This window comes from Microbacterium sp. EST19A, from assembly GCF_019969685.1.
Taxonomy (GTDB): Bacteria; Actinomycetota; Actinomycetes; order Actinomycetales; family Microbacteriaceae; genus Microbacterium.
Map to the genome: position 1 here is coordinate 56,773 of NZ_JAHXYZ010000003.1, position 57,671 is coordinate 114,443.

The 57,671-nt window shown below is 68.0% G+C and carries 56 protein-coding genes (2 of these 56 only partly in view); 43 read left to right on the forward strand and 13 right to left on the reverse strand.

From position 1 onward, the window contains the following. Both pknB and LC452_RS17975 read right to left on the reverse strand, forming a co-directional pair. A protein-coding gene (pknB, locus tag LC452_RS17970) for a Stk1 family PASTA domain-containing Ser/Thr kinase (protein ID WP_223627825.1) crosses the window boundary here: on the reverse strand, positions 1–1,215 show its 5' portion. The gene continues 717 nt to the left of window position 1, outside the view; only the first 1,215 of its 1,932 coding nucleotides appear in the window; the start codon lies at positions 1,213–1,215; its stop codon lies beyond the left edge, outside the window. A 78-nt stretch (positions 1,216–1,293) separates the two neighbouring features. Next, the gene (locus LC452_RS17975) at positions 1,294–2,454 is read right to left on the reverse strand and encodes a LysM peptidoglycan-binding domain-containing protein (protein ID WP_223627827.1); all 1,161 of its coding nucleotides are present in this window, start codon (positions 2,452–2,454) and stop codon (positions 1,294–1,296) included. A gap of 119 nt (positions 2,455–2,573) precedes the next feature. On the opposite strand from LC452_RS17975, the gene LC452_RS17980 reads away from it, so the two are divergent. Continuing rightward, a complete protein-coding gene (locus tag LC452_RS17980; protein WP_374197786.1) occupies positions 2,574–2,933 on the forward strand; it encodes an Rv2175c family DNA-binding protein in 360 nt (119 codons plus the stop codon). 13 nt (positions 2,934–2,946) lie between these two features. On the opposite strand, the gene LC452_RS17985 is transcribed toward LC452_RS17980, so the two are convergent. Next, positions 2,947–4,035: a polyprenyl synthetase family protein gene (locus LC452_RS17985; protein WP_223627828.1), complete on the reverse strand. Its 1,089-nt coding sequence runs from the start codon at positions 4,033–4,035 to the stop codon at positions 2,947–2,949. 97 nt (positions 4,036–4,132) lie between these two features. Between LC452_RS17985 and LC452_RS17990 the strand changes: the two genes are divergently transcribed. The 29 genes from LC452_RS17990 to LC452_RS18130 all read left to right on the forward strand — a co-directional run bounded on the left by LC452_RS17990 (position 4,133) and on the right by LC452_RS18130 (position 34,359). Beyond that, a complete protein-coding gene (locus LC452_RS17990; RefSeq protein ID WP_223627831.1) occupies positions 4,133–4,507 on the forward strand; it encodes a DUF3040 domain-containing protein in 375 nt (124 codons plus the stop codon). A gap of 234 nt (positions 4,508–4,741) precedes the next feature. Beyond that, a complete protein-coding gene (mraZ, locus tag LC452_RS17995) occupies positions 4,742–5,173 on the forward strand; it encodes a division/cell wall cluster transcriptional repressor MraZ (RefSeq protein WP_056418591.1) in 432 nt (143 codons plus the stop codon). 102 nt (positions 5,174–5,275) lie between these two features. Beyond that, positions 5,276–6,214, forward strand: a complete 939-nt coding sequence (gene rsmH / locus LC452_RS18000; protein ID WP_223627833.1) for a 16S rRNA (cytosine(1402)-N(4))-methyltransferase RsmH — start codon at positions 5,276–5,278, stop codon at positions 6,212–6,214. Beyond that, positions 6,211–6,777: a hypothetical protein gene (locus LC452_RS18005; protein ID WP_223627835.1), complete on the forward strand. Its 567-nt coding sequence runs from the start codon at positions 6,211–6,213 to the stop codon at positions 6,775–6,777. Before rsmH ends, LC452_RS18005 begins: the two co-directional genes overlap by 4 nt. Before the next feature lie 33 nt (positions 6,778–6,810). After that, positions 6,811–8,577 (forward strand): penicillin-binding protein 2, encoded by a 1,767-nt coding sequence (locus LC452_RS18010; protein ID WP_223627837.1) that lies wholly within the window; start codon positions 6,811–6,813, stop codon positions 8,575–8,577. 27 nt (positions 8,578–8,604) lie between these two features. After that, a complete protein-coding gene (murF, locus tag LC452_RS18015; protein WP_223627839.1) occupies positions 8,605–10,017 on the forward strand; it encodes a UDP-N-acetylmuramoyl-tripeptide--D-alanyl-D-alanine ligase in 1,413 nt (470 codons plus the stop codon). Beyond that, positions 10,014–11,120, forward strand: coding sequence for a phospho-N-acetylmuramoyl-pentapeptide-transferase (gene mraY, locus LC452_RS18020; RefSeq protein WP_223627841.1), 1,107 nt, complete (start codon positions 10,014–10,016; stop codon positions 11,118–11,120). The genes murF and mraY overlap by 4 nt, the downstream gene beginning before the upstream one ends. Then, the gene (gene murD, locus LC452_RS18025) at positions 11,110–12,645 is read left to right on the forward strand and encodes a UDP-N-acetylmuramoyl-L-alanine--D-glutamate ligase (RefSeq protein ID WP_223627843.1); all 1,536 of its coding nucleotides are present in this window, start codon (positions 11,110–11,112) and stop codon (positions 12,643–12,645) included. The genes mraY and murD overlap by 11 nt, the downstream gene beginning before the upstream one ends. Next, a complete protein-coding gene (gene ftsW / locus LC452_RS18030) occupies positions 12,614–13,819 on the forward strand; it encodes a putative lipid II flippase FtsW (RefSeq protein ID WP_223627845.1) in 1,206 nt (401 codons plus the stop codon). The genes murD and ftsW overlap by 32 nt, the downstream gene beginning before the upstream one ends. Then, positions 13,816–14,892 (forward strand): glycosyltransferase, encoded by a 1,077-nt coding sequence (locus LC452_RS18035; protein ID WP_223627847.1) that lies wholly within the window; start codon positions 13,816–13,818, stop codon positions 14,890–14,892. Before ftsW ends, LC452_RS18035 begins: the two co-directional genes overlap by 4 nt. A gap of 40 nt (positions 14,893–14,932) precedes the next feature. Next, a complete protein-coding gene (gene murC / locus LC452_RS18040; RefSeq protein ID WP_223627849.1) occupies positions 14,933–16,333 on the forward strand; it encodes a UDP-N-acetylmuramate--L-alanine ligase in 1,401 nt (466 codons plus the stop codon). A 2-nt stretch (positions 16,334–16,335) separates the two neighbouring features. Further along, positions 16,336–17,274, forward strand: a complete 939-nt coding sequence (locus LC452_RS18045; RefSeq protein WP_223627851.1) for an FtsQ-type POTRA domain-containing protein — start codon at positions 16,336–16,338, stop codon at positions 17,272–17,274. Positions 17,275–17,456: 182 nt separating this feature from the next. Further along, positions 17,457–18,602 carry a cell division protein FtsZ gene (gene ftsZ, locus LC452_RS18050; RefSeq protein ID WP_223627853.1) on the forward strand — a complete coding sequence of 382 codons (1,146 nt, stop codon included), beginning with the start codon at positions 17,457–17,459 and terminating at the stop codon, positions 18,600–18,602. After that, positions 18,599–19,300 (forward strand): YggS family pyridoxal phosphate-dependent enzyme, encoded by a 702-nt coding sequence (locus LC452_RS18055; protein ID WP_223627855.1) that lies wholly within the window; start codon positions 18,599–18,601, stop codon positions 19,298–19,300. Before ftsZ ends, LC452_RS18055 begins: the two co-directional genes overlap by 4 nt. 42 nt (positions 19,301–19,342) lie before the next feature. Beyond that, positions 19,343–19,822 carry a cell division protein SepF gene (locus LC452_RS18060; protein ID WP_223627857.1) on the forward strand — a complete coding sequence of 160 codons (480 nt, stop codon included), beginning with the start codon at positions 19,343–19,345 and terminating at the stop codon, positions 19,820–19,822. A gap of 3 nt (positions 19,823–19,825) precedes the next feature. After that, positions 19,826–20,122: a YggT family protein gene (locus LC452_RS18065; RefSeq protein ID WP_136056530.1), complete on the forward strand. Its 297-nt coding sequence runs from the start codon at positions 19,826–19,828 to the stop codon at positions 20,120–20,122. Between the two features lie 151 nt (positions 20,123–20,273). Continuing rightward, positions 20,274–20,888: a DivIVA domain-containing protein gene (locus tag LC452_RS18070; RefSeq protein WP_223627859.1), complete on the forward strand. Its 615-nt coding sequence runs from the start codon at positions 20,274–20,276 to the stop codon at positions 20,886–20,888. A 9-nt stretch (positions 20,889–20,897) separates the two neighbouring features. Continuing rightward, a complete protein-coding gene (gene lspA, locus LC452_RS18075; RefSeq protein ID WP_223627861.1) occupies positions 20,898–21,542 on the forward strand; it encodes a signal peptidase II in 645 nt (214 codons plus the stop codon). Positions 21,543–21,544: 2 nt separating this feature from the next. Next, on the forward strand, positions 21,545–22,465 hold the full coding sequence (locus tag LC452_RS18080) for an RluA family pseudouridine synthase (protein ID WP_223627862.1): 921 nt from the start codon (positions 21,545–21,547) through the stop codon (positions 22,463–22,465). 69 nt (positions 22,466–22,534) lie between these two features. Then, positions 22,535–23,134, forward strand: coding sequence for a GNAT family N-acetyltransferase (locus LC452_RS18085; protein ID WP_223627864.1), 600 nt, complete (start codon positions 22,535–22,537; stop codon positions 23,132–23,134). Between the two features lie 31 nt (positions 23,135–23,165). Continuing rightward, on the forward strand, positions 23,166–23,768 hold the full coding sequence (locus tag LC452_RS18090) for an RNA polymerase sigma factor (RefSeq protein ID WP_223627866.1): 603 nt from the start codon (positions 23,166–23,168) through the stop codon (positions 23,766–23,768). Further along, a complete protein-coding gene (locus LC452_RS18095; protein WP_223627868.1) occupies positions 23,765–24,877 on the forward strand; it encodes a hypothetical protein in 1,113 nt (370 codons plus the stop codon). Before LC452_RS18090 ends, LC452_RS18095 begins: the two co-directional genes overlap by 4 nt. 41 nt (positions 24,878–24,918) lie before the next feature. Then, a complete protein-coding gene (locus LC452_RS18100; protein WP_223627870.1) occupies positions 24,919–25,524 on the forward strand; it encodes an RNA polymerase sigma factor in 606 nt (201 codons plus the stop codon). Next, complete coding sequence (locus tag LC452_RS18105; protein ID WP_223627872.1) at positions 25,499–26,596, forward strand: hypothetical protein; 1,098 nt, start codon at positions 25,499–25,501, stop codon at positions 26,594–26,596. Before LC452_RS18100 ends, LC452_RS18105 begins: the two co-directional genes overlap by 26 nt. A 66-nt stretch (positions 26,597–26,662) precedes the next feature. Next, entirely contained in the window at positions 26,663–30,181 is a 3,519-nt protein-coding gene (gene dnaE, locus LC452_RS18110; RefSeq protein WP_223627874.1) for a DNA polymerase III subunit alpha, read from the forward strand. Positions 30,182–30,252: 71 nt separating this feature from the next. Next, on the forward strand, positions 30,253–31,524 hold the full coding sequence (locus LC452_RS18115) for a hypothetical protein (protein ID WP_223627876.1): 1,272 nt from the start codon (positions 30,253–30,255) through the stop codon (positions 31,522–31,524). 1 nt (position 31,525) lies between these two features. Next, entirely contained in the window at positions 31,526–32,830 is a 1,305-nt protein-coding gene (gene hisD, locus LC452_RS18120) for a histidinol dehydrogenase (protein ID WP_223627878.1), read from the forward strand. A gap of 10 nt (positions 32,831–32,840) precedes the next feature. Further along, positions 32,841–33,311 carry a transcriptional regulator NrdR gene (gene nrdR / locus LC452_RS18125; RefSeq protein WP_223627880.1) on the forward strand — a complete coding sequence of 157 codons (471 nt, stop codon included), beginning with the start codon at positions 32,841–32,843 and terminating at the stop codon, positions 33,309–33,311. A 10-nt stretch (positions 33,312–33,321) separates the two neighbouring features. Further along, entirely contained in the window at positions 33,322–34,359 is a 1,038-nt protein-coding gene (locus LC452_RS18130; protein WP_223627882.1) for a quinone-dependent dihydroorotate dehydrogenase, read from the forward strand. On the opposite strand, the gene LC452_RS18135 is transcribed toward LC452_RS18130, so the two are convergent. Further along, positions 34,334–34,903 (reverse strand): DUF3043 domain-containing protein, encoded by a 570-nt coding sequence (locus LC452_RS18135; protein ID WP_223627884.1) that lies wholly within the window; start codon positions 34,901–34,903, stop codon positions 34,334–34,336. The genes LC452_RS18130 and LC452_RS18135 overlap by 26 nt on opposite strands. Positions 34,904–34,949: 46 nt before the next feature. Between LC452_RS18135 and LC452_RS18140 the strand changes: the two genes are divergently transcribed. The 5 genes from LC452_RS18140 to LC452_RS18160 all read left to right on the forward strand — a co-directional run bounded on the left by LC452_RS18140 (position 34,950) and on the right by LC452_RS18160 (position 39,979). Continuing rightward, positions 34,950–36,371 carry a dipeptidase gene (locus tag LC452_RS18140; RefSeq protein ID WP_223627886.1) on the forward strand — a complete coding sequence of 474 codons (1,422 nt, stop codon included), beginning with the start codon at positions 34,950–34,952 and terminating at the stop codon, positions 36,369–36,371. A 71-nt stretch (positions 36,372–36,442) separates the two neighbouring features. Continuing rightward, positions 36,443–36,811 (forward strand): iron-sulfur cluster insertion protein ErpA, encoded by a 369-nt coding sequence (gene erpA, locus LC452_RS18145; protein WP_223627888.1) that lies wholly within the window; start codon positions 36,443–36,445, stop codon positions 36,809–36,811. 96 nt (positions 36,812–36,907) lie between these two features. Beyond that, on the forward strand, positions 36,908–37,804 hold the full coding sequence (gene coxB / locus LC452_RS18150; protein WP_223627890.1) for a cytochrome c oxidase subunit II: 897 nt from the start codon (positions 36,908–36,910) through the stop codon (positions 37,802–37,804). 3 nt (positions 37,805–37,807) lie between these two features. Next, positions 37,808–39,541: a cytochrome c oxidase subunit I gene (gene ctaD / locus LC452_RS18155; protein ID WP_205814192.1), complete on the forward strand. Its 1,734-nt coding sequence runs from the start codon at positions 37,808–37,810 to the stop codon at positions 39,539–39,541. A gap of 3 nt (positions 39,542–39,544) precedes the next feature. Beyond that, complete coding sequence (locus tag LC452_RS18160; protein ID WP_223627892.1) at positions 39,545–39,979, forward strand: cytochrome c oxidase subunit 4; 435 nt, start codon at positions 39,545–39,547, stop codon at positions 39,977–39,979. A 71-nt stretch (positions 39,980–40,050) separates the two neighbouring features. Here LC452_RS18160 and LC452_RS18165 read toward each other — a convergent pair whose 3' ends face one another. The 6 genes from LC452_RS18165 to LC452_RS18190 form a co-directional block, all read right to left on the reverse strand. Continuing rightward, positions 40,051–40,470 (reverse strand): rhodanese-like domain-containing protein, encoded by a 420-nt coding sequence (locus LC452_RS18165; RefSeq protein WP_223627894.1) that lies wholly within the window; start codon positions 40,468–40,470, stop codon positions 40,051–40,053. An 84-nt stretch (positions 40,471–40,554) separates the two neighbouring features. Continuing rightward, entirely contained in the window at positions 40,555–40,701 is a 147-nt protein-coding gene (locus LC452_RS18170) for a hypothetical protein (RefSeq protein ID WP_223627895.1), read from the reverse strand. Between the two features lie 380 nt (positions 40,702–41,081). Continuing rightward, on the reverse strand, positions 41,082–42,896 hold the full coding sequence (locus tag LC452_RS18175; protein ID WP_223627897.1) for a cytochrome bc complex cytochrome b subunit: 1,815 nt from the start codon (positions 42,894–42,896) through the stop codon (positions 41,082–41,084). Beyond that, positions 42,893–43,969 (reverse strand): ubiquinol-cytochrome c reductase iron-sulfur subunit, encoded by a 1,077-nt coding sequence (locus tag LC452_RS18180; RefSeq protein ID WP_223627899.1) that lies wholly within the window; start codon positions 43,967–43,969, stop codon positions 42,893–42,895. Before LC452_RS18180 ends, LC452_RS18175 begins: the two co-directional genes overlap by 4 nt. Before the next feature lie 36 nt (positions 43,970–44,005). After that, a complete protein-coding gene (locus LC452_RS18185) occupies positions 44,006–44,809 on the reverse strand; it encodes a c-type cytochrome (protein ID WP_223627901.1) in 804 nt (267 codons plus the stop codon). A gap of 20 nt (positions 44,810–44,829) precedes the next feature. Then, a complete protein-coding gene (locus LC452_RS18190) occupies positions 44,830–45,483 on the reverse strand; it encodes a heme-copper oxidase subunit III (RefSeq protein WP_223627903.1) in 654 nt (217 codons plus the stop codon). A 192-nt stretch (positions 45,484–45,675) separates the two neighbouring features. On the opposite strand from LC452_RS18190, the gene trpD reads away from it, so the two are divergent. Next, positions 45,676–46,746, forward strand: coding sequence for an anthranilate phosphoribosyltransferase (gene trpD, locus LC452_RS18195; protein WP_223627905.1), 1,071 nt, complete (start codon positions 45,676–45,678; stop codon positions 46,744–46,746). Between the two features lie 2 nt (positions 46,747–46,748). Next, positions 46,749–47,735: a PHP domain-containing protein gene (locus LC452_RS18200; RefSeq protein WP_223627907.1), complete on the forward strand. Its 987-nt coding sequence runs from the start codon at positions 46,749–46,751 to the stop codon at positions 47,733–47,735. Positions 47,736–47,747: 12 nt separating this feature from the next. On the opposite strand, the gene LC452_RS18205 is transcribed toward LC452_RS18200, so the two are convergent. The 3 genes from LC452_RS18205 to LC452_RS18215 form a co-directional block, all read right to left on the reverse strand. Beyond that, entirely contained in the window at positions 47,748–48,683 is a 936-nt protein-coding gene (locus LC452_RS18205) for a 5'-3' exonuclease (RefSeq protein ID WP_223627909.1), read from the reverse strand. Positions 48,684–48,712: 29 nt separating this feature from the next. Then, positions 48,713–49,108, reverse strand: a complete 396-nt coding sequence (locus tag LC452_RS18210; protein WP_223627911.1) for a hypothetical protein — start codon at positions 49,106–49,108, stop codon at positions 48,713–48,715. Between the two features lie 407 nt (positions 49,109–49,515). Continuing rightward, on the reverse strand, positions 49,516–50,004 hold the full coding sequence (locus LC452_RS18215; protein ID WP_223627912.1) for a hypothetical protein: 489 nt from the start codon (positions 50,002–50,004) through the stop codon (positions 49,516–49,518). Between the two features lie 261 nt (positions 50,005–50,265). Between LC452_RS18215 and rpsA the strand changes: the two genes are divergently transcribed. The 6 genes from rpsA to LC452_RS18245 all read left to right on the forward strand — a co-directional run. Further along, positions 50,266–51,720, forward strand: a complete 1,455-nt coding sequence (gene rpsA / locus LC452_RS18220; RefSeq protein WP_046012610.1) for a 30S ribosomal protein S1 — start codon at positions 50,266–50,268, stop codon at positions 51,718–51,720. A gap of 151 nt (positions 51,721–51,871) precedes the next feature. Continuing rightward, positions 51,872–52,723: an ABC transporter ATP-binding protein gene (locus LC452_RS18225; RefSeq protein WP_223627914.1), complete on the forward strand. Its 852-nt coding sequence runs from the start codon at positions 51,872–51,874 to the stop codon at positions 52,721–52,723. Further along, positions 52,720–53,766 (forward strand): aliphatic sulfonate ABC transporter substrate-binding protein, encoded by a 1,047-nt coding sequence (locus LC452_RS18230; RefSeq protein WP_223627916.1) that lies wholly within the window; start codon positions 52,720–52,722, stop codon positions 53,764–53,766. The genes LC452_RS18225 and LC452_RS18230 overlap by 4 nt, the downstream gene beginning before the upstream one ends. Beyond that, positions 53,763–54,623 carry an ABC transporter permease gene (locus tag LC452_RS18235; protein ID WP_223627918.1) on the forward strand — a complete coding sequence of 287 codons (861 nt, stop codon included), beginning with the start codon at positions 53,763–53,765 and terminating at the stop codon, positions 54,621–54,623. Before LC452_RS18230 ends, LC452_RS18235 begins: the two co-directional genes overlap by 4 nt. Beyond that, positions 54,620–56,632 carry an acetate--CoA ligase gene (acs, locus tag LC452_RS18240; protein ID WP_263294303.1) on the forward strand — a complete coding sequence of 671 codons (2,013 nt, stop codon included), beginning with the start codon at positions 54,620–54,622 and terminating at the stop codon, positions 56,630–56,632. The genes LC452_RS18235 and acs overlap by 4 nt, the downstream gene beginning before the upstream one ends. Before the next feature lie 21 nt (positions 56,633–56,653). Beyond that, on the forward strand, positions 56,654–57,671 hold the 5' portion of the coding sequence (locus LC452_RS18245) for an O-acetylhomoserine aminocarboxypropyltransferase/cysteine synthase family protein (protein ID WP_223627921.1). Its footprint extends 287 nt past the window's final position; 1,018 of the gene's 1,305 nt are visible here — the first part of the coding sequence; its start codon is at positions 56,654–56,656; its stop codon lies off the right edge, out of view.

Below are 57,671 nucleotides of genomic sequence, written 5' to 3' on the forward strand. Positions count from 1 at the left end.
CTCGACGTCGACCGAGTACTCCTCGCCGCGCACGGGAGTGAGTCCCTCGGCGGTGAGCGCTTCAGCGGCCTGATCGTATGTCGACCCGGCGACGTCGGGCACGGCGATGAGAGAGCCGGGGCCCGAGCCGAACCACCAGCCGACCCCGCCGGCGAGCACCGCGAGCAGCAGCACGAGCGTGAGCAGGAAGGCTCCTCGCGCTCGGCGCCGTGACGCGCGCCGTCGCAGGATCGTGGCGTTGTCGATCGCCGGGGCGACCGGCGCCGTCGGGTCGGCGATCACCATGGTGCTCGGCATCACCTTGGTCAGATCGCCCGAGTCGCCCTGGCTGCGCTGCGACATGGTCGCGGCGGCGACGGCGGGGGCGATGCCGAGCTCTCGCTCGATCTCACGCAGACGGTCGAGCATCTGCTGCGCATCGTCGGGGCGTTCGTCGGGGGATTTCTCGGTCGCCCACAGCACGAGCTCGTCGAGCGGCTCGGGAACCGAGGGGTTGCGCACGCTGGGCCGGGGGACCGACTCTGTGGCGTGCTGGAAGGCGATCTGCATCGGCTGCTCGCCCTTGTACGGCTGCTCGCCCACCAGCATCTCGTAGAGCATGATGCCGAGCGCGTAGATGTCGCTGCGTGCGTCGGCGGTGCCACGGGTCACGAGTTCCGGAGCGAGGTAGGCGATCGTGCCGAGCAGCTGCTGTCCGGTCGCAGTGTTGGCCGTCGTCGCCCGGGCGAGACCGAAGTCGCCGATCTTGATGCGGCCGTCCTCGGCGAGCAGCACGTTCTCGGGCTTCACGTCGCGGTGCACGATGCCGGCGCGGTGCGCGGCGGACAGGCCGGCGAGGATCGCGTCCATGATCGTGATCGTCTGGGGGATCGTGAGCCTCTTCTGCTCGCGGAGCAGCTCGCGCAGGGTGATGCCGGGGAGGTACTCCATGACGAGGTAGGCGAGTTCGCCGTCCTGGCCCTGGTCGAACACGTTGACGACGTGCGGATCCGCGAGGCGGGCGGCTGCGCGTGCTTCCTGGATGAAGCGGCTCTGGAAGGCGGAGTCGTCGCTGAGGTGCGCGTGCATCACCTTGAGCGCGATGCGCCGCTCGAGTCGGAGGTCGGTCGCGACGTAGACCGTGGCCATCCCGCCGCGGGCGATCCGTGCCCGTACGCGATAGCGGCCGTCGACAAGCCGCCCGATGAGGGGGTCGGCCTGATGATTGGTCGTCACGTCAGAATTCTATGGAGAACTGCCTGAAAGACAGGGGAACGGCTCACCCCTGAGGGCTGTGGGTTTTCCGTGTGCGGCTCAGCCGTAGAGCGCGAGCCAGCTGTACGCCTGCGCTTCCCACTGGCCGTACTTGTCGGGATAGGCGGAGATCTGCACGGCCTGCGCGGCATCCGTGAAGGCCATGCTCTCCCAGCCGGGGATGTCGAGCAGGCCTCGCGTCATCTGGCCGTTCGGGTCGCTCGGGCCGCCGTAGAAGACCCGCGTGCTGCGGTCGGCGTCCATGATCTGGGCAGGGGCTCCCCAGCCCGTGCTCGGACGCTGCTGGAAGATGCCCAGCGAGTCGCGGTCGCCCCAGTCGAGGTTGCGCAGTCCCGATTCGACCATGCCCGTCGCGAGGGCGATCGCGACGGCGCGGTCGGAGACGCCGAGCTCTCGCCCGACGCGGATGATGAGCGCGGCGTTCGCGGCCTGCTCCGCGGTGAGCGCGGTGGCCGTGGCCGCCGGCGCGGCAGCGGGGGCCGGTGCCGGTGCGCCCTGCACGGAGATGGTCTGCCCGGGATAGATGACCGACGACGAGTCGAGGCCGTTGAGTGCGAACAGCGCCTGCGTGGTCGTGCCGTACTTCCGGGCGATCCCGAAGATCGTGTCTCCGGCGACGACCGTGTGAGCGGTGACGGCCACCGGGGCCACCACGGTCACGGGGGCGGCGACGGGGGCGGGTGCGGGTGCGGCGGCGGAGCCCGACACCGCGAGGGTCTGACCGGGGTAGATGATCGACGCGCGGGTCAGTCCGTTCACGGTCAGCACCGCGTCGACCGTCGTGCCGTACTTCTGCGCGATCCCGTACACGGTGTCGCCGGCGACGACCGTGTGCACCGTCGCGGTCGGCGCGACCGCCACGGGCGCAGCCACCACAGCGGCCGGAGCCAGGGTCAGGGTCTGCCCGGGGTAGATCACCGAGCGCCAGGAGAGTCCGTTCCAGGTGAGCACGTCGACCGTGCGGAGGCCGAAGTTCGCCGCGATCGCCGAGACGGTGTCTCCGGGCTGCACCACGTATGCGGCGGGCGCGACCTGGGAGGGCACCAGCCGGACGGCAGAGCGCTGGCGCTCGACGATGCTCGATGCCGACGCCGCTTCGGCAGGGACGGCGACCATTGTTCCGGCGAGTGCGCCGATCACGGCGGCGGGCATGCCGAGTTGGAGATATCGCGTACGACGCGTGGCGGTGTTCTGTCTCAAGGGTCCCCCTTTTCGAGCACCTCACGTTGACACGGAAGTAAACAGAAGTCAACAGAAGTGACTGAAGTGAAGGATGTGACTGGAGTGTCGACATGCGGCATCCGATCGGAGATGAGATAGTGGGCAACGTGTCTGAGAACGTTGTGGAGAACCCTGCTGTCGATTGGCTGACGATGCCCGACCTGGTCGAGGTGCTGGATGTGCCGCTCGGTCGCGTCCGTCGCCTGATCGACGAGCACTACCTCGTCGGTTCGCGCCGCAACGGCGCCTTCGCGGTTCCCGCGATCTTCATCGTCGACGGGCATCCGCTCAGTTCTCTGCGCGGGACGATCATCGTGCTGCAGGATGCCGGGTTCACCGACGACGAACTCATCGACTGGCTGCTGGAAGAGGAGGAGAGCCTCGGCCGTTCGCCGATCGCCGCCCTTCTCGACGGTCACAAGAGCGCGGTGCGCCGCCTGGCCCGCACGCTGGCCTGACCGGCGTCCGGCCTCAGGCCGAGCGCACCGTCGCTGCGCGAGCGAGATCCCGCAGCTCGCCGACCGACGCATTGTCGAGCCGCGCGCCCGAGAGCGCTCGATCCGCTTCGCGCGCGTACTCGGCGATCATGGCCTCCACCCGCTCCAGGGCGCCGGAGTCGGCGATGGTCGCCTGCAGGAACGAGACCTGCTGCGCGGTGAGCTCGGGGTCGCCGAGCATCTCGTCGAGGAGGTTCCTCGCCGAGGTGTCGAGGCCCTCCCTGGTGAGCGCGACGAGAACCGTCCGCTTTCCCTCCCGCAGGTCGTCACCGGCGGGCTTGCCGGTGACGGACGAGTCTCCGAAGACGCCGAGGATGTCGTCGCGCAGCTGAAATGCCATCCCGATCGGGTGTCCGAAGCGCCGGAGCGCCGCCATCTGATCGTCGTCGGCGCCGGCGAGTGCACCGCCGAGCGCGAGGGGCTGCTCGATGCTGTAGCGGGCGGACTTGAGCGACACCACGCGCAGCGCGCGCTCGGCGTGCAGACTCCGGTCGTTGACGCTCCAGGCGGATTCCTCGGCGATGTCGAGGAACTGCCCCGTCGTGACGTCGCGGCGCATCCGGGCGTACTCCCGCCGCACCGCACGTGCGTGCGGGTGTCCTTCCAGAGCCGACTCCAGCAGGTCGTCGCTCCAGGCCACGAGCAGGTCGCCGAGCAGCACGGCGGAGGCTCGGCCGAAGGACTCGGCATCGCCGGACCATCCGTGCTCCCGGTGCGACGCCTCGAGCGCGCGGTGCGCCGCCGGCCGGCCACGACGGGTGTCGGAGTTGTCGATGATGTCGTCGTGGACGAGCGCCGCCGACTGGAAGATCTCCAACGCGGCGCACGTGTCCCACAGCGCATCGGCCTCGGCGGCGTGACGGTCGCCGAACCGCGCCACGGCGCGCCAGCCGGCGTGGCAGAAGCGGGCCCGGAGGCGCTTCCCGCCGTCCAGCGTTCGTGCCGCGGCATCGAGGAACGTTGCGGCCTCGTCGCCGTAATCGGCGGACTCGGCACGCATCAGGGCGAGGAAGCGGTCCAGACGGGCGGCGACGGCGTCGGGCACAGGGGAGGGGGACGACACGACTCCCAGCATACGTAAAGCAAAGGGGGGCCGATCAGCTAGCCCCGGACGCCTCGTCGCGCGTAGAATGAGAAGCCGCATACCCGAGGGGGACGAAATGCCACTCTCCGAACAGGAGCAACGTCTGCTCGATGAGATGGAACGCCATCTCCTCCATAACGACGCCGACGTCGTGAGCGCGCCGTCGGGCGATCGAGCACTCAGCTATCGCAACCTCGTCTATGGCGCCCTCCTCCTCCTCGCCGGTGTCGGCGGCCTCGTGGCCGGTGTCATCGTCGGCGACGTGTGGGGCATCGTGATCGGCGTCGTCGGCTTCGCCGCGATGCTCGCGGGTGTCATGGTCGCCGTGACGCCGGTGCGGCGGACGACGCCCGCAGCACCCCGTGAGCGCTCAGCCTCGAAGCAGCCGAGTTCCGCCTCCTTCATGGACCGCATGAACGACCGCTGGGACCGCCGCCAAGACGGGCGCTGACCCCGCCACCACTCTCTCGAAAGCCCGGATGCTGAGCATCCGGGCTTTTCTGCATTCACGCCCCGAACCCTCCACTTTCCCTCCACCCTCCTCCACCGCGGAATTCCGCGGCTCATCGGCGCGCCCAGATGGTGGCGGGGAGGAGAGGACGCGATTCATCGTAGGTTTGTGGAGGAAAGTGGAGTAAAGTGGGGCGCACCTCGAGTTGGCCGGACGCAGAGGGGGTGATGGCCGATGTTGCTGGGAACGCATTCTCCGAAGCTGGACGACAAAGGACGGGTCATCCTTCCCGCGAAGTTCCGCGAAGACCTCGGCGGCGGCATCGTCGTCACGCGTGGCCAGGAACGCTGCCTCTACGTGTTCAGCACGGCCGAGTTCGAGACCATGCACGAGCGGATCCGTCAGGCGCCGCTCGCCAACAAGCAGGCGCGTGACTTCATGCGTCTGTTCCTCTCCGGTGCGAGTGCGGAGATGCCCGACAGTCAGAACCGCATCACCATCCCCGCCCACCTGCGTCAGTACGCGGGCCTGCAGAAAGAGCTCATCGTCACCGGAGTCGGCGCCCACGCCGAGATCTGGGATGCCGAGAGCTGGAACGCCTACCTCGCCGCCGGTGAGGAGACCTACTCCGATCTCGAGCAGGAGGTGATTCCGGGACTCTTCTGACCACGGCTGTGATGCCCCGCCGCTCCCGCCCCGACACACTTCCCCGGTGCCGGGTCGCGAAGCGGAGGGGGATCAGAGCCGAAGGTCACCCCGAGAAAGATCATGAACCTCCGCGATATCCACACCCCCGTCCTGCTCGACCGCTGCGTCGAGCTGCTCGCTCCCGCCCTCCAGGCCGACGGAGCCGTCCTCGTCGACGCCACCCTCGGCATGGGCGGCCACTCCGAGGCGCTCCTCGAGCGCTTCCCCCGCATCCGGCTCGTCGGACTCGACCGGGACACGGACGCTCTCCGCATCGCCGGGGAGCGTCTCGCTCGTTTCGCAGATCGCATCACCCTCGTCCACACCGTCTACGACGAGATCGGCCTGCATGCGCAGGGCGCAGCCGGCATCCTCTTCGACCTCGGTGTCTCCTCGCTGCAACTCGACGAGGCCGAGCGCGGATTCGCGTACTCGAAGGACGCTCCGCTCGACATGCGGATGGATCAGACCAACGGCGTCACCGCCGCCGACGTGATCGCCACCTACAGCGAAGGCAACCTGCGTCGCATCTTCGAGCGCTACGGCGAGGAGAAGCTCGCAGGAAGGTACGCGCGCTTCATCATCGAGGCACGGCAGAAGAAGCCGATCACCCGCTCCGGTGAGCTCGTCGACATCCTCCAGGCCGCGACCCCGGCGGCGGCCCAGCGCGCCGGTCACCCGGCGAAGCGGGTCTTCCAGGCGCTGCGCATCGAGGTCAACACCGAACTGAACGTGCTCGCCGATGCGATCCCGTCGGCCATGGATGCCCTGAGCGTCGGCGGCCGCATCGTCGTGATGTCGTACCAGTCGCTGGAGGACCGCCTCGTCAAGCAGGCGTTCGCCGCAGCATCCGCCTCCACCGCTCCGGCCGGACTGCCGGTCGAGCTCCCCGAGCACGCTCCGCGCTTCCGCATCATCACCAAGGGCGCCGAGCTCGCCGACGACGACGAGCGGGCACGCAACCCGCGTGCGATCCCGGTGCGCCTGCGCGCCACCGAGAAACTGCGGGAGAGCGCATGAGCCTGAACGCCACCGTCCGCACGACGGTCCAGCCGGTCGCACCGGCACCCGCACGCACGCCGCAGCGCCGTCTGCAGCCCGTCACCCGCACGACGGCGCGCCGCAAGCCCAAGCTCGCCTACGCCCTCATCGCGCTCGGGGGAGCCCTCGCGATCGGCGCCGCTCAGATCGGACTGTCCCTCGCGATCACGCAGGACTCGTTCGCGCTGGCGGACCTCGCCTCGCAGCAGCGCGAACTCGACCTGCGCACGCACGCGCTCCAGGAGGAACTGACCGGACTGAGCTCCCCGCAGGTGCTCGCGACCGGGGCGGCGGGCCTCGGCATGGTCGTGGCCGGCTCTCCCTCCTACCTCCGCCTGAGCGACGGGGCCGTGTTCGGCACCGGTGCCGGCGCGGACTGGACGTCGACCGTCGATCCGGCGGGCGCCGGCGCGGTCGGCAACGCGCTGATCACCGCGCCGCCGCCCGAGACCCCGGTGGCCGAGGACGGCACCACCGTCCCGACCACGCAGGACCTCCCTCCCGCCATCACCGACGGGCTTCCGAGCCCGACCACCCACTGACCTTCCGACTGCACCGATCGACGGAGAGATCGCATGACGACAAGAGCCACCCGCGGCCCCCGGCGACGCACCGTCGTCGCCCTCGCCGTCATCCTCACGGTGCTGGCGACCTTCGTGGTGCGACTCGTCGACATCCAGGTGGTGAGCGCCGACGAGCACGTCTCCGACTCGCTCCAGCACCTCGGCGCCGGTGACAAGATCTCCGGACAGCGCGGCTCGATCGTCGACTCCGGCGGCACGGTGCTCGCCTCGAGCGTGATGGTCTACGACGCGCAGCTCAGCCCCAAGGTGATCATGCTCCTCGAGGACAACGATCCCGAGCTGCCATGGGCCGAAGCGTCCGAGAAGATCGCCGCGGTCACAGGGCAGACCGGTGACGAGGTGCGCACCATCGTGGCCGACGCCCTGGCCGCGGACGCCGAGAGCCAGTACGCGCCGCTGAAGAAGTCGCTCACCACCGAGCAGTACATCGAGCTCCGGGACCTGAAGCTCTCGTACCTGCACTTCGAGGCCAGGGAGACGCGTGTCTACCCGAACGGCGCCGTCGCGGGCAACGTCCTCGGGTTCCTCGACAACTCGGGGTCGGCGCAGGCCGGCATCGAGCAGATGGAGGAGAGCTGCCTCGCCCCGGTCGACGGCGAGGAGTCCTACCGCATCGGCAAGGACGGCGTCGTGATCCCCGGCAGTGAGCGCATCGTCGATGCCGTGAACGGCGGCACCGTTCAGCTCACGATCAACAGCGACCTCAACTGGTACCTGCAGCAGATGATCGCCGAAGAGGCGCAGAAGCAGGGCGCGAAGGGCGGCACGGTCACGGTCGTCGAGGTGAAGACCGGGAAGATCCGCGCGGCCGCCGAGTGGCCGGCGATGGACCCCAACGACCTCGACTCGTCGACGCCCGAGACGCGGTACAGCCAGATCTTCCACAAGGACTTCGAGCCCGGATCCACGTTCAAGGCCATCACCGCAGCCGCTGCGATCGAAGGCGCGGGCCTGACGCCGCTCAGCACCGTCACCGCGTCGTCGCGAGAGACGTTCCCCAACGGCGCGGTCATCAACGACTCGTTCAACCACCCGGCGTACAACTACACGCTCGCGGGCGGCCTCATCGACTCGTCCAACGTGGCCCTGTCGAAGTTCGGCACGATGGTCAGCCCCGACGTCCGCTACGACTACCTGCAGAAGTTCGGCGTCGGCGAGAAGACGCTCGGCTTCCCGTCCGAGGTCGGTGGCATCCTGCACCCCGTCAGCGACTGGGACAACCAGTCGCTCTACACGACCACGTTCGGCCAGTACTTCACGGTGACCGCGCCGCAGCTCGCCGGCGCCTACCAGGCGATCGCGAACGGCGGCGAGAAGATCGACCTGTCCCTGATCGAGTCGTGCACCGGATCCGACGGCACCGTCGTCACTCCCGATGCCCCCGCGCATCAGCAGGTCGTGGCCGAGAAGACGGCCGCGGAGCTCACGCAGATGCTCGAGAACGTCGCCGTCCAGGGCGGCAACGCCGATCGGATCCAGGTGCCGGGCTACCGGGTGACCAGCAAGACCGGTACGGCGCAGGTCTCCGACGGCAACGGCGGCTACAAGGCCGGGGTGTACTACACCAGCATGGTGGGCTTCGCACCGGTGGACGACCCCCAGTACGTGGTCGTGGTCACCCTCGACGAGCCGACTAAGGTTGTATCGTCCGCGGCCACCGCATCCGCCTTCCAGAAGGCGATGACGCAGGTGATGAAGACCTATCGCGTGATGCCGTCCACCATCCCCATGGACGCGCTCCTTCCCAAATTCGGATAGTCGGCGAGAGCCGCGCACGGAGATGACATGATCGCCCTGACGCTCGCTGAGATCACCGCCGCAGTCGGCGGTGATCTGCGCGTCGCCGGAGAACACACGGCGGCGACGGTCGTCGACGGCGTCGTCGACACGGACTCGCGGAACATGGTGCCCGGGTCGATCTTCGTGGCGAAGCCCGGCGCCGAGACCGACGGACACCGGTTCGTCGGCGCAGCCGTCGAGGCCGGAGCCGCGCTGGCGATCGTCGAGCATGTCGTGGATGTCGCCGTGTCGCAGATCATCGTCCCCGACGCGGTCGCGGCTCTGGGCGCCCTCGCCAAGGACGTGGTGGCCCGCGTGCGCGCCGGCGGCGACCTCCGCATCGTCGGCATCACCGGATCGAACGGCAAGACCACCACGAAGAACTTCCTCGCACGCATCCTCGAGGACGAGGGCGAGACCGTCGCTCCCGTCAACTCCTTCAACAACGAGGTCGGCGCGCCGGTCACCATGCTGCGTCTCACGCACAGCACGCGGTTCCTGGTGAGCGAGTTCGGCGCGGCCGCTCCGGGCAGCATCGCGCACCTCGCGGGACTCGTCGAGCCCGATGTCGCGGTCGTGCTGATGGTCGGCTTGGCGCACGCCGGCGGCTTCGGCGGCATCGAGGAGACGGCCAAGGCGAAGGCCGAGCTGGTCGCCGCGGCGAAGACCTCGGGCACAGCGGTGCTGAACATCGACGACGCCCGTGTCGCCGCGATGCAGCAGCTGGCGCGAGACCGCGGTCTGCGCGTGGTCGGCTTCGGGCAGAGCAGCGCCGCCGACGTGCAGGCCCACGACATCGTCGTCACGGCATCCGGCACCACCTGCGAGATCGAGGCGGGCGGAGAGCGGATCCCGCTGCACCTGCGCGTGCTCGGCGCGCACCACATCACGAACGCCCTCGCGGCGATCGCGGCGGCCGGCGTGCTCGGCGTGCCGCTCGCGGATGCCGTCGCCCGTCTGGAGACGGTCGAGATCGCTGAGCGCTGGCGCATGCAGCCTCTGGGAAACGATCGCGTGCGCATCATCAACGATGCCTACAACGCCAGCCCCGACTCGATGGCCGCGGCGCTGCGCACGCTCGCCCAGATCACCGCCCCCGAGGAGCGCACGGTCGCCGTCCTCGGCGCGATGAGCGAACTCGGCGAGGCCGCAGGGGAGGAGCATGACCGGATCGGACTTCTCGCCGTGCGCCTGAACATCCAGCGGATCGTCGTCGTCGGCCCCGAGGCCAGGAGGCTCTATCTCTCCGCGGTCGGCGAGGGCTCCTGGGACAGCGAGGCCGTGCACCTGCCCGACCAGGACGCCGCCTTCGAGTACCTCCGCACGGAGCTCCGCGACGGAGATCGCGTGCTCGTGAAGTCATCTAATTCCGTGGGCCTCCGGCATCTCGGCGATCGTCTGGGAGAATTGTTCTCGTGAGGTCTCTCATCATGGCGGCGGCGATCTCGCTCGCCTTCACCCTGTTCCTGACTCCCGTGTTCCTCCGGCTCTTCCGGAAGTGGGGGTGGGGGCAGGTCATCCGCACCCCGGAAGCCGTCGAGAACCCCAGCCACGAGGCGAAGCGCGGCACCCCGACGATGGGCGGCGTCATCTTCATCGCCGGCTCGATCATCGGGTACTTCACCGGGGTCTTCGTCAGCGGCGAGGTGCCGGCGCTGTCGGCGCTCCTCGTGATCTGGCTGATGGTCGGATTCGGCGCGGTCGGCTTCATCGACGACTACATGAAGGTGCGCAGCCAGCGCAGTCTCGGCCTGTCCGGCTGGCGCAAGGTCATCGGCCAGCTGCTCGTCATCGTCCCCTTCGGCATCGTGGCGCTCAACTTCCCGAACAAATTCGGGCAGACGCCCGCGAGCGGGGCGATCTCACTGTTCCGCGACTTCACCTGGCTGGATCTGTTCGCGTTCGGGGTGATCCTCGGCTGGATCCTGTACCTCGCGTGGATCGCCGTCATCGGCGTCGCGACGTCGAACAGCGTCAACCTGACCGATGGACTCGACGGGCTCGCCGCGGGCGCCGGCGTCATCGTGGTGGGCGCGTACAGCGTGATCGCGTTCTGGCAGTTCAAGCAGCCCTGCATCGGCGGCGACCCGGGCTCCCTGGGCGGATGCTACGAGGTGCGCGACCCGTTCAACCTGGCCGTCATCGCCGCGTCGTTCGCCGCGGGACTGATCGGCTTCCTCTGGTGGAACGCCCCGAAGGCGAAGGTCTTCATGGGCGACGTCGGATCGATGGCGATCGGCGGTGTGATCACCGCCATGGCGATCCTCACCCGCACCGAACTGCTGCTCCTCGTGATCGCCGGCGTCTTCGTCCTGTCGTCCGGCTCGGTGATCCTGCAGCGGACCTATTTCAAGATCACGCGCGGCAAGCGACTGTTCCTCATGAGCCCCTTCCACCATCACCTGGAGATGCGCGGCTGGTCGGAGATCACGATCGTGGTGCGCATGTGGATCATCGCCGGCCTCCTCGCGGTGTCGGCCATCGGCCTGTTCTACGTCGAGTGGCTCACGCGTGTCGGCTGATCGCCTGAGCACACTCACCAGCTGGCACGCCGATTGGCGCGGGCTCCGCGTGGCGGTGCTCGGCCTCTCGATGACGGGCTTCTCGGTGGCGGACACGCTCGCCGAGCTCGGCTCCGACGTCCTGGTGCTCAGCGAGTCCGCCGAAGAGGAGTACGAGCGGCTGCTGCCGGTGATCGGCGCACGGCTCGAGCTGGGTTCCCTCGCCGAAGTGCCGGCGTCGCTCGTCGAGTTCCGACCCGACGTCGTGATCGCCTCCCCGGGCTTCTCGCCGTCGCATCCGCTGATCCGTTGGGCGCAGGAGTCGGACGTCGCGATCTGGGGCGATGTCGAACTGGCCTGGCGTCTGCGCGACAAGGTGCTCCGGGCGGACGGCACCCCTGCCGACTGGGTGCTCATCACCGGCACGAACGGCAAGACGACCACGACGCAGCTCACCGCATCGCTGCTCGTCGAGGGCGGCCTCCGCGCCGCGCCGTGCGGCAACATCGGTGTGCCGGTCCTCGACGCCGTGCGCGACCCCGCGGGATTCGATGTGCTCGTCGTCGAGCTCTCCAGCCACCAGCTCTGGTACCTCGGTCAGTCGAGGCCCGAGGGGCAGCTGTATCCGTACGCCTCGGTGTGTCTCAACCTCGCCGACGACCACCTGGTCTGGCACGGGAGCGCGGCGGCGTACCGCGACGCGAAGGCCGTCGTCTACCGGAACACCCGGGTCGCCTGCGTCTACAACAAGGCGGATGCCGCCACTCGGCTCATGGTCGAGGAGGCGGAGGTCGTCGAGGGCGCCCGTGCCATCGGATTCGACCTCGGCATCCCGGGCCCCAGCGACGTCGGCATCGTCGAGGGGCTGATCGTGGATCGCGCGTTCCTCGACGATCGAGCCCGCAGCGCGCTCGAGCTGACGACGATCGCCGATCTCGACAGCGCCGGGCTCGCCGCTCCGCACATCGTGCAGAACATCCTCGCCGCGAGCGCGCTCGCGCGCTCGCTCGGCACGGAGCCCGCCGCGATCCACGCCGCGCTGCAGCGCTTCGAGCTCGACGCGCACCGCATCCAGGTCATCGCGCGGCATGCGGGCGTGATCTGGGTCGACGATTCCAAGGCGACCAACCCTCACGCGGCGGCATCCTCGCTGCGCGCATACCCGGGCGCCGTGTGGATCGTGGGTGGAGATCTGAAGGGTGTCGACATCGCAGAACTGGTCGCCGACGTCGGATCCACGGCTCGCGCCGCCGTCGTGATCGGGGTGGAACGGGGTGACGTCGTCGCGGCATTCCGACGACACGCGCCCGTGGTCCCGGTGTTCGAGGTGGATGCTGGCGAGACTGGACAGGTCATGAACCGTGTCGTGGAGATCGCGGCGGGGGTCGTCGGCGACGAGGGCACAGTTCTGCTGGCCCCGGCGGCGGCATCCTTCGACCAGTTCTCCAGCTACGCGGATCGCGGACACCGCTTCGCCGAGGCGGTGCGGGACTGGATCGACCGGGGGAGCGCCGATGACGCAGGTATCCCGCCCTCCGGGGTCTGAGTCCGGCGGACTCGCGGCGCGGGTCTCGCTCGGCCGCCGATTCACACCGGTGTCGACCGAGTTCCTGCTCATCGCGTCGACTGCTCTGCTGCTCACGCTCTTCGGTCTCGTCATGGTGCTGTCCGCCACGAGTGCGACCGCCGTCGCCGATGGTGCGAGCCCGATGGACGGCGCGCTGCGTCAAGGCGTGTTCGCCCTGCTCGGCATCCCACTGATGTTCCTCATCAGTCGCCTTCCGATCGCGTTCCTGAAGAAGATGGCCTGGCCGGCGCTCTTCGGTGCCGTGGCGCTCCAGATGCTCGTGTTCACTCCTCTCGGCATCGCCGACGGCGGAAACCGCAACTGGATCAAGATCGCCGGGTTCACCCTGCAGCCGTCCGAGTTCCTCAAGCTCGCACTCGCCCTGTGGATCGCGGCCGTGCTGCTGCGCAAGCGAACGATGCTCGGCACCTGGCATCACGTCTTCATCCCCGTCATCCCGGTCGGCGCGCTGGCGATCGGCACCGTCCTCGCGGGCAAGGACCTCGGTACCGCGATGGTGCTGGTCCTCATCCTCCTGGGATGCCTGTTCTTCTCCGGGGTGAAGCTCCGGCTGTTCATCATCCCGGTCATCCTCGGCGTCGTCGCGGTGCTCGCGTACGCGCTCTCGAGCGAGGACCGGATGCGCCGCATCACGGCGACCTGCGACGACATGTCCCTGTACTACACCGACTGCTACCAGTCGATCCACGGGATCTGGGGCATGGCGTCCGGCGGCATCTTCGGGCTCGGTCTCGGCAACTCGCAGGAGAAGTACGGGTGGCTTCCCGCGGCCGGCAACGACTTCATCTTCGCGATCGTCGGCGAGGAGCTCGGTCTGATCGGCTGCATCGTGGTGCTCGCGCTGTTCACGTTCTTCACCGTCGGGGCGTTCCACATCATCCGCAAGACGTCCGACCCGTTCATCCGTGTGGCCGCCGGCGGCATCACCGTGTGGATCGTCGGTCAGGCCGTGCTGAACATCGGTGTCGTCATCGGCGTCTTCCCGGTCATGGGCGTCCCGCTGCCGTTCATGTCCCAGGGCGGCACGGCCCTGCTCGCGGTGCTGATCGCCTGCGGCGTGCTGCTCGCGTTCGCGCGCACGCTCCCGGTGGAGGAGAAGCCCTCAGGCGCAGCCGGTAGGGTCACGAGGTGACTTCGTACCTCCTCGCCGGCGGTGGCACCGCCGGCCATGTGAACCCCCTGCTCGCCGTCGCGGATGCGCTGCGCGAGCGCGACCCCGACGCCTCCGTCCTCGTCCTCGGAACCGCGGAGGGACTGGAGTCCCGACTCGTCCCGGAGCGCGGCTACGAGCTGCTCATCGTCGACAAGGTCCCTTTCCCGCGGCGACCGAATCGCCAGGCCGCGGCGTTCCCTGCGCGCTTCCGGCGTGCGATCGCCCAGGTGCGGGCGCACATCCGCACCCATGGCGTCGACATCGTCGTCGGATTCGGCGGTTACGCCTCGGCGCCCGCCTACGTCGCCGCCCGCCGCGAGCGTGTGCCCTTCGTCGTGCACGAGGCCAACGCCAAGCCGGGGCTCGCCAATGTGCTCGGGGCGCGTGCCGCCGCCGGCGTCGGGGTTGCTTTCGCCGGCACGCCGTTGCGCGGGAGCGAGGTCGTCGGGATGCCGCTGCGGCGCGAGGTCATCGCGCTCGACCGCCAGGCGACGCGCGACGAGGCGGCTGCGCATTTCGGGCTCGACGCGGAGCGTCCCGTCCTGCTGGTCTTCGGCGGGTCGCTCGGCGCTCAGCGGCTGAATGAGGCGATGGCCGACTCCTGGGGCGACATCCTCGCCGCCGGATGGCAGCTGCTCCACGTGACGGGCGAGCGCAGCGACATGGTCGACCCCGAGGTTCCGGGCTACGCGCTGCGGCGCTATGTCGACCGCATGGACCTGGCCTTCGCCCTGGCGGATCTGATCGTGTCGCGCTCCGGCTCTGCGACCGTGAGCGAAGTCAGCGCCCTCGGCATCCCCGCCCTGTACGTGCCGTATTCCGTCGGCAACGGCGAGCAGCGGCTGAACGCCGCCTCCGCCGTCGACGCCGGAGCCGCGCAGCTGCTCGACGATGCGACCTTCGACGGGGATGCCGTGCGGCGTCTCGTCGTACCCCTGCTGGGCGATCGTGCGCGGATCGAGCGGATGGCCGTCGCCGCCGAGAACGTCGGCACCCGCAGCGGCACCGACAACGTGATCGCCCTGGTGGACCGTGCTCTCGGCGCCGCGTGACGCGGTCGAGACGCCCCAGGAAAAGTAGACTGAGACCGACATGATCAGACCCGACCTCTCCCTCCCGATCCCCGAGACGATCACCTCCGCGCACTTCATCGGCATCGGCGGTTCCGGCATGAGCGGCCTCGCGAGGATGTTCCTCGACGCCGGCATCCGCGTCTCCGGCACAGATCGCGCCGACAGCGACAACCTCCGCGCCCTCGCGGCTGCAGGGGCGACGGTGCACGTCGGCCACGACGCGGCGTACCTCGGCGATGCCGACACCGTCGTGCACACCGGAGCGATCTGGCCCGAGAACCCCGAGTTCGTCACGGCGAAGGAGCGCGGGCTGCACGTCATCCACCGCTCGCAGGCGCTGCACTGGCTCATCGGTTCCCGTCGGCTCGTCTCGGTCGCCGGCGCGCACGGCAAGACCACGTCCACCGGCATGATCGTCACCGCGCTCCGTGAGCTCGGTGCCGACCCCCACTTCGTGAACGGCGGCGTGATCGAGCAGCTCGGCACGTCGAGCGCCACCGGCAGCGGCGACCTGTTCGTCATCGAGGCCGACGAGTCGGACGGCACCTTCCTGCTGTACGACACCGCGGTCGCGCTGATCACGAACGTCGACCCGGATCATCTCGACCACTACGGCTCGGACGAGGCCTTCCACGATGCGTTCGTGCGCTTCGCGGATGCCGCGTCCGAGGCGGTCGTGATCTCGAGCGACGACCCCGGAGCGCTGCGCGTCAGCGCCGGGCTCTCGCACGACAACGTCATCACCTTCGGCCAGGCCGAGGATGCGGATCTCCGCGTCACGGACATCGTGGCGGCGGGTCCCGTCGCCGCGACCCTGACCCACGCGGGGGAGAGCGTGCGCATGCAGCTCGCCGTCCCCGGCGTGCACAACGCGATCAACGCCGCCGGAGCCGTCGCGGTGCTGCGGTCTCTCGGCCACCCGTTGACCGATGCCGTGCGTGCCGTCGAGGGCTTCGCGGGCACGGTGCGCCGCCTCGAGCAGCACGGCGTGGAACGCGGGGTCACCGTGTACGACGACTACTCGCACCACCCGACCGAGGTCCGCGCCGCGCTCGAGGCCATGAGGAGCATCTCGGGACCGGGCCGGATCATCGCGATCCAGCAGCCGCACACGTACTCGCGCACGCAGCACATGTTCCAGGAGTTCGCCGACGTGCTCGAGGAGTTCGCCGACCACACGGTGATGCTCGACGTCTACGGCGCCCGCGAGGATCCGGTACCCGGCGTGACCGGAGAACTGGTCAGCGACGCGTTCCGCGACCAGGGACACGTCCACTACGTCGCGGACTGGCAGCAGGCCGCCGACTACACCGCCACCGTCGCGCGTGACGGGGACTTCGTCATCACCCTCGGGTGCGGCAACGTCTACCAGATCATCCCGCAGGTGCTGGAGTCGCTGCGCCGGACCGACGAGGCTTAGCCATGCGTCGGCCCGCACCGCTTCCGACCGCCCCGGAGAGCAAGGGGCAGAAGGATGCCGCGCCGGAGGCGACGGCGCGTCCGCGTCGCGGCCAGGGTGCAGAGGCGGACGGCGCGGCTGTCGCGGACGGGACGATCGGGTCCGATCCGCCCCCGACCCCGCCCATCGGTGACCAGGAGCCGCAGCCGACATCGACCAGGGACGTGTGGCGTGCGGCGCGCGCTCGGCGCAAGGCGCTGCGGGCGGAGATCCGTCGGTTCACCCAGCGGTCCCGGAGGCGGCGGATCATCTGGCTCAGCAGCATCGGCGCCGTGATCCTGCTCATCGGCGGGAGCGTCGCCGCCGCGTACAGTCCGCTGTTCGCGGTCGAGAAGATCACGGTGGCCGGAGCCACGACGCTCGACCCCGCCGTGCTCGAGGCCGCCCTCGCCGACCAGCTCGGCACCCCGCTGGCCCTGGTCGACACGAGCGAGGTGAAGGCGGCGCTGCTGGCCTTCCCGCTCATCGAGACCTACGCGCTCGAGGCGCGACCGCCGCACGACCTGACGGTGCGCATCCTGGAGCGCACGCCGATCGGCGTCATCCGCTCGGATGCCGGATACACGCTGGTGGATGCCGCGGGCGTCGCGCTGGCCACGACCTCGGACCAGCCCGAGGGGCAGCCGCTCGTCGACGTCGACGGCGGCGTCGATTCGCCGGCCTTCGAGAGCGCAGGACTCGTGGTCCGGGCGCTCCCCGCCGACGTCCGAGCGGCGCTCACGGGGGTCACCGCCACCACGGCCGATGATGTGACGCTCACCCTGAGCACCGGTCTCACCGTCGTCTGGGGGAGCGCGGAGGAGTCGGCTCTGAAGGCCGTCGTGCTGTCAACGACGATGATGCAGAATCCGAACGCCGCATCGATCGACGTCACATCCCCCAAAGTCGCCGTCGTCGGCTGACCGCTTTCGGCGGGAATGGCGCGACACGCCCGTGTCGCTGCGGGCGCGCGGGCATGCGGCGCTTACCTTCGATTCAGGGAACGCAATACCGGGAAATACTTTACACCTCTAGTTGAGGTTTAAGGTTCACCCTCACACCTTCTCGACTACGAACGCAAGGCTCGACTAATCGGAGGCCGGCCATGAGCCAGAACCAGAACTACCTCGCCGTGATCAAGGTCGTCGGCGTCGGCGGTGGCGGCGTCAACGCCGTGAACCGCATGATCGACCTCGGCCTCCGCGGAGTCGAGTTCATCGCCGTGAACACCGACGCGCAGGCGCTGCTGATGAGCGACGCCGACGTCAAGCTCGACGTGGGTCGCGAACTGACCCGCGGACTCGGTGCCGGCGCCGACCCCGAGGTGGGCCGACGTGCTGCCGAGGACCACGCCGAAGAGATCGAGCAGGCGCTGACCGGAGCCGACATGGTCTTCGTCACCGCCGGCGAGGGTGGTGGAACCGGAACCGGTGGCGCTCCTGTCGTCGCGCGGATCGCCAAGTCGATCGGCGCGCTCACGATCGGTGTCGTCACCAAGCCGTTCTCGTTCGAGGGTCGCCGCCGCCAGAGCCAGGCCGAGGCCGGCGTCGCGAAGCTCAAGGAAGAAGTCGACACCCTCATCGTGGTGCCGAACGACCGACTCCTCGAGATCAGCGACCGCGGCATCTCGATGATCGAAGCCTTCGCGACCGCCGACCAGGTGCTGCTCGCCGGTGTGCAGGGCATCACGGATCTCATCACGACCCCCGGTCTGATCAACCTCGACTTCGCCGACGTCAAGTCGGTGATGCAGGGTGCGGGATCCGCGCTCATGGGCATCGGCTCCGCGCGCGGCGCCGACCGTGCGATCAAGGCCGCCGAGCTGGCTGTCGAGTCGCCGCTGCTCGAGGCGAGCATCGAAGGTGCGCACGGCGTGCTGCTCTCGATCCAGGGTGGCTCGAACCTCGGCATCTTCGAGATCCACGACGCCGCCGACCTCGTCAAGGAGGCCGCGCACCCCGAGGCGAACATCATCTTCGGTACGGTCATCGACGACACGCTCGGCGACGAGGTGCGCGTGACCGTGATCGCGGCCGGATTCGACGGCGGCGAGCCGTCGCTGCGGCTCGACCCGATGGTGGTGTCGCGGCCCGCCGCCACGACGCTGCCCGAGGTCGCCCTCTCGGACGACGCGGAGCCCGCGAAGAGCGAGAGCTCGGAGCCCGCGCCCGTGCAGCAGCGCGTGCCGGCCACGAGCATCGAGCCGGCCTTCGTCGACGACGACATCGACATCCCCGAATTCCTGAAGTGACCTCGGAGGCCGACGAGCAGTCGAGCCTGGCCGCGCGGCTGTCGGCGATCGATGAACGCATCGCCGACGCCGCGCGCGATGCCGGTCGCGACCCTGCGGAGATCAGCAGGATCGTGGTGACGAAGTTCCACCCTGCCTCGCTCGTGGAGGAGCTGCACGCTCTCGGCGTGGCCGATGTGGGCGAGAATCGGCAGCAGGAGCTCTCGGCCAAGCAGGCGGAGCTCTCGGCGCTCGACCTCCGCTGGCATTTCATCGGTCAGGGACAGACGAACAAGGCATCCGCCATCCGTCGGAGCGCCGACGTCGTGCACTCGGTCGATCGCGACCGGTTCGCCGACGCGCTGCATCGCGCGGCGGTGGATGACGACGTGCTCGACGTCCTCGTGCAGGTCAACCTCACCGACGACGCGGGGCGAGGCGGTGTCGTGCCGGAGCAGGCGCGTGCGCTGGCCGAGCATGTGCTCGCGCTGCCGTCGCTGCGCCTTCGAGGCGTCATGGCTGTGGCACCGCTCGACGAGGAGCCCGCGTCGGCCTTCACGCGCCTCCGCACCGTCTCCGACGAGATCCGCGCGGTCGAGCCGTCGGCCACCTGGATCTCCGCCGGTATGACCGGCGACTTCGTCGAGGCCATCGCCGCAGGCGCGACACACCTGCGGATCGGCTCCGCAATCACCGGACCCCGGCCCGACCGGGGTTAACCTGTGAAAAGACCACCCCAAACGTTCGAACCGGAGGACACGATGGGTAACCCGCTGAAGAAGACCATGGTGTATCTCGGCCTCGCTGACGAGGAAGAGGTCTACGAGGAGGAGACGCAGGCTCCGGCCCGCGCCAACCGAGAGCGCGACCGCGATCGCGATCGTGATGAGCCGGCTCCGGCTCCCGTCACCCCGCTGCGCCGACCGGTCGCCGTTCGCCAGCCGTCCGCCGGCACGGTCAACGAGATCCTCACCGTGCACCCGAAGCAGTACCGCGACGCGCAGCTGATCGCGGAGAGCTTCCGCGAGGGCGTTCCGGTCATCATCAACCTCTCCCAGATGAGCGACGCCGACGCGCGTCGTCTGATCGATTTCGCCAGCGGCCTCTCCCTCGGTCTGTACGGCCGCATCGAGCGCGTCACGTCGAAGGTCTTCCTGCTGTCGCCGGAGAACATCGCGGTGTCGGGCCACGGGGGAATCGCGCACGCAGACGCCGAGTCTGCGGGCTTCGACCAGTCGTAGCCCGTGGAGCTGGTCTCCGTCGTCGCCAGCATCGTTCACCTGGTGCTGCTGCTCTACATCTTCGTGCTCTTCGCACGCCTGATCCTCGACTACATCCCGATGTTCAATCGGGAGTGGCGTCCGAAGGGCTTCGGGCTCGTCCTCGCTGAGGCGGCGTACACGCTCACCGATCCGCCGATCCGGTTCTTCCGGCGGATCATCCCGCCGCTGCGGATCGGCTCGCTGTCGCTCGACTTCGGGTTCGCCCTCACACTGCTCATCGTGCTCATCCTGATGAACATCGTGGGGCTGTTCTTCTGATCGCGAGTTCTCGCGCTCCGGGTGTCGTGACATCGCGACGCAAAGGCGCGGGGACTATGCTGGCACCGAGGTGCGCGCCCCGGGTTCGCGCCACATCACGACCACGCCATACTCCAAGTTGGCAACCGAACTCATCGAAAGAGGAGCCATCATGGCACTTACCCCGGATGACGTCGTCACCAAGCAGTTCCAGCACGTCCGCTTCAAGGACGGCTTCGACCCTGACGAGGTGGACGACTTCCTCGACGAGATCGTCATCGAGTGGCGCAAGGCCCTCGAAGAGAACGCCGAGCTGAAGGCCAAGCTGGCCGCCTACGAGTCGGGCGCCGCCCCTGAGGCCGCCGAGCCCGTGGCCGCGGCTCCTGCAGCTCCCGTCGTCGCCGAGGCCCCTGCGGCCCCCGTCGCCGAGGCTGCTGCAGAGCCCGCTCCGTCCGGATCCGCGACCGCGACCGCCGGCATCATCGAGCTCGCCCAGCGTCTGCACGACGAGCACGTCGCCGAGGGTGAGGCGAAGCGCAACCAGCTCATCGCCGACGCCGAGGCCGAGGTCGGCCGCATCCGCAGCGAGGCCGAGGCCAAGCAGCGCGAAGAGGCGGCGCGCCTGGAGCGCGAGCGCAACACGCTCGAGGCTCGTATCACCGAGCTCCGCAACTTCGAGCGCGACTACCGCTCGCAGCTGCGCGGCTACATCGAGGGCCAGCTTCGCGACCTCGACGAGAAGTCGGCTTCCACGGACTCCACGCCGGTCTCCGCGATCGGTCTGTAAGGCGCCCTCTTGTCAGGACGCCGTCCCCTTCGTCGGTCGGCGGCCGGTGCGATCGTTGCGATTCTCGCAGCGCTCGTGCTGGCCGCCGATCAGTTTGTGAAGTACCTCACGATCGAGCACCTGCCTCTTCACGAGGTCGTGCCCGTGCTCGGCGAGTTCCTTCAGCTGTACTACATCCGCAACTCCGGCGCGGCCTTCTCGCTCGGCAGCGGAGTGACGTGGATCTTCACCATCGCCCTGAGCGTGGTCGCCCTCGTCATCATCTGGAAGGCGTTCAACCTCCGCTCGCGGTGGTGGGCCGTCGTGCTCGGCGCTCTGCTGGGCGGAGTCCTGGGCAACCTCACCGATCGTCTCTTCCGCGAGCCGGGCTTCGGCAACGGTCACGTCGTCGACATGATCTCGATGCCGTGGATGATGCCCGCGATCTTCAACGTGGCCGACATCTTCATCGTGACGGGCATGATCTCGGTCGCTCTGCTCGTCGTGCTCGGGCTTCGTTTCGACGGCACCCGTGAGCGGGACCACGCGACAGTCGAGACCGAAGAGGAGGCGGAGGCTGCTGCCGTCGCCGCCGATGAGCCCGAGGCTGCCTCGGTCGCCGTCGCTGACGAGGCGGAGACGGACGACGCCGCTGCTCCGTCGGACGGTCGCTGACCGTGGAGTCGCGGTCCCTCCCCGTCCCTGACGGCATGGACGGGGAGCGCGTCGACGCGGCCCTCGCGCGCATGCTCGGCTTCTCCCGCACTTTCGCCGCCGATGTGGCGACGGCCGGGGGAGTGCAGCTCGACGGCGTGACGCTCGACAAGTCCGACCGCCTGCGCGGCGGCGCGTGGCTCGAGGTCGAATGGCAGCCGAAGGAGGCGCCGCGCATCATTCCGATCGCGGTTCCCGAGCTCGGTATCGTCTACGACGATGACGACATCGTCGTGGTCGACAAGCCGTCTGGTGTCGCCGCTCATCCGTCAGTCGGGTGGGAGGGGCCGACCGTCATCGGCGCTCTCGCGGCCGCCGGGTTCCGGATCGCGACCAGCGGTGCGGCCGAGCGGCAGGGCGTCGTTCACCGCCTCGACGTCGGTACGAGCGGCCTGATGGTCGTCGCCAAGACCGAGACCGCGTACACGGCTCTGAAGCATGCCTTCAAGGAGCGCACGGTCGAGAAGATCTACCACGCGGTGGTGCAGGGTCATCCGGATCCGCTCGCGGGCACGATCGAGGCTCCGATAGGCCGTCACCCCAACCACTCCTGGAAGTTCGCGGTCGTGCCGGACGGCAAGCCCTCCGTGACGCACTACGAGACGCTCGAGGCGTTCCCGGGTGCGTCACTGCTCGAGATCCATCTCGAGACCGGCCGCACGCACCAGATCCGCGTGCACATGGCCGCGCATCGGCATCCGTGCGTCGGCGATCCGCTCTACGGCGCCGATCCGACGCTGTCCGCCCGCCTCGGCCTGACCCGGCAGTGGCTGCATGCGCATCAGCTGGCGTTCACTCACCCGGCCACGGGCGAGTGGGTGCAGTTCGAGTCTCCGTATCCTGCGGACTTCCAGCACGCGCTCGACGTGCTGCGCGGAGAATAGCCCGCACGGGCTTGGGTCGCTGAGCCTGTCGAAGCGCGCGATGTCGTTGGCGTGGACCACACTGGGCGCATGAGCATCGAGGTGCGTCCGGCCACCGAGTTCGACGACGTCGCGACGCTGGTGGGTCCGAAGAAGCCGACGTCGAACGTCTGCTTCTGCCTGAGCTATCGCATCGGCAGCAAGGAGAACGTGGCGCTGAAGGGTCCGGAGCGGGCCGATCGTGTGCGCGAGCTGTGCCACCAGGATCCGCCGCCGGGCGTGATCGCGTACCTCGACGGCGAGCCGGTCGGCTGGGCGGCGCTGCATCCCCGCAGCGAGACGAGCTTCGCCCGGAACCGGCTCATTCCGCACGTCGACGACCTCGACGTGTGGTCGCTCTGGTGCCTTCGCGTGCGGCCGGGGCATCGCAAGCAGGGGATCTCGCACGCGTTGATCGACGGAGCCGTCGCCTATGCGAGGAAACGTGGTGCGCCCGCGGTCGAGGCGTACCCGGTCGACAACGGAGGGAAGCAGGTGAACCTGACGATGGCGTATGTCGGCACCAGGGGTCTCTTCGAGAGCGCGGGTTTCACGAAAGCGGCAGACACCGGGTCTGTGTTGGACGGATTCCCGCGAGTGCTGATGAGACTCGATCTGAGAAAGCCGAAGAAGTCGTCGAAGAAAACGTGAACCCTCTGAGGGCGTACGGACAATACACAGCGTGAGCACAGACAGCGAGATCATCCAACGGTCTCTGGACCAACCATCAGCCTTCGCCCAGCTGTTCGATCGACATGCGCGCGTGGTGAACTCCTTCGCGACGTATCGGGTCGGCCGGCACACGGCGGAAGACGTCCTCAGCGAGACGTTCCTCGTGGCCTTCCGCCGACGAGCGGACTACGACACCGGCGTCGAGTCGGCCGTCCCGTGGCTGCTCGGCATCGCCTCACGACTGATCCGCCGACATCGCGCGGTGGAGGCGAAGCACTGGCGTTCGTTCGCGGCGGTGGTCTCAGGGGAGGAGCACTCCTCCGAGGGCGGGCTCGACGATGCCATGACCAGGCTCGACGCGGAGCGCGAGGTCGAAGGGCTGCGGGGGCGCATCGCCGCCCTCGCGCCGAAGGATCGCGAGACTCTCCTGCTCTACGCCTGGCAGGGGCTGACATACGAGGAGGTGGCCGCAGCGCTCGGGGTCCCGGTCGGAACGGTCCGTTCGCGGTTGAACCGCGTGCGGAAGCGCTTGGATCCGGTTCGCCGGGCACAGGCACGGGTGAAGACACAGACACAGACACACGCCGACGGCGCAGCAGGGAGAGTCCGATGAACGTTTTCGAGAAAGTACAGCAGACGCGTCCGGAGATCGACGGAGCCGACGAGAACATCTCGGCGGCGCGTGCTCGACTCCTGACCGAGATCCACGCCGAGAAGCAGCCGGCGCGATCGCGTGCCGCACGACGCCCGTGGATCATCACGGCCGGGCTGGTGGGCGCTGCGGCGGCGGTGACGGCCGGAGTGCTCGTCGTGGGCAACCTGACCGCACCGACGACCGGTGGCGTCGAAGCGATTCCCACCGTCGTGCCGGAGCCGTCGGTGGAGCCGACCCCGGAGCCGACGGTGGAGCCGTTGACGGCTTCGGGTGCGTTCAGCGCGGCAGGGGCATCGGCGAGCAGCTTCGCCGGGCTGACCGTCGCACCGGGACAGTATCTGAGGGTCCACACCGACTCCGAACAGATGGTGTACCAGCACCCGGACACAGGGGTAGGAGAGTTCCAGACTGATCGATCGACCGCCGCCAACGCCTGGATGGATGCGGTCTCCTGGGACAACTATGTCCCCGCGGACACGTCGTCGGACTGGTATTCCGTGGGCGGGCCTATCGAGATCCGGGAGGAGTTCGGTCCTGACGCCGCCGCGCTCGCGGCGCAACATGTGCAGGCGATCGGTGGGCCGAGTGGACCGAGTCTGTTCGCAGGCGGGATCCCGCCCTGGGAGACTTCGAGCGGGTTCTCGATGCATGCCTTCTGGCAGGACATGCCTCGTGACCCAGCCCAGTTGATCGCGTGGATCAGGCAGAATCAAGGACCCGTGACGGGTGACCAGGACTACAAGGTGGGATGGGTGCTCGTGAACCTGCTCGCGGCGAACGTCGGGGCACCCGATGTTCGATCGGCGATGTACGGTGCGCTGAGCATGCTCGGCGGATCGGAGATCATCGATACCCAGGGAAACATCGTCACCCTGAGCTTCTCCGCTGCCGAGCAGGCGCTGTCCGGTGCCGATGGCATCCGTCGTCGAACCGTGACCATCGACATCTCGTCGGGGCTCGTTCTCGAGAAGACGGTGACGCTCGATGTCGCGTCGCCCTTGATCCCGGCAACCCTTGCGGATGAGCGGTACACCTACACCGTGAGCGTCGTCGACTCGCTGCCGTGACGAATATTGAACCGTCTGCGCTCTCCGGGGCAATACATAGTGTGAGCACAGACAGCGAGATCATTCAGCGGTCGCTCGGGCAACCCCGAGCCTTCGCCGAACTGTTCGATCGGCACGCCAGGACGGTGGGCGGCTACGCGGCCCGCCGTCTCGGCCCCGATGCGGGCGAGGACATCCTCAGTGAGACGTTCCTGGTCGCGTTCGCACGACGGAAGTCGTTCGACACGTCCTGGGACTCGGCGCTTCCCTGGTTGTACGGGATAGCCTCCCGGCTGATCCGGAAGCATCGGGCCCGGGAGGCCAAGCACTTCCGGTCGAGCGTGGAGTCCGCGCAGCGCGAGGAGCACATCTCCCAGGGAGATCTCGAGACGACGATCGCTCGTCTCGATGCGGAGATCTCCACCCGGGAGCTGGCACCGCGGATCGCGGCCCTGTCGAAGAAGGATCGGGAGACGCTCCTGCTCTACGCGTGGGGCGATCTGACCTATGAAGAGGTCGCCGTCGCCCTGGGCGTCCCGATCGGGACCGTCCGATCCCGGATGAACCGCGTGCGGACGCGGTTGGATCCGGCGAGGGCGATCACCAGAGAACGAGTCGTGAACGAGAAGGAAGGAGCGGTCGATGGACGTTTTCGAGCGCGTGCGTGACGTGAATGCAGGAACGAGCCTGACGGAGGACCGGATCATCGCGGCCCGTCTCCGGCTCCTCCACGGGATCGACGACAGCCGGAGCGCGGAGCGCAAGCGCCTCGTGAAGCGGCCGATGTTCGTGATCGCCGGAGCGGTGGCCGGAGTGGCTGCGGTGACCGCAGGGGTCGTGGTGGTCAGCCAGCTGACGGCGCCTGCGCCGAGGGTGGAGGCGATTCCCGCCCCGACCGCCGACCCCCGTGAGCCCGGACAGACGATTCCGAAGCCGGAGCCGACCTCCGGCACGACCATCACGGAGCCGTTCCCCGGGACGACGCCGCAGGCGGGCCAGTATCTCCACGTGGCGAACACCACCGAGCGCCTGTTGTACCGGGATGGGCGCATCTTCTCCTGGCCGGCTCACGGCGACTTCCCCCCGATCTCGGGGCTGCTGACCCGCGAGCGGAGTCAGACCTACGTGCCGGCGGATCGATCGGGCGACTGGTACTTCGAGTATGGTCCGAGCGCCGAACGGGTGCAGTTCTTCCCGGAGGATCAATGGCCGGCAGGTGAGCTCGCATGGGACAACCAGTACCCGGTGAGTTCCGAGGTCACCGGGTACTGGAACACGGGTGGTCAAGCAGGCGACGGTGACCTGCAGACCGGGTCGACCGCCGGGTACGTGGCCTATCCTCGCGATCCGCAGGCGCTGCTCGATCATCTGCGCACCCAGGTCGCGGCTTATGCGCAGTCGCCCGAAGCAGTCGAAGACGGTCTCATGGAGGACTTCATCGGGGTTCTCCAGTCGAACATCGCCCCCGCCGATATGCGGGCGGCCTTCCTCGGAGCGTTCGAGCTCAGCGGCCTCGCGCAGATCGATGTGACGAATGACGGGAAGACGAGATATCAGGTCCACCGGTCGCTCTTCGATGCCCGTACCGAAACGATCGTGGTCGACCCGGCGACGGGATGGGTGACCGAGTTCACCCTGCGATACGACCGTACCGACGGGGCCGAGGGCGACATGGTGCCGGCGAACATCCCGGACGTCCGGACCACCTACGCGGTCTCGATCGTCAATTCCGTCCCATAGCCCGGAGGGGGCCGCGGAGCCCCGACACCGATCTCGGTGTCGGGGCTCCGCCGTAGACTCGAAGGCATGGCATCCGACTCCTTCGCCCACCTCCATGTGCACAGCGAATACTCGATGCTCGACGGTGCGGCGAAGATCGCGGCGATGACCCAGGCGGCCGCCGATTACGGCATGCCGGCCATCGCGGTGACCGATCACGGCAACACCTTCGCCGCCTTCGAGTTCTACAAAGCGGCGAACGCGGCGGGCGTGAAACCCATCATCGGGCTCGAGGCCTACGTCACCCCGGGAACGCACCGCAGCGACAAGTCGCGCGTGCAGTGGGGCTCGCCCGACCAGAAGAGCGACGACGTCTCCGGCTCGGGCGCGTACACCCACATGACGATGTGGAGCGAGACCACTGAGGGCATGCACAACCTCTTCCGGCTCAGTTCCCGGTCGAGCATGGAGGGCTACTACTTCAAGCCGCGCATGGACCGCGAGCTGCTCCAGACCTACTCCAAGGGCCTGATCGCGACGACAGGGTGTCCCTCGGGCGAGATCCAGACCCGCCTGCGCCTCGGCCAGTACGACGCGGCGCGCGCGGCGGCCGCGGAATTCCAGGATCTGTTCGGCAAGGAGAATTACTTCGCCGAGATCATGGACCACGGGCTCTCCATCGAGCGTCGCGTGATGACCGACCTGCTGCGACTGGCGAAGGATCTGAACATCCCGCTGGTCGGCACCAACGACTCGCACTACACGCACCAGCACGAGGCCGACGCGCACGAGGCGCTGCTCTGCGTGCAGTCCGGCTCGACGCTCGACGACCCCAACCGGTTCAAGTTCGACGGCGACGGCTACTACATCAAGACCGCCGCCGAGATGCGCCAGCTCTTCCGCGACAACCCCGAGGCGTGCGACAACACGCTGCTGATCGCGGAGCGCTGCGAGGTCGAGTTCAACACGGCCGCGAACTACATGCCGCGGTTCCCCGTTCCCGACGGCGAGACCGAGGACAGCTGGCTCATCAAAGAGGTCGAGGTCGGCCTGCAATACCGCTACCCGAACGGCATCCCAGACAAGGTGCGCAAGCAGGCCGAGTACGAGACCGGCATCATCCTGCAGATGGGCTTCCCCGGCTACTTCCTCGTCGTCGCCGACTTCATCAACTGGGCGAAGGACAACGGTATCCGCGTCGGTCCCGGCCGTGGTTCCGGCGCCGGTTCCATGGTCGCCTACGCCATGCGGATCACCGACCTCGACCCGCTCGAGCACGGCCTCATCTTCGAGCGCTTCCTCAACCCGGACCGTGTCTCGATGCCCGACTTCGACGTCGACTTCGATGACCGTCGTCGTGGCGAGGTCATCGAGTACGTGACCCAGAAGTACGGCTCCGAGCGCGTCGCGCAGATCGTCACGTACGGCACCATCAAGTCCAAGCAGGCCCTCAAGGATGCCGGACGCGTGCTCGGATTCCCGTTCAGCATGGGGGAGCGCCTGACCAAGGCGATGCCGCCGCCCGTCATGGGCAAGGACATGCCGCTCGACGGCATGTTCGACTCGTCCCACCAGCGCTACAAAGAGGCGAGCGAGTTCCGTGCGCTCATCGAGACCGATCCCGAGGCGAAGACGGTCTTCGACCGCGCGCTCGGGCTCGAGGGACTGAAGCGCCAGTGGGGCGTCCACGCGGCCGGCGTCATCATGTCGTCCGAGCCGCTGCTCGACATCATCCCGATCATGCGCCGCGAGCAGGACGGCCAGATCGTCACGCAGTTCGACTACCCGTCGTGCGAGTCCCTCGGGCTGATCAAGATGGACTTCCTGGGGCTGCGCAACCTCACGATCATCTCGGATGCTCTCGACAACATCCGCATGAACCGGGGCGAGGAGCTCGACCTGGAGCACCTCCCGCTCGACGACCGCGGGGCCTACGACCTGCTGGGGCGCGGCGAGTCCCTCGGCGTCTTCCAGCTCGACGGCGGGCCGATGCGCTCGCTCATGCGTCTCATGAAGCCCGACAACTTCGGCGACATCTCGGCTCTCATCGCGCTGTACCGTCCAGGGCCCATGGGTGCGAACTCCCACACGAACTACGCGCTCCGCAAGAACGGCGCGCAGCCGATCACCCCCATCCACCCGGAGTTCGAGGAGACGCTCGCCGACATTCTCGACGAGTCCTACGGCCTGATCATCTATCAGGAGCAGGTGATGGCGATCGCGCAGCGCGTGGCCGGATTCTCGCTCGGTCAGGCCGATATCCTCCGTCGCGCGATGGGCAAGAAGAAGAAGTCCGAGCTGGACAAGCAGTTCGAGGGCTTCCAGGCCGGCATGCACGCCAACGGATACTCCGACGGCGCGGTCAACGCGATCTGGGAGATCCTGCTGCCGTTCTCCGACTACGCCTTCAACAAAGCGCACTCCGCGGCGTACGGCGTCGTCTCCTACTGGACCGCGTACCTCAAGGCACACTACCCGGCCGAGTACATGGCCGCGCTGCTCACCAGCGTCGGCGACTCCAAAGACAAGATGGCGCTGTACCTGAACGAGTGCCGTCGCATGGGCATCAAGGTGCTGCCGCCGGATGTCTCCGAGTCGATCAACTACTTCGCGGCCATCGGCGACGACATCCGCTTCGGTCTCGGCGCCGTCCGCAACGTCGGAAGCAACGTCGTCGACGGCATCGTCAAGGCGAGGAAAGACGCGCGCTTCGACTCTTTCCACCATTTCCTCGACAAGGTGCCGCTGCACGTCTCGAACAAGCGCACCGTGGAATCCCTGATCAAGGCGGGTGCCTTCGACACGATGGGAGACTCGCGCCGTGCCCTCATGGAGGTGCATGAGGATGCCGTCGAGGCCGCGGTCGACCGCAAGCGCAACGAGGCTCAGGGCGCCATCGGCTTCGACTTCGACAGCCTCTACGACGGCACCGAAGAGGTGGCGCCGGCCAAGGTGCCCGCACGCCCGGAGTGGATCAAGAAGGACAAGCTCGCCTTCGAGCGCGAGATGCTCGGACTCTACGTGTCCGACCATCCGCTCGCCGGCCTCGAGGTCCCGCTCGCCAAGCACGCGTCGATCTCCATCCACGACCTCAACAATTCCGAGGACATGCAGGACGGCGACCAGGTGACGGTCGCAGGACTCGTGACCAGCGTGCAGCACCGTGTCGCCAAGGCCAGCGGAAATCCCTACGGTATGATCACCGTCGAGGACTTCAACGGCGAGGTGACCGTGATGTTCATGGGCAAGACGTACATCGAGTTCCAGCACATCCTCCAGCAGGACTCGATCCTCGCCGTTCGCGGGCGCGTGTCGCGACGCGATGACGGGCTGAACCTGCACGCGCAGTCCGCGTTCGCACCCGATGTCGGGTCGTTCGACGCTGCCGGCCCGCTGTCGCTGGTTCTCGCGGAGCAGCGCGCGACCGAGCGCGTGATGAACGAGCTCGCCGAGATCCTCCGTCGCCACAACGGCGATACCGAGGTCCTGCTGCGGGTGCACCGCGGCGGCAGCGCGAAGGTCTTCGAGGTGCCGATGCCGGTCAAGGTGTCGGCAGACCTCTTCGGCGACCTCAAGTCGCTCCTCGGCCCCGCCTGTCTGGGGTGAGCAGGTAGGATCGTGAGCCGTCGGGGGCTGCACGCCACGCCCCGGTCGAGCACCGTGACGAAAGGACGACCATGAGCACGGATCTGCCCGAACAGTCGGACGCCGAGGACACGGCCTTCAGCGACGAGGACGGCGTCCTCTACGACGAGGACGTCACCCCCGAATTCGGCATCCTCGGCTTCACCCTGCGCGAACTCCTCATCGTGGGCGTGTGGCTGGTGGCCTTCATCGTCTCCTTTTTCCCCCTCAGCGGCGGGCTGTCGCTGTGGGCCGTCGGGATCCAGTGGATCCTGCCGATCGGAGTGCCCACGGCCGCGGTGTTCCTGCTGGTGCTGCGACGTTTCTCGCCGGACGGGATCCGCCGCGTCGGATCGCTGGGCATCGACCAGTTCGCGTCCGTCGCCTTCTCGGTCTCCGCGACCGTCTGGGTCGGCACGCTGTGGCTCGCCGTCGCAACGCTCATCGACGGCGGATTCTGGGGCCTTCCCTGGAACGGGATCGTGCTGCTGATCGCATCGCTCGCTCTGGTCGTGCTCACCGTCTTCGCCCCGCTCATCCCGGGACTCAAGGAAGACTTCCACGGACGTCTCGTCACGCTCGCCCATCGCAACGCGAACCCCGTCCGCCCCGTCATCGCGCGTCCGCGCCCGGAGCGCCCAGAGACCGCTGATGCCGTCGCCGTCGGCGCAGATTCTGCCGGAGATCCGGGAACGGGAGATGCGCCGGAGACGGTCGTCGAGGTCGCGTATGCCGAGACCAGTGTTCTTCCGCCCGCCGTGCAGTTCGATCCGGAGCTGTCGGGGCAGCAGGCGACCGACGAGGTGGCGCGACTCGATCTCGCCGCCCAGGTCCCGCTCGTCGCCCACGCGTCCGGTGGCGACACCGGCACCGAGCCGGTCACCGCCGACGAGGAGTACGTTCCCACCTACTCCCGACGGTCGCGTGGCGACGACCCGGAGATCGTCTCCGATACCGGCAGCATCGAGTCGCTGCTGGAGACGGCCGCCCGGGTCGAACCTGCCGAGAGCCAGGCCGACCGGCCCTTCGCCGAGGACGACCTCGACGCACACGACTTCAACGCTCGGGATCCCGAGACGACCGCTTTCGACGCTGCCGACCTCGACGCGACCAACCCGCGCGAGGCTGCGCCCGTCGCCCAGCCGTTCTGGATCCTCGCGCCCACCGAGCGCGACGTGCACGACGAGCGCGGCGAGCCGCTGTTCCGCATCGGGCCGAACGCCTGGGCGCTGGTGATCGAAGACCGAGGAGGGGCCTACGTCATCCGACATGACGACGGCCGGATCGGCTACCTCCACGAGATCTCCGACATCACGAAGGGCTGAAATGCGAACGATCGACCTGCGAGGGCGCGAGCTCTCGCCCTCTGACATGCTCGCGGCCGTGCCCCGGGCCACCCAGGCCCGCGCCGAAGCGCTCGACATCGCAACGCGCATCGTCGACGACGTACGCGACCGCGGTGAGGACGCGCTCCGCGAGCAGGCCGAGCAGTTCGACCGGGTCACCGGCCACGATGTGCGGGTTCCCGCCGAGCACATCGCCGAAGCTCTCGCCTCGGTCGACCCCGCCGTGCGTGCCGCCCTCGAAGAGGCGATCGTCCGTGTGCGCCAGGGATCCGAGGCCCAGGTGCCTGGCCCGCAGACCACCGACATCGGACCGGGCGCGCGGATTCTGCAGCGCTGGCAGCCGGTCGCCCGCGCCGGCGTGTACATCCCGGGCGGCAAGGCGGTGTACCCGTCGAGCGTGATCATGAACGCGGTCCCGGCGCAGGTCGCCGGTGTGCAGCACATCGCCCTCGCTTCGCCGCCGCAGGCCGACCACGACGGTCGCATCCACCCGACGATCCTCGCGGCCGCCGGTCTGCTCGGCATCAGCGAGGTCTATGCGATCGGCGGCGCGGGCGCGATCGGCGCTCTCGCCTGGGGCGTGACGTCGATCGGCCTCGATCCGGTCGATGTGGTGTCGGGTCCCGGCAACAACTTCGTCGCCTCCGCCAAGCGCGCGGTGGCCGGCGTGGTCGGCACCGACTCCGAAGCCGGCGCGACCGAGATCCTCATCGTCGCCGATGCGGACGCCGACCCGCGTCTCGTCGCGGCCGATCTCGTCAGTCAGGCCGAGCACGATGAGCAGGCTTCCGCGGTGCTGGTCACCGACTCGGTGCCGCTCGCCGAGCAGGTCGCGGTCGAGGTCGAGCGATTCGCTGCGGCGACCCGGCACAGCGAGCGTGTGCGCGTGGCCTTGGACGGCCCGCAGTCGGCCATCGTCCTCGTCGACGACCGTGCCATGGCCACGGCCTTCAGCAACGCCTACGCTCCGGAGCACCTCGAGCTCCACCTCCTGGATGCCGAAGAAGCGGCATCCTCCTTCACCAGCGCCGGCGCGGTGTTCGTCGGCGATCAGACCCCGGTGAGCCTCGGCGACTACATGGCGGGCAGCAACCACGTGCTGCCGACCGGGGGACAGGCGCGCTATGCCCCTGGCCTCGGCGCATACACGTTCCTCCGCCCGCAGCAGGTCATCTCCTACGACCGGGCGGCCCTCTCCGCGGTGCGGGAAGGCGTCGTGGCGCTCGCGAACGCCGAGGTGCTGCCTGCGCACGGCGAAGCGATCGAGGCGCGGTTCACCGCGTAGGATCGGTCAGATGCACTGCCCCTTCTGCCGTCATTCCGACTCGCGCGTCATCGATTCACGCACCAGCGACGACGGGCTCTCGATCAGACGGCGTCGTCAGTGCCCGGAATGCGGCGGTCGTTTCACGACCACCGAGACCGCGAGCCTCAACGTGATCAAGCGCTCCGGCGTGATGGAGCCGTTCAGCCGCGAGAAGGTGATCTCTGGCGTGCGCAAGGCCTGCCAGGGGAGGCCCGTGACCGAGGCCGACCTCGCGATCCTCGCGCAGCGGGTGGAGGAGGCTGTCCGGCAGACGGGTGTCTCGCAGCTCGACACGAACGAGATCGGCCTGGCGATCCTCGGGCCGCTCCGCGAGCTCGACGAAGTGGCATTCCTCCGTTTCGCCAGCGTCTATCAGGCGTTCGACTCGCTGGAGGACTTCGAGTCCGCGATCACCGATCTGCGCGCCGACCACGCGGAGCAGGAGCCGGCGGACCGGTAATCTGGCAGGGATGTATCCGCTGCTCTTCCGCGCTGTCCTGTCGCGCTTCGATCCCGAGTTCGCCCATCACGCCGGCATGGTGGTGATCCGTGTGCTCGGTGCGCCGCCGTTCGCATCGGTGACACGTGCGCTGACGAAGCCGGACCCGTCGCTGCGCGTGGAGGCACTGGGACTGACGTTCCCGTCGCCCTTCGGCATCGCTGCCGGCTTCGACAAGAACGCCGTCGGCGTGCGCGGTCTCGCCGCGCTCGGCTTCGGGCACGTCGAGGTGGGCACGGTGACCGCGATCCCGCAGGAGGGGAACCCGAAGCCGCGGCTGTTCCGCCTGATCGCGGACCGTGCCGTCATCAACCGGATGGGCTTCAACAACCAGGGAGCGGATGCCGTGGCGCGCCGCCTCGCGAAGCTCCGGCGCGGCGCCCCCGACACGGTGATCGGCGTCAACATCGGCAAGAGCCGGGTCGTCGACGTCGAAGACGCCACCGCCGACTACGTCGCCTCCGCGACGAGGCTCGCCCCGCTCGCCGACTACCTGGCCGTCAACGTCTCCTCGCCGAACACCCCGGGCCTGCGCGGTCTGCAGGCCGTCGAGACGCTGGCGCCGCTGCTGCGGGCCGTCCTCGAGGCTTCCGGTTCCACTCCGCTGCTCGTGAAGATCGCGCCCGATCTCCCCGACGAGGAGATCGCCGCCATCGCGCGGATGGCCGTCGAGGAGGGCCTCGCCGGCATCATCGCGCACAACACGACGATCAGCCGCGACGGTCTGCTCACGGATGACGCGGCGGTCGAGGCTGCCGGGGCCGGCGGCCTCTCCGGCGCTCCGCTGAAGCAGCGGTCGCTCGAGGTGCTCCGCGTCGTGCGCGACGCCGTGCCTGCGGACTTCTGCATCATCGCGGTCGGGGGAGTCGAGACCCCGTCCGACGTGCAGGAGCGACTGGATGCCGGGGCGACCCTGGTGCAGGGCTACACGGCGTTCCTCTACCGCGGCCCGTTCTGGGGCCGCGAGCTCAACAAGGGGCTGGTCAGTCGGGGTACTGTCCGCGCTTGACCTGCGGCTTCGGCAGACGCATGAAGCGCATCTGCAGGGCCCGCATCCCGGCGTACCAGCCGAGACCCTTCTCCATGCGTTCGGCGCCGAACTTGGCGGCGACCTTGCGCTTGACCCGGAAGCCGAGCAGGATCATGCCGCCGATCGCGATCACCAGGTAGCCCATCATCACGATGTAGGCGTAGAAGGAGATCGCGAGGTTCGCGGGGATCAGCGAGGCGAGGATGACGAGCACCATGACCGCCATCACGAACTCGGCGGGGTGCCAGCCGGCGTCGACGTAGTCGCGCACCCAGCGGCGCTGCGCGCCCTTGTCGCGGGCCGGGAGGAACTTCTCCTCACCGGCGGCCATTCCGGCCTGGGCGCGGGCACGGCGCTCGCTGAGCTCGGCGCGGGCGGCCGCCTTGGCCTCCTTGGTGTTCGCGACCAGAGGACGGCGACGGGCCGCCTCCTGCTCCGCGCGGGTCGGCGTCGCGCGACCCTTGCCGACGGCAGGCGTCTCGGCGTCGTCGTTCGTCGAAGGGGAGACAGGGGTAGTGGCCACGAGGTTCCTCGGTTCGCTGAAGGTGGATCACCTTAAGATTACTCGCATGAACTCTTCTGCTCACCCCGGTCCGTCGACACCGTCCAGCGAATCCGAGGCAGCCGTCCTCGAAGCAGTGGCGACGGGGATCCCGTCGGCGCTGTCGGACCTGGGGCATCTGGTCCGGATTCCGGGGATGGCATGGCCGGCTTTCGACCAGACGCAGCTGGAGCGCAGCGCGGATGCCGTCGCGACGCTGGCGCGGGATACCGGGGTGTTCGACGAGGTGCGGGTGCTGCGTGCAGCGATCGCCGGCACCGACGAGCACGGGCAGCCGGCGGTCCTCGCGACCCGGGCGGCCCGCAACGGCAAGCCGACGATCCTGCTCTACGCGCACCACGACGTGCAGCCTCCCGGAGACGACGCGCTGTGGGAGACGCCTCCGTTCGAGCCGACGGTGCGCGACGGACGCCTCTACGGGCGCGGTGCGGCCGACGACAAGGCGGGAATCATGGCGCACATCGCCTCGATCCGTGCGGTCAGCGAGGTGCTGGGTGATGATCTCGACCTGGGAATCGCGATGTTCATCGAGGGCGAGGAGGAGTACGGCTCCCGCTCCTTCGCGCAGTTCCTGTCCGACAACAAGGAGTCGCTGCGCGCCGACGCGATCGTGGTCGCCGATTCGGGTAACTGGGACTCGGTGACGCCCGGTCTCACGGTCTCGCTGCGCGGGAACGCGCGATTCACGGTGCGCGTGCGCACGCTCGACCACGCATCGCACTCCGGGATGTTCGGCGGCGCGGCCCCGGACGCGATGATGACGACGATCCGGATGCTGTCGACCATGTGGAACCAGGACGGCTCCGTCGCGGTCGAGGGGATGACCGAGCGCGATGCGCCGACGCCCGACTATGCCGAGGAGACGCTCCGCGACGAGGCGGGGCTGCTTTCCGGCACGACGCCGATCGGGAACGGCTCGATCCTCAGCCGCATCTGGAACAAGCCCTCGATCACCGTGATCGGCATCGATGCGACGAGTGTCGCCGCGGCATCCAACACACTTCTTCCCGAGGTGACCGTCGTGATCAGCGCACGCGTCGCACCGGGGCAGACGGGGGAGGACGCGTACGCGGCCCTCGAACGTCACCTGCGTGCGCACGCCCCGTTCGGCGCGGAGCTGACGTTCTCGGACGTGGATCTCGGCAACGGGTTCCTGGTCGACACCAGCGGCTGGGCCGTCGCCCTCACGCGCGACGCGATGCGGGACGGGTACGGCGTGGAGCCCGTCGACCTCGGCGTCGGCGGTTCGATCCCGTTCATCGCCGATCTCGTGCGCGAGTTCCCGGCCGCGCAGATCCTCGTCACCGGGGTCGAGGATCCGTATTCCCGAGCCCACAGCCCGAACGAGTCCCTCCACCTCGACACGTTCCGGCATGCCGTCGCGACCGAGGCCCTGATGCTCGCGAGGATGAACGCGCGCGATCTCTGAGCCTTCCGGTCCGACCAGCGGTAGAATTACCGGGAACGCCGTGCCCCTGCGGCCCCGTGACAAGGAGCGACATGAGCGACACCACACTGACTTCCCCGGAGACCACCACCCACGCGCACGGCATCAGCCTCACCGACGCCGCTGCCGTCAAGGTCAAGAACCTGCTCGAGCAGGAGGGTCGCGACGACCTGCGTCTGCGCGTCGCCGTGCAGCCCGGCGGATGCTCCGGCCTGATCTACCAGCTCTACTTCGACGAGCGCTACCTCGAAGGCGACGAGACCGTCGACTTCGACGGTGTCGAGGTCATCGTCGACAACATGAGCGTCCCGTATCTCGACGGTGCATCCATCGATTTCAAGGACACGATCTCGGAGCAGGGCTTCACGATCGACAACCCCAATGCAGCCGGCAGCTGCGCCTGCGGCGACAGCTTCCACTGATCCGGACGGCGCCGCCAACCTGCGTGGTTGGCATGAATCAGGTGTGAGGTTGCCCTAGACTTGGGTGTGCCCTGTCCGCAATCTGAAAGGTGCATCGTGCCCTCGAATCGCCGCCTTCGTTGGGCCGCTCTCCCTCTGGGAGTCGCGGCAGCCGTGGCCCTGGCGGGATGTACTGCCACTGAGTTGAACGGCTATCTGCCGGGCTTCGTGGAGGGTGAGCCTGCGGCCACCAACCAGACCGAGCGAGTGTCCTCCCTCTGGGTGAACTCCTGGATCGTTCTTCTCGCCGTCGGTGTCATCACCTGGGGCCTGATGGCCTGGGCAGCGATCGCGTACCGCCGCCGTAAGGGCCAGACCGGCCTTCCCGTGCAGATGCGCTACAACATGCCGATCGAGATCTTCTACACGATCGTGCCGCTCATCCTGGTGCTGGGAATGTTCTTCTTCACCGCCCGCGATCAGAACGCGATCGAGACGCAGTGGGACGACCCCGACGTCGAGGTCACCGCGATCGCCAAGCAGTGGGCGTGGGACTTCCAGTACGACGCCGATTCCGACGATGACACCGTCTGGACGATGGGCGTTCAGGCCCAGCCCGACGCGGAAGGCAACATCGACCAGGCGCAGCTGCCCACGCTGGTGCTGCCGGTCGACCAGAAGGTCACGATCAAACTGCAGTCCCGCGACGTCATCCACTCGTTCTGGATCATCGACTTCCTGTACAAGAAGGACATGTACATCGGGAAGGACAACTCCTGGTCGTTCATCCCGACCCGTGTCGGCGAGTACAAGGGCAAGTGCGCCGAACTCTGCGGCGAGTACCACTCGATGATGCTCTTCAACGTGAAGGTCGTCGAGCAGGACGAGTACGACGCGTACCTCGAGACGCTCAAGGAGAAGGGCAACACGGGAGACATCACGGATCAGTACGACCGTCTCACGAACTTCCCCGGAACCACGCCCGAGAACGACTCCGAGGAAGGAGAGGAGTAAGCCATGTCGACCACTGAAGCCCCCCGCACCGATGAGGCCCCTCGCTCTCGACCCACGACTCTGCCCGCCCGCCAGGCCGCTCTGATGAGCTCCTCGCGCGTCGAGCAGAAGGGCAACATCGTCGTCAAGTGGATCACCTCCACCGACCACAAGACCATCGGGTACATGTACCTGATCGCGTCCGTGCTGTTCTTCCTCCTCGGCGGTGTGATGGCCCTCGTCATCCGCGCCGAGCTGTTCGCGCCGGGAATGCAGATCATCCCGACGAAGGAGCAGTACAACCAGCTGTTCACGATGCACGGCACGATCATGCTGCTGATGTTCGCGACGCCGCTCTTCGCCGGGTTCGCGAACGCGATCCTGCCGCTGCAGCTCGGCGCGCCCGACGTCGCCTTCCCGCGTCTGAACGCCTTCGCCTTCTGGCTCTTCCTGTTCGGCTCGACCATCGCGGTCGCCGGCTTCCTGACTCCGCAGGGTGCGGCCTCGTTCGGCTGGTTCGCCTATCAGCCGCTCGCCAGTGCGTCGTTCACGCCAGGTGTCGGTGGAAACCTGTGGATGGTCGGACTGGGTATCTCCGGTTTCGGAACGATCCTCGGCGCAGTGAACTTCATCACCACGATCATCACGATGCGCGCCCCGGGCATGACCATGTGGCGCATGCCGATCTTCTCGTGGAACACGCTCATCACGAGCCTGCTGGTGCTGATGGCGTTCCCCGTGCTGGCCGCGGCGATCTTCGCCGCAGCGGCCGACCGCATCCTCGGCGCCCACATCTACGACCCGGCCAACGGCGGTGTCCTGCTCTGGCAGCACCTGTTCTGGTTCTTCGGTCACCCCGAGGTGTACATCATCGCGCTGCCGTTCTTCGGCATCGTGTCCGAGATCTTCCCGGTCTTCAGCCGCAAGCCGATCTTCGGGTACAAGACGCTCGTCTACGCGACGATCGCGATCGCTGCTCTCTCGGTCGCCGTCTGGGCGCACCACATGTACGTCACCGGCTCTGTGCTGCTGCCGTTCTTCGCCCTGATGACGATGCTCATCGCGGTGCCGACGGGTGTGAAGATCTTCAACTGGATCGGCACGCTCTGGCGAGGCTCCGTGACGTTCGAGACGCCGATGGTGTTCGCCCTCGGCTTCCTGGTCTCGTTCGTCTTCGGTGGGCTGACCGGCGTCATCCTCGCGGCGCCGCCGCTCGACTTCGCACTGTCCGACTCGTACTTCGTCGTCGCGCACTTCCACTACGTCGTCTTCGGCACCGTGGTGTTCGCGATGTTCGCCGGCTTCTACTTCTGGTGGCCGAAGTGGACCGGGCGCATGCTCAACGAGCGCCTCGGCTACGTGCACTTCTGGATGCTGTTCATCGGCTTCCACATGACGTTCCTCATCCAGCACTGGCTGGGTGTCGACGGCATGGTGCGTCGTTACGCGGACTACTCGGCGGCCGACGGCTGGACCTGGCAGAACCAGGTCTCGACGATCGGTGCGATCATCCTCGGCGCTTCGATGCTCCCGTTCTTCCTGAACGTGTGGATCACGGCGCGCAAGGCTCCGAAGGTCACGGTCAACGACCCGTGGGGATACGGCGCATCGCTCGAGTGGGCGACGTCCTGCCCGCCGCCGCGTCACAACTTCACGTCGATCCCGCGCATCCGCAGCGAGCGTCCGGCCTTCGATCTGAACCACCCCGAGGCAGCCGAGTTCGCGACCACCGCGCCCGGCGAGCGAGAGGCCCACTAAGTCATGCGCGACAACGTCATTCTCTGGTGGATCCTGACCGCCTTCTTCGCTCTCGTCGGCGTCGTCTACACGGGCTGGCACATCCTGGCCACCCCGAACGAGAACTTCGCGATGCGGATCGAGTGGGTCGGCACGGTCGCCCTGTTCTTCGCGGCCTTCATGGGTGCGATGATCGCGTTCTACCTCGACCGCACCCACTCGGCACAGCAGGGTGAGCTGCCCGAAGACATCCTGACGGCAGACATCGACGACGGCGACCCCGAGCTCGGCGAGTTCAGCCCCTGGTCCTGGTGGCCGATGGTGCTGGCCGCTTCGGCCGCGGTGTTCGTGGTCGGTCTTGCGGTCGGTCACTTCCTGCTCCCGATCGGGCTGGCGATCTTCGTCGTCGCGATCGTCGGCTGGGTCTACGAGTACTACCGCGGTCACTTCGCCCGCTGAGTTCAGCTGCACCGAGAAGGCCCCCGGATTCGTCCGGGGGCCTTCTTCGTGTGTGGTGTGTGCGGAGTCGCTCAGGCGCGCGTGCGGATGCGTGCCACGCCGGTGAGCGGATCGACGGGGCGGTGGTGGATGCCGTCGGCATCCTGCACCGGGTAGCCCTCGCGGACCCAGTACTCGAAGCCGCCGATCATCTCGCGCACGCGGTAGCCGAGTTTCGCGAACTCGAGAGCGCCCTTCGCACCCGCGTTGCAGCCGGGGCTCCAGCAGTACACGACGACCTCGGCATCCACGGGGATCTCCTGAGGCGCTCTGGTGGCGATCTCGCTGTAGTGCATGTGCACGGCGCCGGCGACGCGTCCCTGCGCCCAGGCCTCGTCGGAGCGCACATCGATCACGACCAGCTCGTCACCGGCTTTCAGAGCCGCATGGACGTCACTGGCGTCGGTCTCGTAGGCGAGCTTGGCGGCGAAGAAGTCGGCACGATCGATCATGTGCTCAGCCTATTCGCGGGAGGTCTCGGCCCCTCAGCGCGATACTGTCGTCTGTCGCCGGATTCCTGACAGTGTCAGACGCCTTCAGAGGGCTGCGCTCATCTGCACGCGTCGCCCGTATTGTGACAGCTGCAGCGCGTCCTCCGTGACGATCAGCTCTCGGAGGAAGTCGGAGTCCGGCTCGCTCTCCGTGAAGCCGCAGGAGGCGTAGAACGGGGCGTTCCAGGGCACGTCCGCGTAAGTCCGCAGAGTGACGAGCGCATGGCCTCGGTCCCGAGCCTCCGCCAGAGCGGCGTCGACGACGCGTCATCCTCTGCCGATTCTGCGATGAGGATGAATCCGGGGAGATGTGCCCTTTCGTCGGCGCCGGTCGGGGGAGGCCAGTCGATCGCGCCGAAGCGATCGATGACGAGGGTGTCAGCGGCGACCTCGTCGCCTCGAGTGCTGCAGCATCGTCCGGGAGAGCTGCACGAACGCGCGTCGCTGTGGATGCTCGTCGCGACGGGGAGGACACGGTCCGATCCTTTCACAGCGTTCCCTGTTCGCGACGGAGCCGACGACGAAGGCCCCGTCCGGATCGGACGAGGCCTTCATCGATGGGGGAGCGATGACTACTCGCTCTCCTCCGACTTCTTCTTGCGCGGCTTCTTCACGGGCTGCGTGGAGATCACCGTGCTCGGAGTGTTCGCCGTCTCCTCGACATGCGTCTCGCTGACCGAGAGCGGTGCGTCGGGAGCTCCGGCACGCTCGTGAGCGCCCTGGATCTCGGCGGCCTCGGTCTCCTCGTTCTGCGCGGTCACGTGGTGCTGGTGAGCATCCGCTTCCTCGATCTCAGCCTGCGTGAGCGGGGCGAGACGGTCCTCGAAGAACCAGCGCGAGATGGACGAGCGGAGGTTCTCGGTCCACGGGATACGACCCTTGGCGTTCGGGCGCACCACCAGCGGCTCGTAACCGTCGACGTCGATGAGCTTCCAGCGGTCGTACTGGTCGACCGGCTGGTGCACCTCGATGAACTCGCCACCGGGGAGGCGGACGATGCGGCCCGACTCGAAGCCGTGCAGCACGATCTCGCGGTCCTTCTTCTGCAGCGCGATGCAGATGCGCTTGGCGACGAAGTACCCGAGGACCGGTCCGATGAACAGCAGCGCCTGCAGCGTGTGGATCACGCCTTCCATCGTGAGCATGAAGTGCGTCGCGATGAGGTCGGACGATGCTGCAGCCCAGAGGACGGCGTAGAAGATGACACCGGCGACGCCGATGGCGGTGCGGGTCGCGGCGTTGCGCGGGCGCTGAGCGATGTGGTGCTCGCGCTTGTCGCCCGTGAGCCACGCCTCGAGGAACGGGTAGATCGCCACGATGACGATGAACAGTCCGAGCACCACGAGCGGGAGCAGGATGCCGAAGGACCAGGTCCGGTCGAACAGCACCAGATCGAGGTTCGACGGAGCCAGGCGGAGCGCGCCGTCCGCGAATCCGATGTACCAGTCAGGCTGAGTACCGGCGGACACGGGGGAGGGGTCATACGGTCCGTACGCCCAGATCGGGTTGATCTGGAAGAACGTCGCGATCAGCACGATGGTGCCGAACACGATGAACAGGTAGCCACCCATCTTCGACATGTACACCGGCATCATCGGGTAGCCCACGACGTTGTCGTTGGTGCGGCCGGGGCCGGCGAACTGCGTGTGCTTGTTCACGATCATGAGCATCAGGTGCACCACGATCAGACCGATGACCAGCAGCGGCAGCAGCAGGATGTGCAGCGTGTAGAGGCGGCCGACGATGTCGGTGCCGGGGAACTCGCCGCCGAAGACGATGAACGAGGTCCACGTGCCGATGAGCGGGATGCCCTTGACCATGCCGTCGATGATGCGGAGGCCGTTGCCCGACAGCAGGTCGTCGGGGAGCGAGTAGCCCGTGAATCCCTCCGCCAGAGCCAGGATGAAGAGCACGAAGCCGATCACCCAGTTCAGCTCACGCGGCTTGCGGAACGCACCGGTGAAGAAGATGCGGAGCATGTGCACGCCGATGCCGGCGATGAACACGAGAGCCGCCCAGTGGTGGATCTGGCGGACCAGGAGGCCGCCGCGCACGTCGAACGAGATGTGCAGCGACGACTCGAGGGCCGCCGACATCTCGATGCCGCGCATCGGGGCGTAGGCGCCCGTGTAGTGCGTCTCGACCATGGAGGCCTGGAAGAAGAACGTCAGGAAGGTTCCGGAGAGGAACACGACCACGAAGCTCCACAGCGCGATCTCACCGAGCATGAAGGACCAGTGGTCCGGGAAGATCTTGCGACCGAGCTCCTTGACGAAGCCCGAGAGGCTGGTGCGCTCATCGATGTAGTTCGACGCGGCGCCGACGAAGCGACCGCCGAGGGGCGCCTTCTCGTCCTTGTCGTCTTTGGACAGCGTTGCGGTGCTCAATGGCGCTCCCAGAAGCTCGGGCCGACGGGTTCCGTGAAGTCGCTGCGTGCGACCAGGTAGCCCTCGTCATCGACGGTGATGGGCAGCTGCGGCAGCGGACGAGCCGCCGGGCCGAAGATGACCTTGGCGTGGTCCGTGACGTCGAACTGCGACTGGTGACACGGGCACAGCAGGTGGTGGGTCTGCTGCTCGTACAGGGCGACGGGGCAGCCGACGTGCGTGCAGACCTTGGAATAGGCGACGATGCCGTCGTACGACCAGTCCTTGCGGTCCTCGGCCTCGATGAGCTGCTCGGGGCGCAGGCGCATCATCAGCACGATGGCCTTCGCCTTCTCCTCGAGGTAGCCGTCGTGGTGGCTGAGGTCGGCGAGCTCCTCGGGGATCACGTGGAACGCGGACCCGAGGGTGACGTCCGCCGCGCGGATCGGCGTGCCGTCGGGGTCGCGGACGAGGCGGGAGCCCTCTTCCCACATCGTGTGCTTGAGCAGCACCACCGGGTCGCCCGCAGTGGGGTCGTCGGGCGTGGAGTGCGGGGCCAGGCCGCGGAACAGCGTGACACCCGGGATGATCGAGGCGACGACCGCGGCGAACAGCGAGTTGCGGATCATCGAGCGGCGTCCGAAACCGGACTCCTGGTTCGCGTCGGAGAAGGCCTTGATGGCGGCCTCGCGCGTCGAGTCCTTGCCACGGGTGGGGTGGCGGTACTCGATGTGCTCCTTGTCGGACATCAGCGCCTTCGACCAGTGGATCGCACCGATGCCGATGGAGAGCAGCGCGAGCGCGATGCCCAGACCGATGAAGAGGTTGTTCTGCCGGATGTCGATGAGCGCGCCGCTCTCGATCGGGAACAGCATGTAGGCGGCGACCGCCCAGATGCTGCCGGCGAGCGAGAGGTAGAACAGCGTGTAGACCGTGCGGTCCGCGGTCTTCTCGGCGCGAGGGTCCTTGTCGGTCATCCGCTCGCGGTGCGGCGGCAATCCCGGGTTCTGCGCGGGATCGCTGACTGCGACACCCAGCCCCGGAGAGGGCACGAAGGCCCTGTCAAGAGCCTGCGAGTCGTCGTCGTGTGCCATGGTGATCCTCGTACGTTCCTCTTCGATGAATAAGCGTCAGTTGGACTTCGCCGTGATCCACACGGTGATGGCGACGAGCGCGCCGATGCCGAAGATCCACACGAACAGTCCCTCGGACACGGGGCCGAGGTTGCCGAGGGTGAAGCCGCCGACCGGCACGGCCTTCTGCTGGAAGAGCAGAGCCGAGATGATGTCGCGCTTGTCCTCGTCGGACAGGTTCATGTCGCCGAAGACCGGCATGTTCTGCGGGCCGGTGACCATCGCCGCGTACATGTGCAGCGCGCTGGTCTCGGTCAGACCGGGGGCGTACTTGCCCTCGGTGAGGGCACCACCGGCGGCCGACACGTTGTGGCACATCGCGCAGTTGACGCGGAACAGCTCCGCGCCCTTCGCGACATCGCCCTCGCCGTCGATCGTGTGAGCGCTCGGGTAGGTCGGGCCGGGAGCGACCGACTGCACGTAAGAGGCGATCGCGCGGATCTGCTCCTCGGTGAACTGCGGCGTCTTCTGCGGGGCCTGCGGTCCCTGCATCTGCAGCGGCATGCGGCCGGTGGAGAGCTGGAACTCTGCCGCCAGCTCGCCGACGCCATAGAGGCTCGGGCCGTCGGCCGTTCCCTGCAGGTCGAGACCGTGGCAGGTGGCGCAGTTGGCCGTGAACAGCTTCTCGCCGTCCTCGACCGTCAGCTGGGTCGATGCAGCAGCCTGTGTGTCGGTCGCCGCGAACGCGGCGGATGCACCGGCGTACACCGCGCCGGTGATCATGAGGCCTGCTCCGATGAGCGCGGCCGCCGCCAAAGGGCTGCGACGACCGCCGGAACGGCGCTTCTTCTCTCGTGCCATCTCGGGGATCAGCTCCGCTCTTATTTCAGGAAGTAGATAACGAGGAACAGCACGATCCAGACGACGTCGACGAAGTGCCAGTAGTAGGACACCACGATCGAGGAGGTCGCCTCCTTGTGCCGGAAGTTCTTGACGGCGTACGCGCGGCCGATCACGAGCAGGAAGGCGATGAGCCCGCCGGTGACGTGCAGGGCGTGGAAGCCGGTGGTCAGGTAGAACGCCGACGCGTAGGAGTCGGCGCTGATGGGCATGCCCTCAGCGACCAGCTGTGCGTACTCCCACACCTGGCCGGAGACGAAGATCGCGCCGAGGGCGAAGGTGAGGAAGAACCACTCGACCATGCCCCAGCCGAAGATGCGGTGACGGCCTGCGCCGTTCTTCTTGCCCTTGGCGAGCCGGTACGGCTGCAGGTCCTCCGCGGCGAACACACCCATCTGGCAGGTGAACGAGGAGAGCACCAGGATCGCGGTGTTGACTGCTGCGAACGGAACGTTCAGCAGCTCGGTCCGGGCAGCCCAGAGCTCGGGTGAGGTGCTGCGGAGAGTGAAGTAGATCGCGAAGAGTCCCGCGAAGAACATCACCTCGCTGCCGAGCCACACAATGGTGCCGACAGCTACCGGGTTGGGCCGCTTGATCGTTCTCGCCGCCGGGGCATACGTCGCTGAGGTCGTCACCCTTCCATTATGTCCGATCCTCGGGGGTGATTCTTGCACCAGGGGCCCTCGTTTTGCCCTTCTCCGACTTAGGGGACCCTAAGAAAACACTGCGAATCCTCGGTGAATACGCGGGAAACGCCGGATGCTCGCGCAACGGGCGCGCGTCATGATCCGTCTGCACGTTTTCTCGGCGCCGATAGGATCGCACACATGGCTGATTCCCTGACCTGGTCCGATGTGCTCACCTCTCTTCTGGAGCGCCGCGACCTCACCGTCTGGGAGTCCACGTGGGCCATGCGCCAGATCATGCAGGGGAGCGTCACCGAGGCGCAGCTCGCCGGGTTCCTCGTCGCGCTCCGTGCGAAGGGAGAGACGATCGACGAGATCGTCGGCTTCCGCGATGCGATCCTCGAGGCTGCCGTTCCGCTTCCCGTCTCGCCGAACGTGCTCGACATCGTCGGTACCGGTGGAGACCGCGTCGGCACGGTGAACGTGTCGACGACCGCAGCGATCATCGTCGGCTCCGCGGGAATCCCGGTCGTCAAGCACGGCAATCGCGCCGCGAGCTCGGCGTCGGGCGCCTCCGACGTCCTCGGGGCGCTGGGACTGGAGCTGTCGCTCGACCCCGCGGCCGTGGCATCCATCCTCGATCGCACGGGGATAACGTTCGCGTGGGCCGGTGCCTTCCACCCCGGCTTCAGGCACGCTGGTCCGGTGCGCGCCCAGCTGGGTGTGCCGACCGTCTTCAACATGCTCGGACCGCTCTGCAACCCGGCGCGCGCCGAGGCGAACGCCGTCGGCGTCGCGCAGATCGAGCGCGTGCCGCTGATCACGGGCGTGTTCCGCACCCGTGGCGCGACCGCATTGGTGTTCCGTGGCGATGACGGGCTCGACGAGCTCACCACCACCGGTCACAGCCGGATCTGGGAGGTCACCCGCGGTGACATCCACGAGCACGATCTGGATCCGCGCGATCTCGGCATCCCGATCGCGGAGCTCGCGGATCTGATCGGCGGTTCTCCGCAGCACAACGCCGAGATCCTCCGCCGAACACTGGCCGGAGAATCCGGGGCGGTGCGCGACATCGTCCTGCTCAACGCCGCGGCCGGCATCGTCGCGTTCGAGCTGTCGCAGGATGCCGGGCAGGTGCAGCGTCCGATCCTCGAGCGTCTTCGTGAAGGGTATGAGCGCGCTGCTGCTGCTGTGGACGACGGCCGTGCACTCGCGAAGCTGGACGAGTGGATCGGCGTGAGCCGCGAGTTGGCCTCCCGCGCGGAGTGATCATGGATCCCGTCGACGCGCTGCTCGAGATCGCTTCTCTGCTGGAGCGCGAGCGCGCGTCGCGGTATCGCGCCAAGGCGTTCCGCCAGGCGGCGCAGACGCTGCAGGATCTCCCCGACGACGTGCAGGCGGATCCGACCCGGCTGCGGGCGGCGCGCGGCATCGGCGAGTCGACGTTCGCCGTCATCCGCCAGGCGCAGTCCGGCCAGGTTCCGGACTATCTCGTCGAGCTCCGTGGCGATGTCGAGCCGGAGATCGTCTCCGAGCTGCGCGCCAAGCTGCGCGGCGATCTGCATGCGCACACGGACTGGTCGGACGGCACGACGTCGATCCCGGTGATGGCGGCGGCGGCGCGGGCCCAGGGACACGAGTATCAGGCGATCACGGACCATTCCCCGAGGTTGCGGGTGGCGCGAGGGCTCTCGGCCGAGCGGCTGCGCGAGCAGATGCCCCTGGTGCGAGCGGAGTCGGGTGACGGGTTCACGCTGCTCGCCGGGATCGAGGTCGACATCCTCGACGACGGGTCGCTGGACCAGGAGGATTCGCTCCTCGCGGAGCTCGACATCGTCGTCGCCTCGGTGCATTCCAAACTGCGCATGGACCGGCGCCCGATGACCGCGCGCATGATCGCCGCTGTGTCGCACCCGCGGGTGAACGTGCTGGGGCACTGCACCGGGCGGCTCGTCCAGGGCGACCGGGGGACTCGTCCGCAGTCGGAGTTCGACGCGGCTGCCGTGTTCGCCGCCTGTGCAGAGAACGGTGTCGCGGTGGAGATCAACTCCCGGCCGGAGCGGCAGGATCCTCCGGATGACCTGATCGCGATCGCCCTCGAGGCCGGATGCCTGTTCTCGATCGACTCGGACGCCCATGCCCCCGGGCAGCTGTCGCTCCTCGATCACGGCGCCGAGCGCGCGGAGCACGCGGGGGTTCCGGCGTCGCGGATCGTCACGACCTGGGGCCTCGAGAGGCTCCTGTCCTGGGCGGAGTGACTCGGGACTGAGTCAGCCGGCTGCGTTCGAGACGGCGGCGACGGCGCGGGTCATCGAGCCTCCGAGGTTCCACTTGTCGGCGAGGGCTGTCGCGGCGTCTGCCTCGGCAGGGTCGAGCTCGTGCAGCGGGATGCCCGGATCGGTGATGGGCAGAGACTTCGCGACGGCGACGACGGTCGGTGCGACATCGAGGTACGCGGTCGAGGCGAGGATCTTCGCCCGCACTCCGGCGCTCATTCCCTCTCCGGCCTCCGCAGCGGCGCGGATGCCTTCGAGGTCGGCGTGGGCCTGGAGCAGTGTGGCTGCGGTCTTGTCTCCGACGCCGGCCACGCCGGGCAGTCCGTCGGAGGCGTCGCCGCGCATCGTGGCGAAGTCGGCGTACTGCGAGGGGAGCACTCCGTATTTCGCGACGACGGTCGCGTCGGTGACGATCTCGAGGTTGCTCATGCCCTTGGCCGTATAGATGACCCGCACGTCACGTGCATCGTCGATGAGCTGGAACAGATCGCGGTCTCCGGTGACGATGTCGACCGGAATGGCGGAGTTCGAGGCGAGCGTGCCGATCACGTCGTCGGCCTCATGCTCGGCGACGCCGATGATCGGGATGCCGATGGCTCCGAGCGTCTCGCGGATGAGCGGGATCTGCGCCTCGAGCGGGTCGGGGACCTCTTCGACGTCGGGCCCGGCGGGAACGACCTCGACGACGCGGTGCGCCTTGTAGCTCGGGATCAGATCGACTCGCCACTGCGGACGCCAGTCGTCGTCCCAGCAGGCGATCACGTGCGTGGGCTCGTACAGGGTGACGAGCTTCGCGATGATGTCGAGCAGACCGCGGGCCGCGTTGATGGGGGAGCCGTCGGGCGCCGTCACCTTGTCGGGAACGCCGTAGAAGGCGCGGAAGTAGAGGCTTGCGGTGTCGAGCAGCATGAGGCGGTCGGCGCGGGGCATGGACTCAGAGTAACGACGACCGGCGACGTTCAGCACCCGGGTGCTGTGGGTTGCTCGACGCAGGTCCGTGCGACGAGGGCGGTGTGCGCCTCGAAGATGCGGATCTGCTGAGGAGGGCCGTCGATGGAGAGCTGTCCCTCGACCGGGAACCATCCGGTGCCGAGGTCGACCTCGGCCGTGTAGCGGACCGTGACGCTCGCGTCGTATGTGCCCCGCTCGCGATAGATGTGACTGGTGGCGGTGGGAGTGAACGACGCCTGGCCGAGCGCCGACCAGGTCTGACCGCCGGTGGTCGTGGACGCCGTGTCGCCGTCGCCGTAGCGGAAGTCATATCCGACCGGAGTGAACCGCACGGTGACCGGGATGCCGAAGAGAGCGCCGGTGCGTATATGGGCGGATGCCGCAGCGACGAAGTTCGTCGGCATGCCGGCTACGCCGAGGTTGGCGGGTTCGCCGATGGCCGCGACCGGATCGGGGGCGAACTGTGCGAGGTCGGTGAGGGTGATCGGGGCAACGCCGGGATCGCTCGGCGGAGCAGTCGGATCAACCGGGCCTGGCGTCAGAGGGCAGACGCGGAGGTGTGTGATCGATCGCTCGCACAACTTGAAAGGGGGCGGAGCGGGCGGGCCTTGATCGCCCGGGGAGCCATTCCCGATCGGCGATGAACCGGGCTTAGATCCGGGGACGGGTATCGAGCCGCCGACTGTGAGCTTGGTGCCGTCGCTCGAGGTGCAGAGTCCTGCCTTACCCATCGCTTCGGTGCACCCAGCTTTCAAGACGCCCGGGAACAGTGGGAGCACCAGCACGAGTAGTAACCCGGTGGCGCGAAGCCTCAGCAAGTGGGGTCTCCGACAGCTTCTGACTTAGCGATCAGGAGCTCAGTCTCGGTTCTGACGAATGTCACATCAAGAGCTAGTAAGTCGACGCGATCTATCGGAGTCACGTCATCTCCCGATCGGTTCAAGACGACCACATTCGACACGTCAACGCAGACACGTGCTTGGATGACCACGTTGGCGGCCCCGACGTCGATCTCAAGCCCAGTAAACGACTCGATCTCGCTCGCTCCTTCGAGTGTTAGACCGTTCTCTTGTAGATAGCGGGTCGTTGCGAGTTCGCCCTCCAGTGCGGATCCCGTAAGAAAGTCGATACCGTCTCCGGTTGTGTTGCCTGCCTCGTTGTACGCCCTGTACGTCTCCTCCGCCGCCGCGAACGCCTCTTCCTCAGACGCGAACGCCGGAGTCGGCGTTGGCGTGGGTTCCGGCGTGGGGGAGCACCCGACGAGCGCGGGGCACATCAACGCGAGCGCGATGATCGGCACAGACACAGAGCGAGGCAGATTCACCCGGTCAAGGTAGCCCGACGCGGCAACAGCGCGCAGGAGTTATCCACAGGCCAGAATCGCGAAACACGAGTCCCACCGGCATCCGTACTTCTGATAACCTGAGATGTCACTCGTGGCGTGCCTACGCATGCCCTCGTGGCAGAATACCAAAATCCAACCGCTGTGAAGCATGCTGTCGGCCGTGCGCGGCCTTTGCGTCTCAGCCTGAGACTCCATCCAACAAGGACAACCCACTACATGACTACCGCAACGACCGCCCCGGCCACCAAGCAGGTCGCCATCAACGACATCGGATCTGCTGAGGACTTCCTGGCCGCGGTCGAGAAGACCCTGAAGTTCTTCAACGACGGCGACATCATCGAAGGCACGATCGTCAAGATCGACCGCGATGAGGTTCTGCTCGACGTCGGATACAAGACCGAGGGTGTCATCCCCTCGCGCGAACTCTCCATCAAGCACGACGTCGACCCCAACGAGGTCGTCAAGGTCGGCGACGAGGTCGAGGCTCTCGTTCTCCAGAAGGAGGACAAGGAAGGCCGTCTGATCCTCTCCAAGAAGCGTGCTCAGTACGAGCGTGCCTGGGGAGACGTCGAGAAGATCAAGGAGAACGACGGCGTCGTCACCGGTACGGTCATCGAGGTCGTCAAGGGTGGACTCATCGTCGACATCGGCCTCCGTGGCTTCCTGCCGGCCTCGCTCATCGAGCTGCGCCGCGTCCGCGACCTCACGCCGTACCTCGGCCAGGAGATCGAGGCCAAGATCCTCGAGCTCGACAAGAACCGCAACAACGTCGTCCTCAGCCGCCGCGCGCTGCTCGAGCAGACGCAGTCGGAGTCGCGCACCACGTTCCTGAACAACCTGCACAAGGGTCAGGTCCGCAAGGGTGTCGTGTCGTCGATCGTCAACTTCGGTGCGTTCGTCGACCTGGGCGGCGTGGACGGCCTCGTGCACGTCTCCGAGCTGTCCTGGAAGCACATCGAGCACGCCTCCGAGGTCGTCGAGGTGGGCCAGGAGGTCACCGTCGAGATCCTCGAGGTCGACCTCGACCGCGAGCGCGTCTCCCTGTCGCTGAAGGCGACGCAGGAGGACCCGTGGCAGGTCTTCGCCCGTACCCACGCGATCGGACAGGTCACGCCGGGTAAGGTCACGAAGCTCGTTCCGTTCGGTGCGTTCGTTCGCGTCGCAGACGGCATCGAGGGCCTCGTCCACATCTCCGAGCTCTCCAGCAAGCACGTCGAGCTGGCCGAGCAGGTCGTCTCCGTCGGTGAAGAGGTCTTCGTCAAGGTCATCGACATCGACCTCGAGCGTCGCCGCATCTCGCTGTCGCTCAAGCAGGCCAACGAGTCGGTCGACCCCAACGGCACCGAGTTCGACCCGGCCCTCTACGGCATGGTCGCGGAGTACGACGACAACGGCGAGTACAAGTACCCGGAGGGCTTCGACGCCGAGACCGGTGCGTGGAAGGAAGGCTTCGACGCCCAGCGCGAGGCATGGGAGCAGGAGTACGCTGCAGCCCAGGCTCGCTGGGAGGCCCACAAGGCTCAGGTCACCAAGGCCGCAGAGGCCGAGGCAGAGGCCGGCGCCGACTTCGGCGGCCAGGTCTTCTCGAGCGAGGCGACCGGTGCAGGCACCCTCGCCGACGACGAGGCACTCGCGGCTCTCCGCGAGAAGCTGTCGGGCGGAAACGCGTAAGCACGCATCACGCTCTGAGAACGGGTCGTCACCTCTCCTTCGGGAGGGCGTGGCGGCCCGTTCTCGCGTCTCCCGCCTACGCGAATCCGATGCGTGACGGAACATTACGATCCCATTCGTAACATTCCCCGTACTCGGACAGCATGGGGGTATGACTGCCCTCCTCCCTGCGTCGCGCGCTGCGGACGCGTCGAGAACGGCAGGTCTGGCGCAGGCCGTGCGGCTCGAGAACATCGAGCGGTCCTTCCCGCTTCCGCAGGGACGACGCGAAGTGCTGCGCGGTGTGGACGTCGACATCACCGCCGGCGAGATCGTCGCCGTCGTCGGTCCGTCCGGATGCGGCAAGTCGACGCTCCTGCGCCTCGTCGGCGGGCTGGACGCGCCGACACGTGGCAGCATCCGCCTGGACGGCACGGGCGTGGCCGACGTCGACGAGCGCACCGCCGTCGCGTTCCAGGAACCCCGGCTCCTGCCCTGGCGCACCCTCGCGCAGAACGTCGAACTCGGGCTCCCGCGCGGCACTGCCCGCCGAGCCGGACGCGAACGCGTGCACGAACTGCTGCACCTCGTCGGCCTCGAGCATGCGGCCGACCAGCGTCCGCGCGAAGTGTCCGGCGGCATGGCGCAGCGCGCCTCGCTGGCCCGGGCACTTGCCCGCAACCCCGGCGTGCTCCTCCTCGACGAGCCGTTCGGCGCCCTCGACGCGCTCACCCGGTTGCGCATGCACGACCTGCTGCTGAAGATCCACGCCGCGGAGCCCACCACGATCCTCCTCGTCACCCACGACGTCGAGGAAGCCCTGTACCTCGCCGATCGTGTGCTGCTGCTGCGCACGCTCAGCGACGACCCCGGCGACAGCGCGACCTCCATCGCGCGCACCGTCGCCGTGCCCGGCATCCGTCCCCGCGACCGCGCCGATCGCGGCCTCGCCGACCTGCGCGCCGAGCTCCTCGAAGGACTCGGCGTCGACACCCACCACCGCATCACCGAGGAGACCCGATGAGCACCATCACCCGCCGAATCCTTCCCGCCATCGCGATCGCCGGAACGATGATGCTCGTCGCGACCGGTTGCGTGGCGGGCGAGAACGCGAAGGCCGATGCGCCCGAGAGCGAGAGCACCGCGGGAGCGACCGAGTGGTCGTCCGACACCCTTTCGATCGACTTCGCGACGTACAACCCGCTGAGCCTCGTCATCAAGGACCAGGGCATCCTCGAGGAGATCCTCGGTGACGACGTCGCGGTCGAGTGGATCCAGTCCGCGGGCTCGAACAAGGCCAACGAGCTGCTGCGCTCCGGTTCGGTCGACGTCGGTTCGACCGCGGGCTCCGCGGCACTGCTGGCGCGCGCCAACGGCTCGCCGATCCAGGTCATCGACATCTTCTCGCAGCCCGAATGGTCGGCGATCGTGGTCGGACCCGACAGCGACATCACCTCGGTCGAAGACCTCAAGGGCAAGTCCGTCGCCGCGACGAAGGGCACCGACCCCTACTTCTTCCTGCTCCAGGCGCTCGAAGAGGGCGGCCTCTCGCTCTCCGACGTCGAGGTGCAGAACCTCCAGCACGCCGACGGCCGCGCCGCCCTCGACGGCGGATCGGTCGCCGCCTGGGCCGGACTCGACCCGATCATGGCCGCGGCAGAGGCGGAGTCGGGCGACAAGCTGATCTACCGCAACGTCGACTTCAACACCTACGGCTTCCTCAACGCCACCGAGGACTTCATCACGAACCACCCCGACCTCGCCCAGGCCGTCGTCGACGCTTACGAGCAGGCGCGCGAGTGGGCGCTCGAGAACCCCGAGGAGACGGCGGCGCTGCTCGCGGAGGTCGCCGGCATCGACATCGACGTGGCGACGACCGTCATCGAGGATCGCTCGAACCTCGACGTCAGCGGCATCCCCGGTGACGACCAGATCGCCGTGCTCGAGAAGATCGCTCCCGTGCTCGTGGAGTCCGGTGACGTGGCGGGCGGCAAGGAGTCCGTCGACAAGGCGCTCTCCTCGATCGTGAACGCGACGTTCGCCGAGAAGGCGGTCGGCGGCGAGTGACCGAAGCCGATCTGCGCGTCGTCGTCCCTGCGGATTCGCGGGACGCGCTCGACGCTGCCAAGGGGCGGCACCGGCGCGCGGATGCCGGTGCTCGCCGCGCCTGGGATCGACCTGTCGTGCGGATCCTCGCCGGCCTGGTGCTGCCGGTCGTCATCGTGCTGGCGTGGCAGATCGTCACGACGTCAGGCCTCGTGGAACCCTACCGCCTGCCGACGCCGGCGTCGGTCTTCCTCGCGGGCGTCGAGCTCGCCGAGAGCGGGCAGCTCTGGACGCACATCGCGATCTCGGTGCAGCGCGTCGTGCTCGGCTTCGCGATCGGTTCGGTCATCGGTCTCGCAGCAGCCGGAATCGTGGGGCTGTCGCGGCTCGGCGACGTGCTGCTCAGCCCGACCCTCGCCGCCGTGCGCGCGGTGCCGTCGCTCGCGTGGGTGCCGCTGCTCATCCTCTGGATGCAGATCGGCGAGGAGTCGAAGGTCACGCTGATCGCTATCGGCGCGTTCTTCCCCGTCTACACGACGGTCGCCTCAGCGCTCCGGCACGTCGATCCGCATCTCGTCGAGGCCGGCCGATCGTTCAGCCTGCACGGGTGGTCGCTGTTCCGCACGGTGCAGCTGCCGGCCGTGATCCCCTCGGTCGTGTCGGGTCTGCGTCTCGCGCTGGCTCAGGCGTGGCTGTTCCTCGTCGCCGCCGAGCTCATCGCCTCGTCGATGGGCCTGGGCTTCCTGCTGACCGACTCGCAGAACAGCGGACGCGTGGACCGCATCCTGCTCTCGATCGTGCTGCTGGCCGTGCTCGGCACGATCACCAACGGCATCCTCGCGCTGGCGGAGAAGTACCTGCTCAGAAGGTGGACCTGACCGTGACCGAGGCTCGACTCCAGGAATCGCGGGTCTACGCGCCTCCTGCGGATTTCGCCGCGCAGGCCAATATCGGTGCGGAGGCGTATGAGCGCGCGGCATCCGATCCGATCGCCTTCTGGGAAGAAGCCGCCCGTCGTCTCGACTGGGTCGAACCGTGGCATACGGCGCACGAGTGGGATCCGCCGACCGACGACGCGGTGCCGGCGGCTCGCTGGTTCCTCGGCGCCACGCTCAACGTCGCGGACAATTGCGTCGACCGGCACGTGCGGGCCGGACGCGGAGACAAGGTCGCCTTGCATTTCGAGGGGGAGCCGGGTGACGAGGTCTCCGTCACCTACGCAGACCTGCAGCGCCGGGTCGCGCAGGCCGCGCACGCGCTGGCCGCCCTCGGCATCCGTCCGGGGGATCGCGTCGTGATCTACCTGCCGGTGCTCGTGGAGACCGTGGTGATCACTCTCGCGTGCGCCCGCATCGGCGCCGTGCACTCGCTCGTCTTCGGCGGGTTCTCGGCCGAGGCCGTGCGGTTCCGGCTCGCGGACACCGGAGCGAAACTGCTCGTCACGAGCGACGGCCAGTTCCGCCGCGGCACCGCCACGGAGGTCAAGTCGACCGCCGACAGCGCTGCGGCCGACCTGCCCGACCTCGAGCACGTCCTCGTGCTGCGCCGCACGGGTCAGGACGTGCCGTGGACCGAGGGGCGCGACGTCTGGTGGCACGACGTCGTCGACACGGCATCGACCGAGCACGAGGCGCAGCCCTTCGACGCCGAGCATCCGCTCTTCATCATCTACACGTCCGGCACGACGGGGAAGCCGAAGGGCCTCGTCCACACCTCGGGCGGATACCTGACGCACGCGAGCTGGGCGCACTGGGCGCACTTCGACGCCAAGCCCGACGACGTGCACTGGTGCACCGCGGACCTCGCCTGGGTCACTGCGCACACCTACGAGATCTACGGTCCGCTGTCGAACGGACTCACCCAGGTGATCTACGAGGGGACCCCCGACACTCCGCACCGCGAGCGGCACCTCGAGATCATCGAACGCTACGGCGTCACGGTGTACTACACCGCGCCCACTCTGATCCGCACCTTCATGACCTGGTTCGGCGCTGACCTCCCGACCGGGCACGACCTGTCGACACTGCGTCTGCTGGGCACGGTCGGCGAGGCGATCAACCCCGAGGCCTGGATCTGGTTCCGTCGCAACTTCGGCCGCGACGAGCTGCCCATCGTCGACACCTGGTGGCAGTCCGAGACCGGCGCCGCGATGATCGCGCCGCTCCCGGGTTCGACGACCCTCAAGCCCGGTTCGGCGACCGTGCCGCTGCCGGGCATCGACGTCGCCGTGGTCGACGAGCAGGGGCGAGAGGTCGAGCCGGGGCGCTCGGGCACCCTGGTCGTGCGCCGACCGTGGCCGGGCATGGCGCGCACCGTGTGGGGCAACCCGCAGCGGTACCGCGACGCGTACTGGTCGGCGTACGCCGGACACGGAGACTTCGGCGGGTACTACGTCGCAGGAGACGGTGCGACGCGTGACCTCGACGGGTACATCTGGATCCTCGGGCGTCTCGACGACGTCGTGAACGTCTCGGGGCACCGGCTCTCCACCATCGAGATCGAATCCGCCCTGGTCGCGCACGACACGGTGGGCGAGGCGGGGTCCGCCGGAGTGTCGGATGCGGTGACCGGGCAGGCGGTCGTCGCGTTCGTGACGCCGTCCGGCCGCGCCGAAGTGACCCCGGCAGACCTCCGCGCGGAGGTCGCCCGCGCCATCGGACCGGTCGCGAAGCCGAAGCACGTCGTCGTGGTGCCCGACCTGCCGAAGACGCGCTCGGGCAAGATCATGCGCCGACTGCTCGCGCAACTCTGGGAAGCTGAACAGGACCGCCGGGCCGGCCGTGACCCGCAGGCGCTCGGAGACACCACTTCGCTGCAGAACCCCTGGGCCATCGATGACATCGCCGAGGTGCTCGCGGCCGCCGAACTCTCACCACGGTCTCCCTGACCACCCCGAACCGAGGACATCATGACGGAAGAACATCGCTTCGGGTTCCGCACCCGCGCCCTCCATGCGGGCGGAACCCCCGACGCGTCGACCGGTGCGCGCGCCGTGCCGATCTACCAGACGACCTCGTTCGTCTTCGACGACGCGGCGGATGCCGGCAACCTCTTCGCCCTGCAGAAGTACGGCAACATCTACTCGCGCATCGGCAACCCCACGGTCGCCGCGCTCGAAGAGCGCCTGGCCTCTCTCGAGGGCGGCATCGGTGCGGTGGCCACGGCATCCGGCATGAGCGCGGAGTTCATCACGTTCGCGGCTCTCGTCGGCGCCGGCGATCATGTCGTCGCCGCCGCACAGCTCTACGGCGGCACGGTGACGCAGCTGGACGTGACGCTCCGCCGCTTCGGCGTCGAGACCACCTTCGTCGCGTCGACCGACCCTGCCGACTACGCGGCCGCGATCCGTCCGGAGACGAAGGTCGTCTACGTGGAGATGATCGGCAACCCCTCGGGGGAGATCGCCGACATCGAAGGCCTGGCCGCGGTCGCGCACGAGGCCGGAGTGCCTCTCGTCGTCGATGCGACCCTGGCGACCCCGTACCTGGCCCGTCCGCTCGAGCACGGCGCCGACGTCGTGATCCACTCGGTGACGAAGTTCCTCGGCGGCCACGGCACGACCCTCGGCGGCGTGGTCATCGAGAAGGGCACGTTCGACTGGGGCAACGGCAAGTTCCCGCAGATGACCGAGCCCGTCGACTCGTACGGCGGCATCAAGTGGTGGGACAACTTCGGCGAATACGGCTTCCTCACGAAGCTGCGCTCCGAGCAGCTGCGCGACATCGGCCCTGCATTGAGCCCGCAGTCCGCGTTCAACCTGCTGCAGGGTGTCGAGACGCTCCCGCAGCGCATCGACGCGCACCTCGCGAACGCACGGATCGTCGCCGAATGGCTCGACTCCGACCCGCGTGTGGCGTACGTCACCTGGGCCGGACTCGAGGGGCACCCGCATCGTGATCGCGCGGCGAAGTATCTCCCGCTCGGAC

Bases quoted from the DNA above. Each gene is read 5' to 3' on its own strand.
- ftsW (WP_223627845.1), top strand. From the start codon at position 12,614: ATGACGCAGGTATCCCGCCCTCCGGGGTCTGAGTCCGGCGGACTCGCG.
- LC452_RS18230 (WP_223627916.1), top strand. From the start codon at position 52,720: ATGAGCACCATCACCCGCCGAATCCTTCCCGCCATCGCGATCGCCGGA.
- LC452_RS18165 (WP_223627894.1), bottom strand. From the start codon at position 40,470: ATGATCGATCGTGCCGACTTCTTCGCCGCCAAGCTCGCCTACGAGACC.
- hisD (WP_223627878.1), top strand. From the start codon at position 31,526: ATGCGAACGATCGACCTGCGAGGGCGCGAGCTCTCGCCCTCTGACATG.
- murF (WP_223627839.1), top strand. From the start codon at position 8,605: ATGATCGCCCTGACGCTCGCTGAGATCACCGCCGCAGTCGGCGGTGAT.
- ftsZ (WP_223627853.1), top strand. From the start codon at position 17,457: ATGAGCCAGAACCAGAACTACCTCGCCGTGATCAAGGTCGTCGGCGTC.
- LC452_RS18200 (WP_223627907.1), top strand. From the start codon at position 46,749: ATGGATCCCGTCGACGCGCTGCTCGAGATCGCTTCTCTGCTGGAGCGC.
- LC452_RS18160 (WP_223627892.1), top strand. From the start codon at position 39,545: ATGCGCGACAACGTCATTCTCTGGTGGATCCTGACCGCCTTCTTCGCT.
- LC452_RS18095 (WP_223627868.1), top strand. From the start codon at position 23,765: ATGAACGTTTTCGAGAAAGTACAGCAGACGCGTCCGGAGATCGACGGA.
- erpA (WP_223627888.1), top strand. From the start codon at position 36,443: ATGAGCGACACCACACTGACTTCCCCGGAGACCACCACCCACGCGCAC.
- nrdR (WP_223627880.1), top strand. From the start codon at position 32,841: ATGCACTGCCCCTTCTGCCGTCATTCCGACTCGCGCGTCATCGATTCA.
- LC452_RS18005 (WP_223627835.1), top strand. From the start codon at position 6,211: ATGAGCCTGAACGCCACCGTCCGCACGACGGTCCAGCCGGTCGCACCG.
- mraZ (WP_056418591.1), top strand. From the start codon at position 4,742: ATGTTGCTGGGAACGCATTCTCCGAAGCTGGACGACAAAGGACGGGTC.
- LC452_RS18010 (WP_223627837.1), top strand. From the start codon at position 6,811: ATGACGACAAGAGCCACCCGCGGCCCCCGGCGACGCACCGTCGTCGCC.
- LC452_RS18060 (WP_223627857.1), top strand. From the start codon at position 19,343: ATGGGTAACCCGCTGAAGAAGACCATGGTGTATCTCGGCCTCGCTGAC.
- rpsA (WP_046012610.1), top strand. From the start codon at position 50,266: ATGACTACCGCAACGACCGCCCCGGCCACCAAGCAGGTCGCCATCAAC.
- LC452_RS18180 (WP_223627899.1), bottom strand. From the start codon at position 43,969: ATGGCACACGACGACGACTCGCAGGCTCTTGACAGGGCCTTCGTGCCC.
- LC452_RS18225 (WP_223627914.1), top strand. From the start codon at position 51,872: ATGACTGCCCTCCTCCCTGCGTCGCGCGCTGCGGACGCGTCGAGAACG.
- LC452_RS18085 (WP_223627864.1), top strand. From the start codon at position 22,535: ATGAGCATCGAGGTGCGTCCGGCCACCGAGTTCGACGACGTCGCGACG.
- LC452_RS17990 (WP_223627831.1), top strand. From the start codon at position 4,133: ATGCCACTCTCCGAACAGGAGCAACGTCTGCTCGATGAGATGGAACGC.
- LC452_RS18210 (WP_223627911.1), bottom strand. From the start codon at position 49,108: ATGCCGACGAACTTCGTCGCTGCGGCATCCGCCCATATACGCACCGGC.
- LC452_RS18115 (WP_223627876.1), top strand. From the start codon at position 30,253: ATGAGCACGGATCTGCCCGAACAGTCGGACGCCGAGGACACGGCCTTC.
- LC452_RS18140 (WP_223627886.1), top strand. From the start codon at position 34,950: ATGAACTCTTCTGCTCACCCCGGTCCGTCGACACCGTCCAGCGAATCC.
- trpD (WP_223627905.1), top strand. From the start codon at position 45,676: ATGGCTGATTCCCTGACCTGGTCCGATGTGCTCACCTCTCTTCTGGAG.
- LC452_RS18105 (WP_223627872.1), top strand. From the start codon at position 25,499: ATGGACGTTTTCGAGCGCGTGCGTGACGTGAATGCAGGAACGAGCCTG.
- dnaE (WP_223627874.1), top strand. From the start codon at position 26,663: ATGGCATCCGACTCCTTCGCCCACCTCCATGTGCACAGCGAATACTCG.
- LC452_RS18185 (WP_223627901.1), bottom strand. From the start codon at position 44,809: ATGGCACGAGAGAAGAAGCGCCGTTCCGGCGGTCGTCGCAGCCCTTTG.
- LC452_RS18130 (WP_223627882.1), top strand. From the start codon at position 33,322: ATGTATCCGCTGCTCTTCCGCGCTGTCCTGTCGCGCTTCGATCCCGAG.
- LC452_RS18205 (WP_223627909.1), bottom strand. From the start codon at position 48,683: ATGCCCCGCGCCGACCGCCTCATGCTGCTCGACACCGCAAGCCTCTAC.
- LC452_RS18045 (WP_223627851.1), top strand. From the start codon at position 16,336: ATGCGTCGGCCCGCACCGCTTCCGACCGCCCCGGAGAGCAAGGGGCAG.
- rsmH (WP_223627833.1), top strand. From the start codon at position 5,276: ATGAACCTCCGCGATATCCACACCCCCGTCCTGCTCGACCGCTGCGTC.
- LC452_RS18070 (WP_223627859.1), top strand. From the start codon at position 20,274: ATGGCACTTACCCCGGATGACGTCGTCACCAAGCAGTTCCAGCACGTC.
- murC (WP_223627849.1), top strand. From the start codon at position 14,933: ATGATCAGACCCGACCTCTCCCTCCCGATCCCCGAGACGATCACCTCC.
- ctaD (WP_205814192.1), top strand. From the start codon at position 37,808: ATGTCGACCACTGAAGCCCCCCGCACCGATGAGGCCCCTCGCTCTCGA.